At 71.9% G+C, this 57,671-nt stretch carries 39 protein-coding genes (1 of these 39 running past the window's edge); 20 read left to right on the top strand and 19 right to left on the bottom strand.

Annotation, left to right across the window (positions count from 1 at the left end):
- Together ACZ4FH_RS26390 and ACZ4FH_RS26385 are read left to right on the top strand one after the other, a co-directional pair.
- Positions 1-3,341, top strand: the 3' portion of a protein-coding gene (locus tag ACZ4FH_RS26390) for a pPIWI_RE_Z domain-containing protein (protein WP_467307872.1). It extends 169 nt beyond the left edge of the window; the window shows 3,341 of its 3,510 coding nt (coding positions 170-3,510); its start codon lies off the left edge, out of view; its stop codon occupies positions 3,339-3,341.
- A 31-nt stretch (positions 3,342-3,372) separates the two neighbouring features.
- On the top strand, positions 3,373-6,147 hold the full coding sequence (locus ACZ4FH_RS26385; protein WP_467307870.1) for a pPIWI_RE module domain-containing protein: 2,775 nt from the start codon (positions 3,373-3,375) through the stop codon (positions 6,145-6,147).
- A gap of 639 nt (positions 6,148-6,786) precedes the next feature.
- On the opposite strand, the gene ACZ4FH_RS26380 is transcribed toward ACZ4FH_RS26385, so the two are convergent.
- From ACZ4FH_RS26380 to ACZ4FH_RS26360, 5 genes are all read right to left on the bottom strand, one after another.
- Positions 6,787-7,347: a hypothetical protein gene (locus tag ACZ4FH_RS26380; RefSeq protein ID WP_467307869.1), complete on the bottom strand. Its 561-nt coding sequence runs from the start codon at positions 7,345-7,347 to the stop codon at positions 6,787-6,789.
- Positions 7,348-7,520: 173 nt separating this feature from the next.
- Positions 7,521-8,120 (bottom strand): hypothetical protein, encoded by a 600-nt coding sequence (locus ACZ4FH_RS26375; RefSeq protein ID WP_467307868.1) that lies wholly within the window; start codon positions 8,118-8,120, stop codon positions 7,521-7,523.
- A 131-nt stretch (positions 8,121-8,251) separates the two neighbouring features.
- Positions 8,252-11,953 carry a S8 family serine peptidase gene (locus tag ACZ4FH_RS26370; RefSeq protein WP_467307866.1) on the bottom strand — a complete coding sequence of 1,234 codons (3,702 nt, stop codon included), beginning with the start codon at positions 11,951-11,953 and terminating at the stop codon, positions 8,252-8,254.
- Positions 11,954-12,074: 121 nt separating this feature from the next.
- Complete coding sequence (locus tag ACZ4FH_RS26365; RefSeq protein WP_467307865.1) at positions 12,075-12,308, bottom strand: hypothetical protein; 234 nt, start codon at positions 12,306-12,308, stop codon at positions 12,075-12,077.
- 171 nt (positions 12,309-12,479) lie between these two features.
- Entirely contained in the window at positions 12,480-15,398 is a 2,919-nt protein-coding gene (locus ACZ4FH_RS26360) for an ATP-binding protein (RefSeq protein ID WP_467307863.1), read from the bottom strand.
- 658 nt (positions 15,399-16,056) lie between these two features.
- On the opposite strand from ACZ4FH_RS26360, the gene ACZ4FH_RS26355 reads away from it, so the two are divergent.
- Both ACZ4FH_RS26355 and ACZ4FH_RS26350 read left to right on the top strand, forming a co-directional pair.
- The gene (locus ACZ4FH_RS26355) at positions 16,057-17,529 is read left to right on the top strand and encodes a class I SAM-dependent methyltransferase (protein WP_467307862.1); all 1,473 of its coding nucleotides are present in this window, start codon (positions 16,057-16,059) and stop codon (positions 17,527-17,529) included.
- Entirely contained in the window at positions 17,526-19,025 is a 1,500-nt protein-coding gene (locus tag ACZ4FH_RS26350) for a peptide ligase PGM1-related protein (RefSeq protein ID WP_467307861.1), read from the top strand. The genes ACZ4FH_RS26355 and ACZ4FH_RS26350 overlap by 4 nt, the downstream gene beginning before the upstream one ends.
- 71 nt (positions 19,026-19,096) lie before the next feature.
- On the opposite strand, the gene ACZ4FH_RS26345 is transcribed toward ACZ4FH_RS26350, so the two are convergent.
- On the bottom strand, positions 19,097-22,294 hold the full coding sequence (locus ACZ4FH_RS26345) for a M20/M25/M40 family metallo-hydrolase (protein ID WP_467307859.1): 3,198 nt from the start codon (positions 22,292-22,294) through the stop codon (positions 19,097-19,099).
- A 390-nt stretch (positions 22,295-22,684) separates the two neighbouring features.
- Here ACZ4FH_RS26345 and ACZ4FH_RS26340 point away from each other — a divergent pair, with 390 nt between their 5' ends.
- Positions 22,685-24,328, top strand: a complete 1,644-nt coding sequence (locus ACZ4FH_RS26340; RefSeq protein ID WP_467307857.1) for a carbohydrate binding domain-containing protein — start codon at positions 22,685-22,687, stop codon at positions 24,326-24,328.
- Between the two features lie 406 nt (positions 24,329-24,734).
- The gene (locus ACZ4FH_RS26335) at positions 24,735-25,145 is read left to right on the top strand and encodes a DUF6355 family natural product biosynthesis protein (RefSeq protein WP_467308039.1); all 411 of its coding nucleotides are present in this window, start codon (positions 24,735-24,737) and stop codon (positions 25,143-25,145) included.
- A gap of 17 nt (positions 25,146-25,162) precedes the next feature.
- On the opposite strand, the gene ACZ4FH_RS26330 is transcribed toward ACZ4FH_RS26335, so the two are convergent.
- Positions 25,163-26,209 (bottom strand): hypothetical protein, encoded by a 1,047-nt coding sequence (locus ACZ4FH_RS26330; RefSeq protein WP_467307856.1) that lies wholly within the window; start codon positions 26,207-26,209, stop codon positions 25,163-25,165.
- Between the two features lie 206 nt (positions 26,210-26,415).
- On the opposite strand from ACZ4FH_RS26330, the gene ACZ4FH_RS26325 reads away from it, so the two are divergent.
- Entirely contained in the window at positions 26,416-27,135 is a 720-nt protein-coding gene (locus ACZ4FH_RS26325; RefSeq protein ID WP_467307854.1) for a TetR/AcrR family transcriptional regulator, read from the top strand.
- 292 nt (positions 27,136-27,427) lie between these two features.
- On the opposite strand, the gene ACZ4FH_RS26320 is transcribed toward ACZ4FH_RS26325, so the two are convergent.
- Positions 27,428-27,976 (bottom strand): GNAT family N-acetyltransferase, encoded by a 549-nt coding sequence (locus ACZ4FH_RS26320; RefSeq protein WP_467307852.1) that lies wholly within the window; start codon positions 27,974-27,976, stop codon positions 27,428-27,430.
- Between the two features lie 68 nt (positions 27,977-28,044).
- The gene (locus ACZ4FH_RS26315; RefSeq protein WP_467307851.1) at positions 28,045-28,488 is read right to left on the bottom strand and encodes a nuclear transport factor 2 family protein; all 444 of its coding nucleotides are present in this window, start codon (positions 28,486-28,488) and stop codon (positions 28,045-28,047) included.
- Between the two features lie 201 nt (positions 28,489-28,689).
- On the opposite strand from ACZ4FH_RS26315, the gene ACZ4FH_RS26310 reads away from it, so the two are divergent.
- Genes ACZ4FH_RS26310 through ACZ4FH_RS26300 form a run of 3 tightly spaced genes read left to right on the top strand, consistent with a single transcriptional unit; the run spans position 28,690 to position 31,849 of the window.
- A complete protein-coding gene (locus ACZ4FH_RS26310; RefSeq protein ID WP_467307850.1) occupies positions 28,690-29,427 on the top strand; it encodes an FHA domain-containing protein in 738 nt (245 codons plus the stop codon).
- Complete coding sequence (locus tag ACZ4FH_RS26305; protein WP_467307849.1) at positions 29,424-30,929, top strand: protein kinase domain-containing protein; 1,506 nt, start codon at positions 29,424-29,426, stop codon at positions 30,927-30,929. Before ACZ4FH_RS26310 ends, ACZ4FH_RS26305 begins: the two co-directional genes overlap by 4 nt.
- A gap of 47 nt (positions 30,930-30,976) precedes the next feature.
- Positions 30,977-31,849 carry a helix-turn-helix transcriptional regulator gene (locus tag ACZ4FH_RS26300; RefSeq protein ID WP_467307847.1) on the top strand — a complete coding sequence of 291 codons (873 nt, stop codon included), beginning with the start codon at positions 30,977-30,979 and terminating at the stop codon, positions 31,847-31,849.
- Positions 31,850-31,858: 9 nt separating this feature from the next.
- Here ACZ4FH_RS26300 and ACZ4FH_RS26295 read toward each other — a convergent pair whose 3' ends face one another.
- Complete coding sequence (locus ACZ4FH_RS26295; RefSeq protein WP_467307845.1) at positions 31,859-32,473, bottom strand: hypothetical protein; 615 nt, start codon at positions 32,471-32,473, stop codon at positions 31,859-31,861.
- Positions 32,474-32,720: 247 nt separating this feature from the next.
- Here ACZ4FH_RS26295 and ACZ4FH_RS26290 point away from each other — a divergent pair, with 247 nt between their 5' ends.
- Positions 32,721-34,109 carry an MBL fold metallo-hydrolase gene (locus ACZ4FH_RS26290; protein ID WP_467307844.1) on the top strand — a complete coding sequence of 463 codons (1,389 nt, stop codon included), beginning with the start codon at positions 32,721-32,723 and terminating at the stop codon, positions 34,107-34,109.
- Positions 34,110-34,171: 62 nt separating this feature from the next.
- On the opposite strand, the gene ACZ4FH_RS26285 is transcribed toward ACZ4FH_RS26290, so the two are convergent.
- The gene (locus ACZ4FH_RS26285; protein ID WP_385112222.1) at positions 34,172-34,570 is read right to left on the bottom strand and encodes a DUF302 domain-containing protein; all 399 of its coding nucleotides are present in this window, start codon (positions 34,568-34,570) and stop codon (positions 34,172-34,174) included.
- A 198-nt stretch (positions 34,571-34,768) separates the two neighbouring features.
- On the opposite strand from ACZ4FH_RS26285, the gene ACZ4FH_RS26280 reads away from it, so the two are divergent.
- From ACZ4FH_RS26280 to ACZ4FH_RS26270, 3 genes are all read left to right on the top strand, one after another.
- On the top strand, positions 34,769-36,127 hold the full coding sequence (locus ACZ4FH_RS26280) for an MBL fold metallo-hydrolase (RefSeq protein ID WP_467307843.1): 1,359 nt from the start codon (positions 34,769-34,771) through the stop codon (positions 36,125-36,127).
- Between the two features lie 80 nt (positions 36,128-36,207).
- Complete coding sequence (locus ACZ4FH_RS26275; RefSeq protein ID WP_467307842.1) at positions 36,208-36,573, top strand: rhodanese-like domain-containing protein; 366 nt, start codon at positions 36,208-36,210, stop codon at positions 36,571-36,573.
- Complete coding sequence (locus ACZ4FH_RS26270) at positions 36,570-37,310, top strand: sulfite exporter TauE/SafE family protein (RefSeq protein ID WP_467307841.1); 741 nt, start codon at positions 36,570-36,572, stop codon at positions 37,308-37,310. Before ACZ4FH_RS26275 ends, ACZ4FH_RS26270 begins: the two co-directional genes overlap by 4 nt.
- 10 nt (positions 37,311-37,320) lie before the next feature.
- On the opposite strand, the gene ACZ4FH_RS26265 is transcribed toward ACZ4FH_RS26270, so the two are convergent.
- Entirely contained in the window at positions 37,321-37,608 is a 288-nt protein-coding gene (locus ACZ4FH_RS26265; protein ID WP_383646202.1) for a metal-sensitive transcriptional regulator, read from the bottom strand.
- 111 nt (positions 37,609-37,719) lie between these two features.
- Here ACZ4FH_RS26265 and ACZ4FH_RS26260 point away from each other — a divergent pair, with 111 nt between their 5' ends.
- Complete coding sequence (locus tag ACZ4FH_RS26260) at positions 37,720-38,295, top strand: rhodanese-like domain-containing protein (RefSeq protein ID WP_467307840.1); 576 nt, start codon at positions 37,720-37,722, stop codon at positions 38,293-38,295.
- Positions 38,296-38,359: 64 nt separating this feature from the next.
- Here the strand turns inward: ACZ4FH_RS26260 and ACZ4FH_RS26255 are convergent, their stop codons facing one another.
- Positions 38,360-38,890 (bottom strand): carboxymuconolactone decarboxylase family protein, encoded by a 531-nt coding sequence (locus tag ACZ4FH_RS26255; RefSeq protein WP_467307839.1) that lies wholly within the window; start codon positions 38,888-38,890, stop codon positions 38,360-38,362.
- 263 nt (positions 38,891-39,153) lie between these two features.
- Here ACZ4FH_RS26255 and sigJ point away from each other — a divergent pair, with 263 nt between their 5' ends.
- Positions 39,154-40,146: an RNA polymerase sigma factor SigJ gene (gene sigJ / locus ACZ4FH_RS26250; RefSeq protein ID WP_467307838.1), complete on the top strand. Its 993-nt coding sequence runs from the start codon at positions 39,154-39,156 to the stop codon at positions 40,144-40,146.
- A gap of 34 nt (positions 40,147-40,180) precedes the next feature.
- Here the strand turns inward: sigJ and ACZ4FH_RS26245 are convergent, their stop codons facing one another.
- The 4 genes from ACZ4FH_RS26245 to ACZ4FH_RS26230 all read right to left on the bottom strand — a co-directional run bounded on the left by ACZ4FH_RS26245 (position 40,181) and on the right by ACZ4FH_RS26230 (position 44,982).
- Complete coding sequence (locus ACZ4FH_RS26245) at positions 40,181-41,479, bottom strand: BNR-4 repeat-containing protein (RefSeq protein ID WP_467307836.1); 1,299 nt, start codon at positions 41,477-41,479, stop codon at positions 40,181-40,183.
- A 245-nt stretch (positions 41,480-41,724) separates the two neighbouring features.
- Positions 41,725-43,032 carry an extracellular solute-binding protein gene (locus ACZ4FH_RS26240; protein WP_383646188.1) on the bottom strand — a complete coding sequence of 436 codons (1,308 nt, stop codon included), beginning with the start codon at positions 43,030-43,032 and terminating at the stop codon, positions 41,725-41,727.
- A gap of 106 nt (positions 43,033-43,138) precedes the next feature.
- Entirely contained in the window at positions 43,139-44,056 is a 918-nt protein-coding gene (locus ACZ4FH_RS26235; protein ID WP_383646185.1) for a carbohydrate ABC transporter permease, read from the bottom strand.
- The gene (locus ACZ4FH_RS26230; protein WP_383646182.1) at positions 44,056-44,982 is read right to left on the bottom strand and encodes a carbohydrate ABC transporter permease; all 927 of its coding nucleotides are present in this window, start codon (positions 44,980-44,982) and stop codon (positions 44,056-44,058) included. Before ACZ4FH_RS26230 ends, ACZ4FH_RS26235 begins: the two co-directional genes overlap by 1 nt.
- A gap of 375 nt (positions 44,983-45,357) precedes the next feature.
- Here ACZ4FH_RS26230 and ACZ4FH_RS26225 point away from each other — a divergent pair, with 375 nt between their 5' ends.
- Entirely contained in the window at positions 45,358-47,652 is a 2,295-nt protein-coding gene (locus ACZ4FH_RS26225) for an FAD-dependent oxidoreductase (RefSeq protein WP_467307833.1), read from the top strand.
- A 96-nt stretch (positions 47,653-47,748) separates the two neighbouring features.
- Here ACZ4FH_RS26225 and ACZ4FH_RS26220 read toward each other — a convergent pair whose 3' ends face one another.
- On the bottom strand, positions 47,749-48,531 hold the full coding sequence (locus ACZ4FH_RS26220) for an IclR family transcriptional regulator (protein ID WP_467307832.1): 783 nt from the start codon (positions 48,529-48,531) through the stop codon (positions 47,749-47,751).
- 379 nt (positions 48,532-48,910) lie between these two features.
- On the opposite strand from ACZ4FH_RS26220, the gene ACZ4FH_RS26215 reads away from it, so the two are divergent.
- Entirely contained in the window at positions 48,911-52,921 is a 4,011-nt protein-coding gene (locus ACZ4FH_RS26215; RefSeq protein WP_467308037.1) for a molybdopterin-dependent oxidoreductase, read from the top strand.
- A gap of 7 nt (positions 52,922-52,928) precedes the next feature.
- Here ACZ4FH_RS26215 and ACZ4FH_RS26210 read toward each other — a convergent pair whose 3' ends face one another.
- On the bottom strand, positions 52,929-54,458 hold the full coding sequence (locus tag ACZ4FH_RS26210; RefSeq protein ID WP_467307831.1) for a glycoside hydrolase family 43 protein: 1,530 nt from the start codon (positions 54,456-54,458) through the stop codon (positions 52,929-52,931).
- A 251-nt stretch (positions 54,459-54,709) separates the two neighbouring features.
- Here ACZ4FH_RS26210 and ACZ4FH_RS26205 point away from each other — a divergent pair, with 251 nt between their 5' ends.
- Positions 54,710-56,116 carry a lipase family protein gene (locus tag ACZ4FH_RS26205; RefSeq protein ID WP_467307829.1) on the top strand — a complete coding sequence of 469 codons (1,407 nt, stop codon included), beginning with the start codon at positions 54,710-54,712 and terminating at the stop codon, positions 56,114-56,116.
- Between the two features lie 261 nt (positions 56,117-56,377).
- Positions 56,378-57,571 (top strand): macrolide family glycosyltransferase, encoded by a 1,194-nt coding sequence (locus ACZ4FH_RS26200; protein ID WP_467307828.1) that lies wholly within the window; start codon positions 56,378-56,380, stop codon positions 57,569-57,571.
- The last annotated feature ends 100 nt before the right edge of the window (positions 57,572-57,671 follow it).

The raw sequence follows: 57,671 nt of genomic DNA, 5'->3' as shown, positions 1-57,671 counted from the left end.
TCAGCGGGTACGGGTTCGCCGAGGCGCACCGGGCAGCGTTGCCATCCGATGCGGCAAAGACCTTGCGTATCGCCAGGTACTCGCTGTGGACGCTGCGCCGGAGCCGTGCCTGGCTGGAGGCGCTGGACACCTACCAGAGGTTCGACCCCAGGGTGCGCGCCTACGACGTACCGGACGACGAGACACCCGCTGTCCGCCGCGACCTCTCCGTCGCCGGTGACCGCTTCTCCGCCTACGAACAACTGTTGCGTGCCGCACCACCGCTGGCGGGCAGGCGCCTGCAGGCCGCGGGTCAGGGCCCGCACGCCTTCCCCGTCAGTCGCACCATGGCCGTCGTCGACCTGCCGCCGGTCCCCCACATCCCCCTCGTCGCTCACGACATGGACCTGGAACCGGCCGGCGGCGGCGAGCCCCTGATCTTCACCAGGGAGAACCTGGAGCGCACGGCGGCGGAGATGGACGCCCAGCACGCTCGCTCCGGCAAGGGCCGGGCACCACGGTGGCTGGAGCGGCTACGGTCGTTCGACCTGTCCACCAACGAGAACGGAACCTTCCACAAGGCGAGGAAGGACGAGGACTTCGCCTTCACGGTCGACGGCATCCAGCATCTGCTCGGCATCGTCGGCGCCGGCAAGAGCACACTGCGCGACATCATCGCCGTACATCTCGCCAAGCTGGGCAAGCGCACCACCATCGTCGTCACCGATGTCGCGGAGGTGCTGAAGCTCGTCCGGCTCTACGACCTCTACACCGACGGCGCCGCCGCACCCGTGCTCGGCTCCTCGGGCCGTGAGCGGCACGCCCAGCGATTGCACCGTCGGCTGGCGGGCCGGGGCGAGCACCGACTGCTCGCCCACGACGACCCCGCCTTCGCCTACCTCGGCACATCCTGCCTGCTCAATGTCATACGGCAGGGCGCCACGTCGACGACCGAACCGCTCGCCTACGGCGAGGCACCCTGCTCACGGCTCCGGCCCCCTTCGGCCCTGCGGCGTGACCCGAGCGACGGACGGCACTCCGAGTGGCAGAAGAGGGTGACGAGCTGCCCGTACTGGTCCGCCTGTCCCCGCCATCACGGAGCTCGTACCCTGGTCGGCGCCCTGATCTGGGTGGCCACGCCGGCCGGGCTGATCGACGCCTCGCCGCCCCGCCCTCAGAACGGTGAGCGCATCCGCTTTCTCGAACTCGCCTGCCGCCGTAGTGACCTCGTGATCATCGACGAGGCCGACCGTGTCCAGATGCAGCTCGACCGGACTTTCGCACCCGCCGTGGTCCTCGCCAGCGACGAGGACAAGGGCCTCATCGACCAGCTGAGTCGGCACAAGATCCGGGAACTTGCGGCCGGTGGACGCACCCAGCTCTCCGAAAGGGACGTCGAGACCTTCGCCGCCGCGCTCAACACCGCAGGCGCGGCCACCGACCGGCTGTACGCGATGCTCGTCGCCGGGTACGAGCTGCGCAAGTGGGTGCGGACGGGCTACTTCAGCGCCTGGACGCTCCAGCTGGGGCTCCTCGACGAACGCTACGAACTCCCCGACGACAGCGGTCGGGACCACCCTCATCACGCCCCTCGCGAGGCCCTCGGGAAACTGCTCGACGCGTTCCGGGACAACCCCTTCGGCGACCGTCACCGCAGGACGCAGGAGGACTTCGGCCGGCTGACCACCCTCCTCAACGAACTGCTCCACACCGGCAACCCGGAGAACACCCGGCGCCGCCTCACCGAGGTCATGGACGAGGTCTTCGCCATCGACCCGAAGTACATGGCTGCCCGGCAGCGGAAGTACCAGGAGGCGTACGACAAGTGGCGGCGCGAGGAGGAGGAACAGGAGAAGAAGCGCGGACGCCGCAGGAAGGCCAAGCCTCCGCCCCAGACTCCCGCGGAATGGCGGAAACAACTTGCGGAGCGCTTCGAGTTCACACTGCTGCTCAGCGCCCTGGAACCACGGCTCGCCATGATCAACGCCATGTGGCCCCGCGTCGAGGCCGCCCTCAGCCTGGGCTTCAACACGATGTACCGCCGGCCGCTCGACTACGGCCCGATGGTGCCCGAGGCACCGATGGGCAATGTGCTCGGCTTCCAGTTCCGGGTCCCGGGTGAGGACACGGGCGGAGTCCGCAGTGGCGAACTGACCTTTTTCCGGTGCAGCGGCGTCGGACGTGAGCTGCTGCGCGCCATCCCCGATCTCACCTCCGTCGACGGCAGGCCCGGTGCCCACCTGCTGCTCATGTCGGGCAGCAGCTGGGCGGGCGCGTCCAGCCGCTACCACGTCTGTGTCCCGGTCGGTGTGGTCATCGAACCGCCGGCCGAAGTGACCGAACGCATCGCCAACGAGAGCTCCATGCGCTTCGAGTTCATCGACGACGGCGACGAGAAGCTGCGCATGTCGGGAACCCATCCGGACGACCGCCCGGAGAAGTTGCGTCGCATCGCGTGCCATCTGGGCGAGGGCGGAGACGAGTACGAGGTCACTGAAGGTGGCCCGCTCCAGCAAGAGTTGCTCTCTCTTCCTCCGGGGCGCGACCAGATCCTCCTGCTGGTCGGCAGCTATGCCGAGGCACGTGTGGTGGCCGACACACTGCACAACCTCAACGTCCGCTGGCACAACAAGGTGCTGTGCCTGGTGTCGGACGACGAGGAGATCACCGCGGAGGACGAGGCGCCGTCCGCGTACCACGCCCGATCACTGCGCCGGGGTGACGTCGAGCACCTGAAGGACCTCGAAGCGGACATCCTGGTGGCGCCCCTCCTCGCGCTGGAACGCGGCCACAACATTCTCAACGAGGACGACGAGGCGGCCATTGGAACGGTCTACTTCCTGGCACGGCCGCATCCGCACCCGGAGGACCTTCACCTGGCCGTCAACGCCGTCAACGACTGGGTCGTCCGCGCCGTCACCGGCGGTGACTTCGCCACCCTGGTACAGGGACAACCCACCGTCGAGCAAGGAGCGGAGGAGTTCCGCCGCCTCGCCCGTTCGTACTGGTACCAGGTACTCGCCCGTTCCATGGCGTGGAGCTGTCTCGACGACGATGTACGGGAACAGGTCACCTGGGACATGCTGGTCCTGTTGTGGCAGGTGATCGGGCGACTGGTACGCGGTGGCGTACCGGCCCGGGTGGTCTTCGTCGATGCAGCCTTCGCCCCTAACCGCAGCGCCGTGCCGGCGCGGCCCGACACCTCCGAATCCAGCCTGCTGCACAGCGTCCTTGCCGTCCTGGACCCGTATTTCGACGGCGGCACGACGATCGCGGAGAAGCAGTTCATCGTCCGTGCCCTGTACGCGCCACTGCGCAGCATGCTCACCCGCCTGCTCGCCGACGTACCCGCACACCCGTAAGCGCCGAACCCCTGCCCCAGGAGGTAATTCCGTGTACCACCACATTCGCGTCGCGGCCTACGAACCCGATCCGCTCCACGGATTCTGGCGGGAGGAGATGAAAGTGCTGCGGCTCGGTGAGGACCTGCACGCCGAGCTCTCCAGGATGCATGCCGAGACGGACAAGAACCCCGTCCACTTCCGTCGGCTCCCCGTGCGCAGGCTCAACTCCCTGCTCCAGGCGTTGGCGCCGGGAGTCATCGCGACCGGCCGCAACGCCGGGACGGATGGCCGTCTGCCGTGGCTCTACGCGCGGGACGCCGTCCCGCTGGACGTGCTGGCCCCGGTGGTAGGAGCCTGGGCGGCGGGCATGCACCGGGAGGACGACGACTCGGAGGGCGCCGATTTCGAGGAGAGGCTCCGCTCCGGCGACCAGGCCGGGACGGTATGTCTGCCCCACTGGGAGACGGAATGGGTCGACCTCACCGAGAGTGTGCTCTCGGCGGGCGGAACCGCCGAACCCGCCGCGCGACTCTACAGCCTGCTGCCCGAGTGGATCGCCTCCCGGCTGGCCGCCCGGAGCTTCCGTACGGGCGGCAGCACACTCCACTTCCGTGTCGAGAGCTCGAGTGACGGCGCGCGACTCGTCTCTTGGCCGCCTCAGCGCTACGAGCGCCGCGGGCAGACCTGGTACTACTCGGCCTGCCTTACCATCACCGTCCACACCGTGCCGTTCGCCCCGCGTTTCCGCGTCCATGTGTCCACGCAGGTACGCCGGTGGGCCACCCAACTGAACGTACGCCCCCACCAACTCGGCGGTACGACCGTCCTGCTCGACGCTCCACTGCCGTGGCCGGAAGGGCCGGACCGGGGCCACCGGCTTATGGTGAACACGCTGGGCTATGACCGGCGGTCGAAGCAGCTGGCCTGGCGTCGGCACAGCCCCGCACCACTTGTGCCCGAGTTGGACATCGTGCGCAACTACCCCCGGCCCGAAGTGCTCTTCTCCGACCCCGAACGCTGGATCAACGGTTCCGGGGACGTGGCCGCCGGCATCGTTTACCACCCGTCGATCGGCCCGCACGAGGTCGGGCCCGGGCTGATGCCACGGGAGCGGGCGGATCTGGACGCCTGGGTCGAGGAAGGGCTGCGCCCCCTGCTGACCCGGGTCCCCGACCTCACGCGCGTCACCCGGAGCAACACACCCTCCCTGCTGCCCCGTTCCGGCGCCGAACGCGGGCCGGGTGTCCGCGACGCCCAGTTGGCTCTGCAACGGCGGGCGGCGCTGACACGCGCACTGAACGGCCGCCCCCTGGAGATCGACGTTTTTTGGCAGTGCCCGGAAACCCGTGCGACGCTGCTCGCCGAGCTGCCCAAGCTCATTGGACTACCCGCCGGGCAGCAAGTGCCGTCGGCCGACGGGGAGACCTGGCAGTGGCAGTGCGAGGGGGTCGACATCCGCGTCCGGGCCCGGCCCGCGGGGTCCTTGGCCGAAGCCCTGCCGACCACCCGAGCCCGCGGGCGCCTCAAGGCCGTCCGGCTGGCCGAGGCCATCGAAGGGCGCTGCGGGCTCGTGGCGGACCGGGCGAACCCGCTCCTCGGCGGGGCCGGAGTCGTGATCACGGAGATTGCCGGCAAGGAGCGCTTCGCCGCCGTCCCGGACTCCGACCCCAAGCACGCGCTGCGCATCGCCTGGGCACGGCAGGGACGGCTGACCCAGTTCGTGAACTCTCCCGATGACACCGACAGCTCTCTGGAACACCGGGCCAAGTGGACCTGGCTGGACGCCTTCCGGCAGCTGGGCGCCATCAGCCCGCCCGCCCACCGGGTGGGAGCCGGGGTTCCGGGCGACCTTCAGTACGCGGCGCTCTGGCTCGTACGCCACACCAGGAAGGGGCCCACACGATGCCCCGTCCACCGGCTGGTGGCGGTGCGGGTGCGCCCCGGCGACGGAACGGGCGTCATCGAGGGGTGGGACGCAGAGCGAGCCGAATGGGTGCCGTATCCGAAGCTGTTGCTGCTGCTCTCCCAAGCACGGGAACCGGCGGCGAGCGGCGGGAAGGAGACCGGCACGGGGAAGCGCGTCGATGCTTCGGCAGCCCGCGGAGGATCCCGGCCCGCTGCCCGCTCAGGCGTGGAGCAGGACCGGCAGCGGGAGACCGAGCAGCAGATCCGGGCACTGCTCTTCCAGCTCCGAGACCGCCCGACGCTGCTGCTGGCGGACGCCGGCAATCTGCGCCAGAGCTGGCCTGGCCTGCGCAACGGTGCACTGGACCGTGACATGCTCAGCTTCGGGGCCGAGCCCGCCCAGCGGCACACGCTCTACGGCCACGATCTGCGGGTGCTGCTCGTCCGGGACGCCAACGCCCGGGGTGAAGTGCCGGAGTGGTACGCCCACGACACCGATGACGGGGTCGGCTTCGCCGAGGGTGTGTGGGGGACGGCGGACACGGAGGGCCGTGTCTTCGCAAGTACGGCCTCGAAGCCGCACACGGTGGCGAAACTGCCGAAGGGGCTCATGAAGCTGGTGCCCACGACACAGGGCCGGACCGCGCCCGGGAAGACCGCGTGGAACCCTGGGCAACTGGAGATCACCGTGCTCGGCTGTCTGTCGGAGAAGGCGTTGACGGACTCGGGGCGTGCGAGTGCGGGTGACCTGCCCGACCGGCCGGCGGAGTGGGCGACGCTCACGCACCAGCTGCGCTACCACGACGACTATCCGCCGCTCGCTCGGCCTCTCCCGCTGCACTGGGCGCGTCTCGCCGGTGAGTACGTGCTTCCGGTGGCGGGAACGAAGTCAGAGGGGAGTACGTCATCTGCTTCCTGAGCGATGTGCCACCTGGATGGGGCGTCCCGAACGATCGATGCTGACAAGGATCAATGTTTCCCTTGTGTGGGCACCGAAGCCTGAACATGACCACGGGGACGGGTTCTGGTGCACTCCTTGTTAGGATCATTGGGCGTCTTCCGTGACGCTCATTTGGTGCCTGTGCTGATGGGTTATCAGGGGAATCGCTGTCCTTCCTGCTAGATGCATGATTGCGGGACGTAAATGGCCCGGTCTTGGGATTCGGGGCTATGCGTGAATGGGTCCAGGCTGACATGGGTGAATCAGTGAAATGCGCCTTTCGGGACTGTGCGTTGCGCGGTCAGGGCGGTGTCTTGATTTGTCCTGGATTGCCGGTAAGTTGGGCTCAATTTTCCATGTCGTCTGTGTCAGCAATGGCCTGCTGATCTAGGCGGGGAACCTCCGGTGGCAACCTGCAGACCAGTTGGGCGCTGGTGCCGCTGATGCGTGGCATTCCGCCGAACCGCTCCCGGTCTACGGGCCGGGGCGATGCCGATCGGCCAGGCGGCGTGCGGACAGGGCCACGACCTTGACCGCCTACGAGATCGGCTCCGCCGTCGGCGGAGCCGGCCTCGCATCGCCCGCCTGGCATAGGGCCCTGCAGACGGGAGGGGCGGCCTATGAGTGGTGCCAGACCTCACCCGGAGCAATGTCCCAGGAAGTGCCGGCGATCCCTCCGGTGTGGAAGAAGAGAGCCCAGCTCACGACCACGTCACCTGCACGCTGCGCACCCCGCTCAAAGTCGAAGCCGGGCCAGCACAGGTCGCCCGTCAGGCTGAACCGAATTCCCACGTCTCGCTCCAGCGCATGGTCCTCCATCTCGGTGGACAACTCCGAGGGCACACGGCCGATCAGCCGGATTCCCTCACAGATGACCTGAGGACCACGCAACCCATCGACGAGCACGCAGGTCAGCCCCACTCCTTCGACGAAGTAGCAATTCACGGCCGGCTGCTGGTCGTCCGAAGCGGACCGGTGAAAGTCGACCCGCCACTGGGCGCGCGACGAGTTCCAGGGCTCCATTTCTCTCTCCGAGGAGATGAAACGGTGCCCTGCCATAGCGGTGACGGTGCTGTGCCGATCCATCCCGAAGGCCAGCGGTCCGACGGACTCGGCGTGCGCGTACCTCCACTGCTCGCGCTCGGAGTCCGCGAGCACTGTCCAGTAGTCCGTGTTCATCGCTCGATGATCATCCACCTGGCTCCGCCGGCGCAATCGGCCCGGCAGTTCCGTTGTTCCGCAGGTGCGGGCCTCGGCCGGGTGTGTGCGGGCGCATGTGCGGTTCGGCTTGGGAACACGCGCAGCCGAGGCAGGGACCACGCCCCCACCCCGGCCGCACGCATCCTTCCCCCTCAGCGCAGGCGGTACGCCGTCGGGAGGGTCTGTCGGACGGTGTCTCCCTTCGTGTCCGAGGCATGGATCCGTAGTCCGACGCCCTGGGGGGCGTGCGCGGTGGTCGGGTTGTTGATGTGTGCGGTGAAGGTGTTGGGGCCCGCGGTCCGGGTGGATACCTTCTTCCAGGTCTTGCCGCCGTCGTAGGTGGCTTCGGCGGTGAGGTCGTTGACCTTCGGCGGGGTGCTCAGGCGGTCCTGGTAGTAGGCGGTGATCGTGATGCGGTGGGTGCGGCCCGCCCGGGCGGTGTTGTCCAGGGCCAGGCCGAGGTCGTACCGGAGGAAGATCAGGGGCTCGGGGCGGCAGGGGCCCGTGCTGTCGCCGGTGAGGTCGCCCATGCAGGGGTTCTGGTCGGGGGCGTCGTCCTTGGAGGGCCTTGCGGAGACGTACTCCCACTGGGTCGTGGCGCCGTTCGTCCGGGCCTCGAACGTGTAGCGGGCCGAGCCGGCCGGGAGGTCGTAGGCGGTGAGGTCACCGGTGCCGTTGCAGGCGGAGAGGAGGAGTGCCGCTCCGGCGGTCATCGCCGCGAGGACGCCCTTGCCCGGCCGGGTTCGCCGCACTCTCCCGGGCGTCGCGTGACGGGTTTGCCGCAGTCTCCCAGGCATCGCGTGCCGGGTCCGCCGCAGTCTTCCGCGCATCGTGTCGGATCCTTTCGTGCGCACGGTGGTGGTTGCCGCTGGTCTGCTCGTCGTCATCCGAGCTCCCCGGCTTCCGTGGCGTACACCTCGTGGGTGCGGCGCTCGATCTCGTGTCCGGACTTGTCCTTGAGGGTGAAGTCGCAGAGCGCGTCCTCCGTGGGGCGCAGTTCCGGGGCGGTGGGGCCGCAGGCGCTCGTGCCGAAGGCGTACTCCGTCAGCGACCGGTTGTTCAGGACGCCGGTCATGGCCTGGCGTCCGCCCGCGCTGCTCGTCACGTAGAACGTGGGGTAGAAGGTGTCGCCCTGGCGGCAGGCCGAGCACGGTCCGGAGGCCACGGTGTAGCCCGAAGGGGTGCGGATCTGCTGAGCGGCTCCCGGCACGGACGGTCCTTCGTTCCAGTGCAGTTCGTTCTGCCGGGTGAGGACCACCTCCTGGGTCTCGCTGCGGGCGCCGGTCAGTGTGGAGTGGTCGGTGTTGTCACCCCAGGCGGCGGTGAACCGGTCGACCGCGTCGTCCTGCGGCTGGAGGTACACCGTGAGCGTGGACCGGGTGGGTACGAGCGGCAGGCCGAGCGTCGGCAGCAGGGGAGTGGACCCCGACATCCGCAGCCAGGACAGCCGGTGGACCGTGCCGGGCCGGTCGGCATGGAAGTGCTGGACGACCGGCCGCATCTTCGCGGTGTCCAACCGGTACTGGAGGTGGGACGGGACGGCGCCCTCGGCGACGAACGAGGCGGCGTAGACCTTCGGCGCGGCGCTGCCGCCGAGTTCGATCCGGACCGTGCCCGGGTGGGCCTTCAGCCGCTGGGCGAGCCGGGCGGCCTGTCCCTCGTCCACGCTCACGACGGGCAGCGCGGCGTACGGTTCGAGTGCGGGGCAGGTCTCGGGGCCGCCGGGGCACAGCAGTTGGCTGTACGCGCCGCCCAGCGAGGTGAGACCCGGAGCCGCGACCAGGACGCCCTTGGCGCCCTCGGCGGCGGCGGCCTTCACCCGGGTGTCCCGCAGCTCGGCGAAGTCGCACGTGGTGCCGCACAGGTCGGTCGGCGTCATCAGGACGAGCTTGCCGTCCACACCGGCCGCGGCCAGTTCGGCGGGGGTCCCGCTGCCCGCGTCGACCACCGGCACGCGCCCCCCGGTGGCGAGCCGCGGGATCGCGGCGACGGCCTCCTGCCCGGCCAGCAGACCGTTGGGCAGCTGTCGTCCCTCGACGGTCACCAGGGCCGTGTCCGGGGTCTGGTAGCGGGCGGCCAGATCGAGGGGCGTCCCGCCGCCGACGGCCTTCATGGTGACGACCGGGGTCGTCCGGACGCTGTACGTGTTCTGGGTCAGCGTGCCCGTACGCACCTTCTTGGTCGGCAGCGCCCACCAGTGCGAGGTCTCCCGGGCCTGGTAGCCGGACCGGAGCGCGGTCGCCATCGTCCACGCCCCCGTCGCCGAGATCCGGGCGGTGGACGTGACCGCGGAGTAGGTCTCGGTGGCCGCCGAGGTCCGCACGCTCACGGGAACCAGTTTGCGCAGGTCCAGCGTGACCGTGGCCGCCCCCGTGATCTTCACCTCGGGCGCCAGCGGGACCGCGCGCTGCTCCTCGCCCGAGCCGTCCTGCCAGGTCACCGGGATGGTGGCGGCGTAGGTGCTGCCCTTGTACAGCTGGGCGGTGGTCGACTCGGCACCGGGTTCGGCGACCAGGCCGTCGTACAGGGGGTCCTTGTCGTCGACCGGCAGGAAGACCGCGTCGCCGTAGGTGACGGAGGTGGCGCCCTCGGGCGGTACGACATTCAGGGTCAGCGGTGCACGTTCGGCCTCCAGTACGGCCTGGACGCGCGTCGCCGTACGGACCGTCCCGGACGTGTCGCGGGCGGTCAGCCGGCCGTCCCAGCGGCCGTAGGACCCATGGGCGCCGAGCGCGGCGCCGTCGAGCGTCACCTCGACGTCGGCGGATCCACCGGCGGGGAGCGTCAGTCTGTTCCGGTCGAGCCGGATCAGACCCGCCGGGGCAGAGGCGCCACCGCTCGTCGCCGAGGCCGTGAGGTCCAGCGTCGTCGCGGTGCCGGTCAGGTTGGAGTAGGTGACCGTCCTGGTCACGGGCGCGCTGCCGTGGGGGCGGCGGCCGAAGCTCAGGTTCCCCGCCGCGACGATCCGCGGACCGGTGGCCCCGGCGAGGTCCACCCGGCCGGTGCCCTGCGCCTTCTCGTCGTACCCCAGGTCCTTGGCGGTGCTCATCAGGAGCGCCTTGATCTGGTCGCCCCTCAGCTCCGGATGCTGCTGGGCGACGAGGGCGGCGGCCCCCGCCACGTGCGGGGTGGCCATCGAAGTGCCGCTGGCGCTCGTGTAGTTGTCGTCCACCGGGGTGCCGAGGGCGGTGCCGGCGGCCCGTGCCGCCACGATGGCGACGCCGGGGGCGGCGATGTCCGGCTTGGCGGCGTAGTCCCCGGGGCGCGGGCCGCGCGAGGAGAAGGGCGCCATCTTGTCGCTCTTGTCGACCGCGGCCACGGTCAGCGCCTCGTCGGCGACGCCGGGAGTCCCGATCGACGAGGTGCCCGGACCGGCGTTGCCCGCCGCGACCACGAAGAGGGTGCCGGTCTCCCGGCTGAGCCGGTTGAGCGCCATGCTCTGCGGGTCGGTGCCGTCGGTGACCTCACCGCCGATGCTCATGTTGACGACCTTGGCACCGGAGTGGGCGGCCCACTCCATGCCCGCGATCATGTCGGCTTCCTCGCACGCGCCGGCGTCGTCGCAGACCTTGCCGACCAGCAGCCGGGCGCCGGGGGCCACGCCCTGGTACTTCCCCCCGGACGCGGCGCCGTCGCCCAGGATGGTGGACGCCACGTGGGTGCCGTGGCCGTGGCCGTCCTTCGCGTCGGGAGCCTTGCCGGTGAAGTCGGTCTTCTCCTCGATCCGGCCGGCCACGTCCGGGTGGCCGGCGTCGATGCCGGTGTCGAGCACCGCCACGCGGACGCCCTTGCCGTCGAGGCCGCGGCTGCGGGCGACGCCGGTGCCTATCTGCGGTACGGAGACGTCGAGGCTGACCTCGGACACCCCGTTGAGCCACACCTTCTCGACCCCGGCGAGGGAGCCCGCCGAGCGGGCGAGGGAGGCCGGTCCGGTCTTGCCCCGTACCCCCTTCCACCACGTCCCGTTCCCCGCGATGCCGAACGAGCGGCCGCCGACGCTCCGCAGCGCTCGGCCCGTCCTCGCCCCGGCGAACTTCGGGGCCCTGGCGACGTCGTGCTCGTCCTTGTACGTGACGATCACCGGGACCTCGGTGCCCGCGCCGCCGCGGACGCCGCCGCCCGCAGCGACGGACTTCGACAGCGCGGTGAGGTCGAAGAGCGACCAGTCCAGGACTCCGTCGCTCAGCAGGTGCATGGCGTCGTTCGGTACGACGTGGACCTGCCCCCTGCGGGTGATGGTGTGGAAGACGGTGGCGGGTCCGCCGGTGCGCGGGGCGGCCTCGGTGTCGCGCACGACGGGCTTGCCGTCGTCGTTCAGACCGAGGGACACCGTGTCACCGGTGATCAGCGTGACGTCGATGCCGCCTCCGGACGAGGCGACGACGTCGGCCAGTTCGGCATTGGAGAGGGGGGAACCCGGGGTGGTCGCGCGGTCGGTCGTGCCCGCGGCCCCGGAGGCCGGAACCTGCTCGACCGGCCGGGCCGCCTGGGCCGGGACGGCGGGTACGGCCAATCCGAGGATGACCACACCGGCGGTCAGCGCGCCCAGACGGCGTCCGTGACGCCTTGCTTTTCTTCGCCTCATCTATCGCTCCCTGTGGGACGTTCGAACGGGGGTATGGGGACAGGGGTCTTCCGACGTACGGGTGCGGGCAAGGGGTGCGGGTACGCGTGCGGGAGATGCGAAGCACCGGCCGGGATCCTCGTCAGAGGGGGCCGTACTCCTCGTCGAGCGGGTCCCCGCCGTGCGGGCCCCGGCGGGTGCCCGGAGCGTGCGCGCTGCGAAGCGCCGAGGTGTCCGTCGTGTCCGTCGTGTCCGTCGGCGGTTCGCCGGACGGCTTGCGGGACGGTTCGCTCGGTACGGGGAGATCCGGGCCGGGGCGCGCGGGCGCGCACGGGCCCTTCGCCGGTTCGTGCGCCGGCTGGTTCGCGGGTGACATGACAAACAAGTGTGGCCACGTTCGCGGCCCTGTTCGATCACTCACATGAGGTAATCAATCGTCCGGCTCCCCGGGCGCGGGTTTTTTCGCACCGGGTCGGGGTCGGGCGAAGCGCGGACCATTTACTCGTCGCTCCACTCGTCCTTCTCGCCGTTTCTCGTCGTTCTCGTCCTACTCGTCTCCCGGCGGCCGGTCGGCGACCACCAGGCCCGATTCCAGGAGCCTGGTCGCGAGCGCCGTCCGCGAGGCCACCCGGAGCTTGCGCATCGCCGACCTCACCTGGGTGCCCACGGTCTGGGCGGACACCACGAGTTCGTCGGCGATCTGCCGGTTCGTCCGGCCTTCGACCAGCAGCCGGGCGACCTCCAGTTCGCGCGGCGAGAGCCGGTCGCCGTAACCGGGCCTGCCGGGGGGCCTGCGGGTGCCCCGCCGCCCGCCCAGTGCCCGCGTCACCCGGCCCGCGTCGCCCTGCGCGCCGAGCCGCGACAGTTCCTTCGCGACGTCGGTGAGCAGGCGTACGCCGGCGCCGTCCTGGCCGGCGGCGAGCAGGCAGTGCCCCCGACGCTCCCTGGCGAGCAGGGCGTCGTACGGGCGTGGCAGCGCGTCCCACGCCTCGGCCGCCCGCGCGAACAGCTCCGCGGCATCCGCGAACCGGCCGCCGTCCTCCGCGAGGAGCGCCCGGCAGGTCATGAGAGCGGTGCGGGGCGCGGGCGCGTTCTTGCCGTCCAGGCTGCGTTCGAGCGCCGTGACCAGCTCGGCGGCCTCCGTGGGCCGGCCCACGGCCAGCAGCGCCTCGACCCGTACGAGAGCGACCTCGGTGACTCCGGGCCACAGCCCCCGGACCACGGTGATCTCGGCCGGTTCCTCGGTGAGGCGCAGCGCCTGGGCCGGATCCCCGTCGCGCAGGCGCAGCCTCGCCAGGGCGGTCGCGGCCTCGACCCGCTGCTGATCGTCGCGTCCGGCGAAGCGCAGCCGCTCCTCGGCGCCCTTCCGGTCGCCGGCCGCGGCCTTGAGCAGACCCGCGACGAGGGCCGCCGCGGCCCTGTCCCGCAGCCGCATCCCGAGATCGTCGTCACTCAGCCGTGCCGCCCGCTCGGCGAGTCCCGCCCAGGCGCCCGTCGCCCAGTCGAGGCGGGTGCGCACGGCGGCGATGGTGCCCAGGTAGTCGAGGAGTTCGAAGCGTTCGCTGAGGGCGAGGGAGCGGTCGAGGCGTGCCGCGGCCTCGGCGTAACGGCCCCACCGTATGGCCTCCTCACCGACGTTCGCATGGCCGATCGCGGAGATCTCCGCCTCCCGCGTGCCCGCCACCTCGTCGGGGATCTCCCCGGCCACGTCCCAGCCGGTCTCCTCCCCGAGCGTCAGCAGCGCGTAGGAACGTTCCACCAGCTGCCGCAGGCGGTCGTACGGTGTGAGCGAGGGGACCTCCGGCAGCCCGTTCAGCCATTCCAGGTGCTCCGAGGCCGGCCGTGCCTGCCCGAACGGCAGGGCCAGCAGAAGGTGCGCCCGCGCCGCCTCCGGCGAACGGGCCGGGAGGTGGGCGACCGCCTCCCGTATCTCCAGCCAGCCCGCCTGCATCTCTCCCGCCGCCATGAGCACCCGACCGGTCTGGAAGCGGACGAGCGCCTCCTGCTGGGGCGGCAGCGTCCGGTCGCGCAGGGCGGCCCGCAGGGACCGCACGATGCCCGAATAGGGGTCGGCTCCGTGCAGGGCCTGGAACTGGATGTTCGCCACCAGCCTGGCCACCGCCTCGGCGGGCAGGGGGACGGTGGTGACCAGACTGTGCAGCAGCAGCGCGGAGGTCGCCACGTCACCGGACTGCGCGCACAGACCGGCCGCCTCCTCCGTGTAGGTGCGCGCCGCCTCCGCCTCACCGGCCAGCCGGAAGTGCCGGGCCAGTTCCGCGGCGGGCGGCGCCCCCCGGTCCTCCAGCGCGTGGGCGGCCCGCAGATGCATGCCACGCCGCTCGCGGACCGGGACGACCGCGTACAGGGCCTGGCCGGTGAGCGAGTGCCTGAACAACCACTGACCGGCCCTGTTCTCGCGGATCAGACCGCTGTCCAGCGCCTCGGCCACCGCGGGGGAGAACCGCTCGTCGGGCAGTCCCGCCACCGCCGGCAGGGTGCCGTGATCGGCCGGGCCGGAAAGCACCGACAGCGCGTACAGGACCGTACGGGTGTCGGGGCGAAGCCGACCGACGCGTTCCAGGACGCCGTCGCGGATCGTGGGCGGCACATCGATGCGGTCGAGGCGGCGGCGCGCCCATCCGCCGGGCCGGCGGACCAGGTCGGCCCGGTCGTGCATCAGCCGCACCGTCTCCTCGACGGCCAGCGGCACGCCTTCCGTTCCCGCGTGGAGGAAGGCCGCGAACTCGGTGGAGATGTGCTCGTCCGCCAGCATCGAGGAGACGAACTCGGCGGTCTCACCGACGTCCAGCGCCTTGGGGGCCAGCCGGACGAGGTGGGCCTCGGCGGGCAGCCGGGAGGACAGCCGCAGCAGCAGGGAGTCGGCCGGCACCTCCTCGCCCCGGTAGGTGAGCACCAGGCTCACCGGCTGGGGCCGCCGCGAGACCAGGAACAGCAGGAACTCCAGGGTCGCCTCGTCGGCCCAGTGCACGTCCTCCAGGACCAGCAGCGCCACGTCGAGGCGGTCGAGCACCTCGACGAAGGCGCGGAACAGCCGGTGCCGGGCGGTCGTCGCGTCGTCCAACGGCTCGGGCGCCGGGGGGAGTCCGGCCGCCCATTCGGGGAACAGCGGGCGCAGCGCACCGGCCAGACCACTGAGCCCGAGCCCGGCGACGCCCTCCGCACCGCCGACTCCGTCGCGCACGGCGTCGACGACCGCGCCGAGCGTGTACGGCACGCGCAGATCGGGGCAGGCGCCGGTCAGGGTGCGGGACACCCGTCCGGCGTGCGACGCGGCGAACTCCCGCAGCAGACGGGTCTTGCCGATGCCGGCCTCGCCGTCGATCAGGACCACGCTCGGCCGGTGCAGGGCCGCGTCGAGCGCGGCGACCTCACTGTCCCGGCCCACGAACCGCGGCGCCGAGAGCTCCGGCAACGGGCCGCCACCGGTGTCGTTCCGCTCCGCCACGCCCACCCCTCATCCGTCCCCGACCCAAACGATCAACGCCGGTGCGGTGCCGACCCTATCCATGACCCATGCATCCTTCCCCCGCGGAGTACGCACAGGAACGTCATATGCCGCTCCGGGGGTGCGGGCCGTGCGCCCGCTCCCTCGGCGGTCCGAGGGCGCGTGGGGTGGGCAGCGCGTACGGACCCGCGTGGAACACGTTCGTCCGCGTGCGGCACGGCACCGCGGGATTCCGCGGCCCGGCAAAGCGAAGATCGAATCGGCGTGGTGAATCCCGGCAGGCCCGCAAGGCGCCCGTGGGTAAATCGATCTCGCCATCCCTGGCAACATCCGGCCATTCTCGGAAACGGCGCCGCTCGACATGCGGTTGTCCCGGGGAAGCGCTCCCCGGGACGACCGGCAAGGCCGGCGCCCGTCCGCGGTCCCGTTTTCGCACGTCGGGTCGGCGCACCGCGCGGCATCCCGGAAAGAAAACCCGCGCGCCGTCCGCCGCCCGGGGCGCGCAGCCGGAAAACGCGGTCTTGCTCCGACCGGGCGATTCGCCCAGGCTGGAGCGTCGCGTTTCCGGACGGAACACGGCGATGGCCGGATATTCCGATCTCGCTTCCCCGGTACGAGCCGCTGCGGCTCCGAGTCGGGCCACCCTGGAAGGGCAGTTGTGGAATCCTCACACCCCGCATGGATCATCGATTCACCAGCACGCCTCGTCTCCGTCGTGGCAAAAACGGTGCAGGAATGCCAGAACGGCTTGCCCGAAAGGGAAATACATCTGACGAGCGGCCTCACATGGCCTGTTCTCCGGGACTGTCTGCACGCGTACGCCACGCTGACCGACGCCGCCGTGGACACCTGGCACGACGGGCTGGAGCTGCGGGTGCCCCGCGCCTGCCTGCGGGTCCAGCAGCGGGAGTCGGCCCTCACGGTCAGCGGCCGTCGGGCCGGGTGGCTGCCGCCCACGCCCGGGGTCCCGCTGCCGGTGCCGGAGAAGGCCGAAGAGGTCTGGCGGACCGCGGCGGCCCTGACCGGTCTGATGGAGGCCGGCCTGCCCCTCCCGGGGCCCGCCCTGGAGACCCTTCTGGAGGCCCTGGAGCACGAGAGCTGGCTGATCGCGACCCTCGCCTGCGACCTGCTGAATCGCGCCGGGGTGCCCGGGGTGCCGGAGTTCGTGCGCGCGCACGGTCTGCGTCCCGCGGTCCCGGGCAGCGGGAGCACCGGCGGCAACGGGACGTTCACCGAGGTGTGGGAGGCGCGCATCAGCGTCGACGAGTACGCGCTCTTCGAAGCCACCCACCCCGGGTATGCGGTCCAGATGGTGGAGTTGGGGCATATGATCCTCGCTCATGCCCCATTCCTGCCGACAGCGGTGCTGGATGTGGGCAGCGGTCCGGGACTCCCGACGGTGATGCTCGCCGAAATGTTTCCGGACGCGCACATCGATGCCGTGGAACCGAGTCCGGCCGCCTTTCCCCATCTGCTGAGAAATACATCCGGCCATTCGGTCACCGCTCACCGGACGGGAATTACCGACTTCAGCGGCCGACGCGACTATCCGGTGACCGTTTCCGTGGGTGCTTCTCACCATATGGACACACGGATGTTCCTGCGTGGCCTGAAAGAGCACACCGCGCCCGGGGGCCTCATCATCGTGGCGGACGAGATGATCGCCCCCTTCTCCTCCGACGCCGACCGGGCGCAGGCGGTGATCGGCCATCATTTCGCGTACATCGACGAAGCGCTCGCGCATGTGCCGGTGACGGAGCTGCCCCCGGCGGAGCAGCGCCGGATCCTGGCCCTGCTCGACGAGGACCGCCGGACGCCCGAGCTCCTTCCCGCCCTGCTCGAAGAGACCCGCCGGGACCGGGAGTTCCCCACCACGGCGAGCGGCAGCCCCTGGCAGCGGGTGCGCTTCTGCGTCCTGGAACTGGAGGCGCTCGTGGCGGGGGTGGACTACGACGTCGAGCGCAAGACCTGGGTGGAGAACTTCCTGACGCTGGCGCGCGACGAGGGGCTGGAGCCCCTCGCGCACCGCCGTGTCCACGCCACCGTGGGCGGCCGTGACCTCGACGCCGGTACCCATGTTGTTGCCTTACGTAATCCCACCCCGGCACCCGAGACTTCGAGGACGCTGTGACCGAACCACGCCGCCGCCCCCTGGCCCGTATCCACATCGAGAGCCGGGAATGCTCCCCCGAACTGCTGGAGCGGCTCACCGGTGCCACGTACTTCCCCGAGCGGCTGCTGGGCCCCGCCCTCGTCGGCACGGTCGGCCGGGCGGGAGGACATCTGCTGTACGTGACGGCCCCGGGCATGATCGACGTGACGGAACAGGTGGACTACTACCTCGGACTCCTGGGCGGCGGAGTGCGGGCGACCGGTGCGGAGCGCATGCGGCGGATGCGCGGGCTCGTCACCATCACCCCCATCGACGACGACTCCACCCGGTGGCTCAGCACGAAGGTCCTCGACCCCGTGAACCCCCAGGCCGCCGAAGTGCGGAGCCGGCTGCGGGACTTCACCGCGCTGCACCGGGAGGCCGGCGCCGATGTGCGGCTCAGCTACTTCGAACCGTCCGAGCCGCTGGAGAACCTGGCACGCGATCTGGGGATCCCCGGCAACCAGTCCTCGGCCGCCCACATCCCCCTGGGCACCAAGCACTCCAGCCGGGAGATCTTCGCCGCCGCGGGCGTCCCGGTGCCCCGGGGCACCGGCGTCTGCTACGACCTCCACACGCTCGCCGAGGCGATCGCCCGGCTCGCCGCGGACGGGGTGCGGGAACTGGTCGTCAAGCTCGACTCCTCGGCGTTCGGCGGCGGGCTCGGCAACGCCCGGCTCACCCTGGATCCGCACATCGCCGCACCGGACGGCGAGGGCGTCGCGGAGCGCGTCGTGCGGGCGTTGCCGGGGGCGGCGCTCATGGACCCCAAGCTCAGCTGGCACGAGTACGTGACCCTGATGAAGGAGACCGGGGTGATCGCGGAGGAGATGATCGCCGGGGAGCCCCTGCTCAGCCCGAGTTTCCAGGGACGCCTCACCGAACACGGCACGGTCCGGGCGGTCTCCACGCACGACCAGGTACTCGCCGGGAACGCCCAGAGCTACCAGGGGTGCGCCTTCCCCGCCGACGCCGCGTACCGCGGCCAACTCGTGGCCCACGGGCTGCGCGTGGGCGAGGTGCTGCGCGAACGCGGGCTGGGCGCGGGCGGCTTCGGAGTCGACTTCCTGGCCACCCGGGCCGGGTCCGGCTGGCGCCTGCTGGGGTGCGAGATCAACCTCCGGGAGACCGCCACCAAGCACCCCTTCACCATGGCGACGGGCCTCCTCGGCACCGGTCCGACGGAGGACGGACGCTTCGTGGTGGACGGTACGGAGTACGTCTACGAGGCGTCGGACGTGCTCATGGACCACCGCTACAAGGGGCTGCGGCCGTCCCAGCTCATCGCGGCGGTGACCGGTTCGCCGATCGGCTACGACCCCGTCCGGAGGACCGGGGTGGTGCTGCACATGATGAGCGCGGTCACCGAGTACGGGAAGTTCGGCGCCCTGTGCATCGCCCGCGACCGCGCGGAGGCGACGTCCCTGATGAGCGAAGTGCGCGAGCTCGTCGCCGGGTTGGAGCCGCTGGACTGAGCCCGGCCGGCAGGCCTGAGCCCGGCCGCCCCCACGAGGGGGCCGGCCGGGCTCAGGGTCGTATCAGGGGATCAGAGGCGCTGCCACAGGGCCGGGACGTTCGGGGGGTCCCAGCCGGGGTAGGCCGTGTGCCCCTGGAGGCAGCGGTAGCGGACGCCGTCGTAGGTGACGACGTCGCCCGCGGCGTAGGTCGCGCCGAGCTGCCAGGTGGTGTCGCCCGTGCCGCCGCCGGACACCGTGAGGGTGTAGGTGGTGGTGTGCGTGGCCTCACCCGAGCCGGTCAGGGTCAGGGTGTAGGTGCCGCCGGGGGTGCCGTCCGCCACCCGTACCGTCGCCGTGGACGTCTGTCCCGAGGTGACCGAGGACGGGCTGAAGCCGACGGTCACACCGGTGGGCAGGCCCGAGGCGGAGAGGTTCACGGTCTGGGCGGAACCGCTGGTGGTGGCCGTGGAGACGGAGACCGTGGCCGAGGAGCCGGGGCCGACCGTGCCGGCCGACGGGTTGGCGCTGATCGAGAAGTCGTTCGCCGGGGTGGTCTGCTCCCCGACGGCGGTCTTCCAGATCGTGTAGGCGATGCCGTCCGCGCTGCGGTTCAGCGCGGTGGCGTCGATGTTGCCGGTGGTGTCGCACGAGGAGTGGTAGCAGGGGTCGTACGAACGGCCCGCCGTGCCGCCCCACTTGGCGGCCTCCGCCGACGACTTCGTCGCCGAGGCGCCGGTGGCGTAACCGGAGGTGGGGATGCCGACCAGCTGGAACGAGTAGTCGTCCGAGCGGCCCTGGCCCTCGACGTTCTCCTGCGGGGCGAGGCCCAGGGAGTCCCAGTACGCCTTCATCGGCGCCGCGGCGGCCGAGTTCAGGTTGTTGACGAAGTAGCCGGCGTTGGTCGACGCGATCATGTCGAAGTTGTAGTACGCCTTGACCTTGGCGCGCTCCGTACCGGACAGCGTCCTGGCGTAGAAGTCGGAGCCGTTCATACCCTGCTCCTCGTCCGTCCACCAGGCGAAGCGGACCCGGTTCTTCATGGACGGGTTGTTCTGCGCCAGGCTGAGGGCGGTCTCGAGGAGGGCGGCGGAGCCGGAGCCGTTGTCGTTGATGCCGGGGCCCGCGGACACGCCGTCGAGGTGGGCACCGAACATGTAGACGCTGTTCGCGTCACCCTTCGGCCACTCCGCGATCAGGTTGTTGCCCGCTCCGGCCGAGCAGCCGGAGGTGCAGGTCTGCTCGGTGACCGTGTAACCGGCCGCCTGGAGCTTGCCCTTGACGTAGGCCAGCGAGGCCTGGTAGCCGCTGCCGGTGGACCGGCGGTTGCCGCCGTTGGACTGGGCGATGGAGTACAACTGGGAGAGGTGGGTCTGCACCTTCGTCACGTCGATGTCCGGCGGGGTGGACGGGGTGCCGCCGCCGCCGACCCGCAGGGTGTACTGCGCGGTGTGCGTCTTGTCCCCGCTGCGGCCCGTGACGGTGAGCGTGTACGAGCCGGCGGCCGTGCCGGACGCGGTGGTGACGGTCATGGTGGAGCTGCTGCCCGAGGTGACCGTCGACGGGCTGAAGGAGACGCTCACCCCGGACGGCGCGCCGGAGGCGGTCAGCGCGATCTGCTGGGCGCCGCCGGACACGGTGCTGGTGGTCACCGTGGTCCGGGCCGCGGCACCGGGCTGCACGTCACCCGAGGCGGGGCTCAGCGCCAGGGAGAAGTCGGTCTGGACCCCGGTACAGGTCGGGTCGCCGGCCTGGGCGGGCACGCTGATCGCGGTCCAGGCGGCCTTGGTCCGGTCGAACAGGGCGCAGCTCGCGTCCAGGTTCTTCGCCGCGGTCAGGGTGGCCGTCCGGTAGCGCTTGTACGTCATGCCGCTGGTCTTCAGCAGCATGCCGCCGTAGAAGATCCGGCCGGCGTCCTTGATGCCGACGCCCGTGACGGAGGAGCCGTCGCAGGTGGAGCTGGAGGGCTTGCCGCCGCCCGGGTTGGAGCCCTCGGCCAGCAGGTAGAACCAGTGGTTGAGCGGGCCCGCCGCCGCGTGCTCCTCCGTGTTGGGGATGGAGGCGGAGTAGCAGGCGGGGTCGCCGAGCGCGCCCGGGTTGTACATGTTGCGGATGGGTCCGCGGCCCTGGAGGTTGATCATCTCGCCGACGGTGTAGTCGGGGGTGTCGTAGCCGGCGGGCTGGTTGGCGTACGCCTCGGTGAGGGCGCCCATGATGTCGCCGGTGCCCTCGCCCAGACCGCTCTCGTGGTTGGCGCCGCCGGGCGTGTTCGAGTCGATCCCGTGGCCGTACTCGTGGGCCACGACGTCCATGCCGGCGATCCACTTGCCGGCGCTGTTGTGGCCGATGGTGACTGTGGAGCCGTCCCAGTAGGCGTTCAGCTCGTTGAGGCCCACGCGGGTCGGCCAGCTGCCGCCGTTGCCGTTGTGCCCGTTGCGGCCGAGCCACTCCTTGAGCATGTCCGACTGCTTCTGCGCCGCGTACATGACGTCGACGCAGCCGGTCTCACGGCTCGACGCGTTGCCGGTGCCCCAGTCGTCGGTGGACTTGGTGAACAACCCGCCGCTGTAGTCCGAGCACTGCAGGCCGGGCCGGGTGGTGTCGCGCAGGACGTACTGGGTGCCCGAGCGGGAGGTGTCGATGGTGAGCGGGTTCGGACCGTTCCACTCGCTGTGGCCCGTGCCGGCCCGGACGTCGTCGTACGAGTCGACGAACGCGCCGGTCACCGCGTCGACGAAGACGTGCAGCCTGCTGGGCACGTCCTGCTTCGTCCGGCCCGTCAGCACGGTTTCCCAGGCGAGGACGGGGTGGTCGTTCTCCACCCGGACCACGAGGCGCGGGGCGTCGGCCTTCGTGACCTTCGCCAGCCGGGACCGGCTGGTCGCGGCGGCCTGCTTCGCGGTGATCCCGGCCGTGGTCGGTACGGAGATCCGGGCCGTGGTCGCGGACTGCACCGAGCGCACCGTGCCGTCGCCGTCGGCCAGCACCACGGCGTCCCCGCCCACGACGGGCAAGCCGTTGTAGGTGCGTTCGTAGGCGACCGCGTACAGGTTGTCGGCCCAGGGGATGACCTGGCGCCGGTCGTAGCGCTCGGCCGGTCCCTTGGCCAGCGCGTCCAGGCCGCTGCCCGTGGCGCGGTCCGCGGCGGCCACCGCAGCCGCGACGGGATCGGTTCCGGACGTGTTCGCCGGGGGCGAGGAGGCGGGGGAGGCCGCGGCGAGGGGTATCGGCGACACCACCCCGAGGGTCAGGGCCAGGGATGCTCCGGCCACCGCCAACTTCTTCAACATCAGGGCTCCTTGTGAGAGGTGATGGAAACCATCACAAGATTTGCCATGGTTATGACAAACCCAACGTCCGTATGGGCAGGTGGAGTTGTCGGACCCCCACCCACCCGAACGGCATGCCGTGCTGCCGGACAGGCCGCACCCTCACACCGGACCGGGCTCCCGTTCAAGCGATTCGCCGGGAGATGCCGGGTCTGTCAAGTTCCGGCAAGTGGACTCGTCGGTAGTCGCTCGCCTTTGGTCCAGACCTATTGACGGGCCTGGTCGCCCCTTCTACGATCCGGTCGATCCCCGCACCGCATTTCTCCAGTTCATCCGGGGCCGCGCGTCCATGCCCCACGCCCCCCCCACGCACGCTCACGCCCACGGCACGTGGCGAGAATGGAGCACAGCATGTTCCGTCGGAGAATCCGTACGCTGTCCGAGGCGGACGACGGGCATTCCACCGCCGTCCGGAACCGGCGCGGTTCGACCGCCCTGACCCGCACGATCGCCGGGGTGAGCGCCGCCACCGTCATCGGAGCCTGTGTCACCCTGGTCGGTTCCGGCTCGGCCGGCGCCGCCGACGCCGACAACCTCGTGACCAACTCCGGCTTCGAGAGCGGCCTTTCCGGCTGGACCTGCGCCAACGGTTCGGGCGAGGTCACCAGCAGCCCGGCCCACTCCGGCTCGTCCGCGCTGAAGGCCACCCCGTCCGGCCTGGGCAACGCCCAGTGCAGCCAGACAGTCAGCGTGCAGCCCAACGCCAAGTACACGCTGAGCGCCTTCGTCCAGGGCAGTTACGTCTACCTCGGCGCCACCGGCACCGGGGCCACCAGTGAGCCGCAGACCTGGACGCCCAGCTCCTCGTCGTACAGCCGGCTGAGCGTCGACTTCACCACCGGCGCCAACACCACCTCGATCACGGTCTACCTGCACGGCTGGTACGGGACGCCCGCGTACCTCGCGGACGACATCTCCCTCACCGGCCCCGGCGGCAGCACGCCCCCGCCCACCACTCCGCCCCCCACCGACCCGCCGACCACGCCGCCGCCCACCGACCCGCCCACCACCCCGCCGCCCACCGATCCTCCGGGCGACGCCACCTGTGCCACGAAGCCGAAGCCGGCCGGCAAGGTGCTCCAGGGGTACTGGGAGAACTGGGACGGCGCCTCGAACGGCGTCCACCCCGGCATGGGCTGGGTCCCCATCACCGACAGCCGGATCGCCCAGCACGGCTACAACGTCATCAACGCCGCCTTCCCGGTGATCCTCTCGGACGGAACCGTCCTGTGGGAGGACGGCATGGACGCGGGTGTGAAGGTCTCCACCCCGGCCGAGATGTGTGAGGCCAAGGCGAACGGCGCCACGCTCCTCATGTCCATCGGCGGCGCGGCCGCGGGCATCGACCTCTCGTCGAGCACGGTCGCCGACCGCTTCGTGGACACCGTCGTCCCGATCCTCAAGAAGTACAACTTCGACGGCATCGACATCGACATCGAGACCGGTCTCTCCGGCAGCGGCAACATCAACACGCTCTCCGCCTCCCAGTCCAACCTCATCCGCATCATCGACGGCGTGCTGGCCAAGATGCCCGCGGGCTTCGGCCTGACGATGGCCCCCGAGACCGCGTACGTCACCGGTGGCAGCGTCACCTACGGGTCCATCTGGGGCGCGTACCTGCCCATCATCAAGAAGTACGTCGACAACGGCCGCCTGTGGTGGCTCAACATGCAGTACTACAACGGCAGCATGTACGGCTGCTCCGGCGACTCCTACTCCGCCGGCACCGTCGAGGGCTTCGCCGCCCAGACCACCTGCCTCAACAACGGCCTCACCATCCAGGGCACCACCATCAAGGTCCCCTACGACAAGCAGGTCCCCGGCCTCCCCGCCCAGCCCGGCGCCGGCGGCGGCTACATGGCCCCCAGCCAGGTCAGCCAGGCCTGGAACACCTTCAACGGCTCCCTCAAGGGCCTCATGACGTGGTCCCTCAACTGGGACGGCTCGAAGGGCTGGTCCTTCGGCAACAACGTCAAGTCCCTGCAGAACCGCTAGCCCCGACGCGTTCCCCTGGCACACCCCGTCCGGAGTCGCCCGCCGCCGTGGAGCGGCGGGCGACTCCGGACGCGCGTCGGGGGCCGGGCGCCGCTGCGGACGCACCTGGGTGCGGGGCATCGAGCCGCCTGGCCGAGTCGCCCTCGGGCCGGGCCTGTCCTACGGCCGTGGCACGGACTGGCGTGCCCTCCAGTGACGGTTGCTCCGGGACGCGGAAACGTCGGCGTCGTGAGTTTCGGAGCCCCCCGCGCATCGCGGGCTCGTTCATGCTTCCGCCTCCTTCCTCACCCGATGTGGTGATGCATCGTGACTGAATAGTCACGTAGAGTTACGGTGATGATGTCGGTGCGGCGCTCAAGAGGTGTCGCGGTGTCAGGCAGAGCCGGATATTCGGCCAGCCATCGTCATGACTCACTTCCGAGGAGTGTCCGTGAAGCCCTTCCTTCGCCCGGTTCGGGTCGCCCTGGCGGCGGTGTCCGGTGCCGCGCTGTTCATGATGGTCTTTCCCGGTCCGGCTCATGCCGGGCCCGAGTGGGGGCCGGAGGTGCGGCGGGCGGGGGCGGGTTCCGCTGTTCCGTGCGGCTTCTTTCGGTACAGCGTTCGGGAGTCGCAGTTCGCCGCGTACAACCACTGCGGTACGACGACGGTGCGGCTGCACGTGGATGTTCAGGGGGGTGGGAGCGGGAACGACTACCACCTGTGTGTGAGCCCGGGGCGGACGCAGCTTCCGGGGGCGGGGCCGAACTATCTCAACGCGTACTACATCGGCGGCGCAGGGTGCCGGAGCGGGGAGCGCACCGCGCATACGCCGCACTGAGGGGGGCGGGGCGCGGGTCAGTCCTCGTCGCGGTTCCGGATTCCGGCGTAGCGCTGCGCCACCGCGGTGAAGGCGGCCTTCGGTTCCCAGTCCAGGTCGGGATAGGTGAGGCCTCGGCGGTTCTCCAGGAGTTTGACGATGCCGAGGGAGGCGCGGTCGAGGTCGTCGCGGGGGTCGCCGTCGGGGCGGTGGGGGTAGCCGGGGAGGGCGAAGAGGAAGACGAAGGCGCTGTCGACGCCTTCGGTGTCGAAGACGTCGAGGAGTTCGTCGAGGTAGGCGGCCTGGCCGGGTTCGTCGCGCGGGTGGGGGGCGTCGAGGCGGAGGGGGGCCCTGGTGGCCGGGTCGTGTTCGACTACGTCGAGGACGCGGCCGCCGCGGTCTCCGGCGCCCCGGTAGGCGGCGGTGCCGAAACCGGTGATGGCGAGGGGCTTGGGGTTCTGGGCGAGGGTGCGTACGGCGGTCCGGAAGTGGGGGGCGATCTCGGCGGAGCGGATGAGTTCGTAGGTGACGATGTCGAAGGGGCTCCAGTCGACCTGTTCGAACTGGATGGCGGCGTAGGTGAGCCGGCCGTGGAAGCGCTCGCGGACGGTGGCGGCAGCCTCGCGGAGGAAGGCGTTCATGCGTACGCCCAGGCCGCGGATCGCTTCGGGGCGCCGTTCCGGGGGGTTCATCAGGTGGGCCACGCGCTCCTCGGGGGTGTCTCCGGTGAGGAAGCCGCGATTCATCACGCTCAGCTCCACGCCCGCGACGAAGACCACGGACGCGCCCCGCCGGCGGAGGCGTTCCGCCCGGTGGGCGCAGTCGCGGAACAGGGCGAGGATCTGCCCGGGTTCCAGTTCCAGGGGGTAGGGGGAGAACCAGACCTCCAGGCCCAGATCGGCGGCGGTTTCGGCGGCCGTTTCCAGGCGGGTGGGGTCGCCGCCGATGATCTGGACCGCGTTGCAGTGCAGGTCGTCGCGGATGATGGCCAACTCGCGGCGGACGACAGTGGGGTCGAAGCGGTCGTGGGACGTCCGGCCTTCGACGACGAAGCCGGTGTCGTAGGTCATTCCTCGTGCGCGCATGGTGCCTGCCTTCCTGTCTGGCCTGGCCGCTCTGCCTGGCCAGCCGGGCCGGGCTTGTCTGGCTCGTGTGGCCCGTGTGGCCCTGTGCGGGTGTTGCGGTGGGGTGAGACTCGCAGAGAATATTGCGTACGCGCAAGTTTTCGTGCACGTAGATTTTCGTGTGCGCAACTTTGCGTGCGCGCAGCGGGATGTGGAACGCTGGACCCGTGACGACACCACCGGCGCCGCCCTCGGGGCTGCGGGAGCGGAAGAAGCAGGCCACGCGTCAGGCGCTGCGAGAGGCGGCCCTGCGGTTGGCCGAGGAGCGCGGGCCGGACGGGGTCCGTGTCGAGGACATCGCCGAGGCGGCCGGAGTCTCTCCGCGTACGTACAACAACTACTTCGCCAGCCGCGAACAGGCGATCGTCTCGGCCGTCACCGCAGACCGCGACCTGCGTCTCGCGGCGGCGGTCGCCGCCCGGCCCGCCGGAGCGCGTCTCGCGGATGCCGTCACTCAGGCGGTGATCGAGCAGTACACGACCGCGAGTGAGCGGGAGGCGAAAGCGCTGCTGCTCGTCACCACCCAGTCCGGGCTGCGCGATGCCTTCCTTGCCGCCACCGCGGACATCGAACCGCCCCTGGCCGCCGTCCTCGCCGAGCGTCTCGACCGTCCGGACGACACGTACACGGCCCGGGTCCTCGCCGCCGGTGTCGCCGCCGCCGTACGCATCGCGCTGGACGGTTGGCTCCGGCCGGCCGGGGCCGGAGAAGCGGGAGACGTCGGAGGAGCGGGAGAGGTGGGCGAAGTCGGTGAATCGGGTGCTGCCGCAGCCCTCGTCGCCCAAGGGTTCCTCGTGCCCTCGGGTGGCCTCGCCGACCGGCTCCGAGCGGCGCTGGACCCGCTCGTTCCCGCCTTCGACGCTGCCGAGCAGCGCGCACGCGGCTGAGGTGCCGCAGGATCACAGACCCACCCAGACCCACGGGATCTGCGCAGGACGGCAGGAGCACACGTCCGCGCGGGCCCGCAGAATCACCGGCCCGCGCAAGACCGCGCACCGTGGTGCGCGGTCGGCTGCCTCGTTCATGGCCCCGGGACGCATCGCGCCGACAAGCATGCTGCCCCCCCGGGCATGCCGCCCCACGGCAGGCCGCCCCCCCGCCCCCGGGCATGCCGCCTCCCCCGGGGATGTCGCCCCACGGCATGCCGCCCCCACCGACATGCCTCCCGGGCGCGCCCGGTCATCGCGCCGGTGCCGCGTAGCAGTGGACCGACACCGTCTGGCGTGCGCTCCAGCGCTGTTCGATCGTGGCCATCCGTTCCCAGCCCAGCCGTTCGTACAGGGCTGCCGCCGCGGTGTCGGAGGCGACGACGTCGAGCACCGGATGGAGGCCGTGCCGCCGGGCCTCCTCTGTGGCGCGGTCGATGAGGAGGGCGCCGATCCGGTGTCCTCTGGCCCGGGGGGCGACGAACAGTCTGCTGAGTACGGCGGTCGCCTCCCGCGTCGTGCCGGTGCGCTCGTTCCACAAGGCCGGGGCCAGATCGCCTTCCCCGCCTCGCGAGAGGCTGACGTGCCCGGCGAGGCGGTCGTCGAGTCCGGCCACCCAGGAGCCGAGCAGGGGACCGCAGGACAGCCAATCACCGGGCCGGTCCGGCCAGTTCACCGGATATCCGTCGCGTGTGTGGACCTCCGCGAGGATGCGGACGCACTCCTCGACATCGGCGGCGGTCCGCCGGCGGACCCAGCGGTCCGGCCCTTCATCCCTTGCCCCGGAGTTCTCGGTGTTCACCCGGGCATGGAAGCACGGGCCCGGCGTCACGACCAGCCGCTTTCGGCCCGGGAGTTCGCCGTCCGGGCTCAGGACTCGGTGCACGCCTCCGCGATGGACACGCTGTTCTCGTACAGGTGGAAGCGGGTGATCCGGCCGTCCTCGACGGTGAGGCGGAGGGCGAAGGGGCCCTCGAAGGACTTGCCCGTCGCCCGTACGGTCCCCGCGAGGTGTCCCATCAGGGCGGCGTCGTTGCCGTCGACCAGGAAGGCGTCGACGGAGGCGCGGGCGTCCTCGGGGACCGTGTGGGCGGCCAACTCCTCGAACTGGGCGGCGCATTCGGGGCCGGTGGAGCGCGGCCGGATCCAGGGGACGGCCGGGTTCTCGGCGAGCAGCCAGTCGACCTCGTCGGCGAAGAGGGCGACGAGCCGGGCGGTGTCGGCGGTGGCGCGGGCGGCGAGGAACTCCTCGACGGTGCGGCGCGTGTTCTCGGCGGTGGACGGGGTGCTGAAGGTGGGGGAGTCGGTCGTCATGAGGGCTCCTCGGGGCGGTGGCGGTGTGCTGGACGGGGTGTACGCGCACCACAGTGCCCGCAGTGGGGGGAAGGCGTCGATTACCCGTGGGGTAAGGGGAATCGGGGGAGGCGGCGAGCGGCGACACGCACGGCGGACACGACTGGGAAGCGCCGGGTGTCGGCCCGTACGCTGATTCATCCTGACGGGGGAGGGACCAGCGTGGAATCGATCATCGTCGTGCCGCCCGGGAACGCCGGGCCGCAGGGGCAGCTCAGGATCGCGCCGGGGGAGCGGATCGTCTTCGGCAGGGAGGTGCCGGAGGGCCAACTCGTCCTCGCGCACGAGGGGGTGTCCCGGTCGGCCGGGGAGATCGCCGCCCAGGGCACGTTCTGGACCATCAGCAACCACAGCCCGGAACAGACCTACGTCGTGGAGAACCCGGAGGGGGCGGGCGAGCACGTCAAGATCGCGCCGGGGCGTCTCGACGCGCCCGTTCCCTTCGAGTTCTCGCGGGTCGTGCTGCCGGCCGCGGGCGATCTGCTCAGCTTCGACGTCTGGGCGCCGCGGCACGTCCACGGTGTGCGACGGGGCGCTCCCGGCGCCGCCGTCACCGCACCCGCGTTCAGCCTCGACCGGACGACGCGCTACTTCGCCGTACTGGCGGCCCTGTGCGAACCGCGCCTGCGGTCGGTCCCCCACGCGCCGCTGCCGACGATCGACCGGATGGTGGAGCGGCTCCGGCCGTGCTGGCCCGCGGTCAGCCGGTCCTCCGTGGCGTGGAACATCGACTACCTCGCCGTCAAGCTGGGGATGCGCCGCGAGGCCGACACGGCGGACGAGAAGCAGCGCGCACACGGAAAGAAGGAGTCCCTCGCCTCCCTCGCCCTCCGCTTCGACCTGGTGCGCGAGGACGATCTGCTCGTGCTGGCCCCCGTCGGCAGCCGGGTGGGGCGATGACCGCGGAGACCCAGGTGGTTCCCGTCCCGGCGGGATACCGGGTCGGGGACTGGGACGTACGCGAACCGCTCGGCTCCGGCGCGTTCGCCACGGTCTACGCGGCCCGCAGAAGGCCCGCCCCCGGCTCCCGGACCGGGGCGGGGTCCGACGCGCTTCCCGCCCGTGCCGCGTTGAAGTTCCTGCCCACCGGAACACCCCGCCGGCTGCGCTACCTCCGGGAGCTGGCCGAGCAGGAGATCGCCCTGCTCAGCCGGTTGCGCACGCCCCGGCTGGTGCGGCTGTACGAGGTCCTGACCGTCGACGACCCCGAGCGGCCCGAGCTCGACGGGGTCACGGTGCTGGTCCTGGAGCAGGCGATGTTCTCGCTCGACGATCTGCTGGGCCGCACGCCCGTGCCGCCGTCGGGGCCGGCGATCATGGCGCACGTCTGCGAGGGGCTGCACCAGCTCCACCACGCCGGCTGGGTGCACGGCGATCTGAAGGCCGCCAACATCCTGCTCATGGAGGACGGTTCCGCGCGGCTCGCCGACTTCAACATGGCGGCCGAGATGGAGGGCACCCACGCGTACACGCACGCCTTCTTCACGCCGGACTCCACACCGCCCGAACTGCTCTGGCCGGAGACGCACGAACGGGGTGTCCGCGTCCGGCCCACCACGGACGTGTGGGCGTTCGGCGTCCTCGCGCACCTCGTCCTGACCGGCGTCCACCCCCTGCCCGGCAGCTCACCGGAAGCCCGCTCCGAAGCGGCCGTGCGCTACGCCCGCGGTCACGAGGAACTGCGGCTCTCCCCCGAACTCCCGGACGACTGGCGGGAGATCATCACCGACTGTCTGGGGCGTACGCACAAGGAACGGGCCCGGCACAGCACGGCGTCCCTGCTGCCCCGCGTGGAGCGGGCGGCGGGTGTCACCGCCTCGGACCGGCTGCCGAGGCTGCGCCCCCGGTTCTGGCGCCGCCATCCGGTGCTCGCCTCGGCCGCCGCCCTCGTCCTCGCGACGACCCTGGGGCTGCCGATCGGTGTGCACGTCTACATCAACCAGGACGACGCGGGGGTGCCGGTGTTCAGGGCGCTCGGCCCCGAGGACCCGGTCCCCACCGATGCGACCGGCAAGATCGTCTACGGATACGACCGCTGCCCCACGGACTCCGTCTGCTTCTTCAGCGAGCGGTTCGGACACGGGGAGATGTGCAGCTGGAAGGGGAACGACGGCGACTGGCTGTCGGGCGACGAGACGTGCGCCTGGGCCCTCGACCGCCCCGTCCGCTCCGGCTACAACAATCTCTCCCAGGACCGGAAACTCCGGGACGTGGAATTCTTCCGGGGCAAGGATTTCTCGCCCGCCGGGAAAGACCGGCGTCGCATGGCGCAGCGCACCGGGTGCAATGCCGTGAACAGCATGGCGAATCTCTCCGGAACCTATGCGCCGCGCTCCCACCGGCTGGTCGACAGCTGCTCGTCGAGGTCCGTCGTGTGGACCATTCTGTCCCTTTTCTCCTGACGTTCCCCGGCTCGCACCGCACCCCTTCCGCTGCCCAGACTGGAACCATGAGTCAGGCACCACACCTCAACGAGCTGGGGGAATTCCTCAAGGCGCGCCGGGCCGAGCTGAGCCCGGGGGCGGTGGGGCTGCCCGAGCGTGACGGACCGCGTCGCGCGGGCGGACTGCGACGGAAGGAGGTCGCCCGGCTCGCGGCGATCTCCACCGACTACTACACCCGGATGGAGCAGGGGCGGATACCCGCCTCCGGCCCGGTGCTCGCGGCGGTCGCCGACGTACTGCGGCTGGACGAGGAACAGCGCCGCCATCTCTTCCACCTGGCGGGAAAGGACACCGTCCGGCCGCGCCGCCGGGCCCGGGACACGGTGCGCCCGTCCCTGCGGAGGATGCTTGCCGATTTTCTCTTCACCCCGGCCGTCGTCCTGGGGACGCGTATGGATGTCCTCGCCTGGAACGCGCTGGCCGCGGCACTCGTCACGGATTTCGGGGCCGTTCCGGAAAAGCGGCGCAATTACGTACGCATGCTCTTCACCGATCCCGCCCTGCGCACGCTCCACGCCGACTGGCCGGGGGCGGCCCGTGCCGCCGTCGCGCAGCTGCGGACGGCGGCCGTGACGCATCCTGACGACCGCCGGCTCACTGCCCTCGTCGGTGAACTGTCCGTCCGGGACGCCGACTTCCGGCAGTGGTGGGCCGACCGGCACCTCGTGACACCCGCCGGGGGCGCCATGCTCCTCCGGCATCCGGTGGCGGGCGAACTCGCCCTGGACCAGGAGATCCTCACCGCCGGCGGCGACCCGGGGCAGCGCCTTGTCGTCTGGACCGCCGAGGCCGGTACGCCCGCGTACGACGGGCTGCGCATCCTGGCGTCCTGGACGGCCGACCGGCCGTCCTCGCGCGGCGGCCCCGGGCGGGCGTGAGCCGGGGGCTCACGCCGTGAGCAGCACCTCGCACGAGCAGTGCCGGAACTCCAGGCCGAGTTCGTGGTCCACCGCCGAACTCGACCGCGTCGCCGCGTCGGAGACCTTCTCCCAGGAGCCGTACTTCAGATAGAGCTGGTCGGCCGTCGGGCCGAGCGGGTTGCCGTACTTCTTCTCGTTGCGGGCCTCCAGCTCGGCGACCTGCTCCGGGGTCATGCCCGCGCGGACGATGTCCTTGGCGTCGTTGCGCATCCGGACCAAGGTGCGGGCGATGTCCTCCTCCGGGCGGCCCTCGGCGCGCATCGCGCACTCGGTGCGCTCCATGTCCTCCAGGAGCTGGTGGTAGCGCATCCGCTGTTCGCGGGCGACCTCGCGCTCCTCGGGGGTCTCGCGCCGGATCTGGCACACGACCGGTTCGGGGCTGGTGCACGGGCCGTCGTCCGGCGCGGCCTGGGAGAGCGGGGCGACGACGACCGAGCCGCAGCCGGCGGGCGCGGCGCACACACGGGCCGGATGCCCGGCTGCGGTGGCGGGGGAGATCTGGAGGGGGAGCAGGACGGCTTGGGCGGCCAGCAGCGTGGGAAGGGCGCGGCGGGCCAGCGAGCGCAGGCTGTGGGGTGACATGCGCCTCATCGTTCGGCAGGCCGTCGCGGGGCCGAAGCACGCGAGGCCGACGGAGGCCGCGCAGGGCCCCGACTCCACTCCGCCGAGTGAACGGGAGCGGCGAAGGAGATACCCAGGGGGGTATTTGACCGGCGTCGGCCCGGCTGGTTACGGTGTCGGGGACATACCCCAGTGGGTATATGGCTCGTGGCGGTGCCGATGCCGGCCGCGGGCCGGTGTGCGCCCGTCGGTCGTTTCGGAGGTTTCGGTGTTCTTCGCCCAGTACTACCTGGACTGCCTGTCCCAGGCGTCGTACATGATCGCCGACGAGGTCAGCGGTCAGGCCGTCGTCGTGGACCCCCGGCGTGACGTCAGTGAATACCTGGCGGACGCCGAGGCCCACGGGTTCACCGTCGTCGGCGTGATCAACACGCACTTCCACGCGGACTTCGTCGCCGGGCACCTGGAGATGGCCGCCCGGACCGGCGCCTGGATCGGCTACGGCCGCCGCGCCGAGACCGAGTACCCGGTGCGCCACCTCGCCGACGGCGAGGTGATCCGGCTGGGCGGCGTGACCCTGGAGATCATGGAGACCCCGGGCCACACGCCCGAGTCGGTCAGCGTGCTCGTCCGCCGCGACGCCGGCGACGAGGTCCCGTACGGCGTGCTCACCGGCGACGCGCTCTTCATCGGTGACGTCGGCCGACCGGATCTGCTCGCCTCCTCGGGCGTCACGGCGCAGGAGCTCGGCTCGATGCTGTACGACAGCGTGCAGGGCCGGCTGATGGGCCTCCCCGACGAGGTGCGCGTCTTCCCCGCCCATGGCGCGGGCTCGGCCTGCGGCAAGAACCTCTCGTCCGAGAAGCAGTCGACGATCGGGCAGCAGCGGGCCACCAACTACGCCTGCGCGCCGATGAGCCGCGGGGACTTCGTCGCCCTCGTCACCGCCGGGCAGTCCGCCGCCCCCGGCTACTTTGCCTACGACGCCGACCTCAACCGGCGGGAGCGGCCCCTGCACGACCCGGCGTCCGCGCCGCGCCCCCTCGGGGTCGAGGAGTTCCTGGCCCGCCGGGCCGAGGGCGCCGTCGTCGTGGACGCCCGCGATCCGCAGGAGTTCGGCGCCGGTCATCTGCGCGGCGCGGTCAACGTGCCGGCGGACGGCCGCTTCGCCGAGCAGGCCGGTACGGTGCTCGCCCCGACCGACCGGCTCCTCGTGGTCGCCCCGCAGAACCGCGAGGAGGAGATCGTCACGCGCCTGGCCCGCATCGGCTTCGACCGCGTCGGCGGCTACCTCCGCTCCCCGGACGACGCCCTGGCCGCGGCCGGGGACGAGGTCGCACCCGCGAGCCGGCTCACCGCGGCGCAGCTCCGCGAAGCGCTGGACGGCGAGGCGGCGCCGCTGGTCGTCGACGTGCGCGGCTGCGGCGAGCGCGGCGAGAACGGCACCATCGACGCCGCCCTGCACATCCCGCTCGGGGAGCTTCCCTCCCGGATGGCCGAGATCGACCGGGACCGTCCGGTCGTCGTGCACTGCGCCGGCGGCCACCGCTCCTCCATCGCCGCCAGCCTGCTGCGCCACCACGGCTTCGCGGACGTCTCCGACGTCCTGGGCGGCTACGGCGCCTGGGCCGCTACGGCGGCACCGGCCGCGGCCTGACCGTCCCCCGGCCCCGGCCGCCCCGGCCGGAAGGGGTGCCGTCCGCCGGGGCGGGTGCGTCGTCAGGCGTACGCGTCCCGGAGGGCGGCGAGGGCCGTGTCCAGACGGCGGGTGGCCTCCTCGGCCACGGGGACCATCGCGTCGAGCCCGGTCAGGGTGACCATCGTGCCCGGGTCGACGGCCTGGACGACGACGCGGTCGCCGTCGGCGCGCACCACGACATTGCAGGGGAGCAGCAGCCCGATGGAGCGGTCCGCGTCCAGGGCGCGCTTCGCCAGGGGCGGATTGCAGGCGCCGAGGATCAGATACGGCTCCATGTCGTGGTCGAGCTTGGCCTTCAGCGTGGCCCGGACGTCGATCTCGGTCAGGATCCCGAAGCCCTGATCGGCCAGGGCCCGCCGCACGTCCTGCTCCACCCGCTCGAACGGCGCCGTCAGCGTCACGGTGCGGTCGTATGCCATGTTCTCCCACCTCGTTCTCCCGTACGGCCGGGGATCCGGCCCGTGCTCCCGCGCGGCCGGACGTCCGGTGCGTCCTCGGGCCCGGTCCGGCGGCGGGGGTGCGGCGGTCACCACAGCGCGAAATATACCCCCGGGGGTACGAGTGTTAAGGTGATTGACATACCCCGGGGGGTAATTTTCACGCGAAAGGCAGTATCCGTGTTCTTCGTCGAGACCATCGAGATCCAGGGCCTGGGCAATCGCAGCTACCTCGCCGGCGGGACGTCCACGGCGGTGGCCGTGGACCCGCCCCGGGACATCGACCAGGTGATCGCCGCCGCCGCCCGGCGCGGTGTGCGGATCTCCCATGTGGTGGAGACCCATGTGCACAACGACTACGTGACCGGCGGTCCGGAGCTGGCGCGGATCACCGGGGCCGCCTATCTCGTGCCGGCCGGTGCGCGCGTCCCGTACACCCGGGTCGCCGTCGCCGACGGCGACACCGTCGACATCGACGGCGCGCTGTCCCTGACCGCCGTGGCCACCCCCGGACACACCCCGCACCACACCGCGTACGTGCTCGCCGAGGCCGGCCGGCCGGTCGCCGCGTTCACCGGGGGCTCGCTGCTCATCGGCACGGTCGGCCGCCCCGACCTGGTCGAACCGCGGCTGACCGAGGAACTGGCCCGCGCCCAGCACGCCTCGGCCCACCGGCTCGCCGACGCGCTGCCCGACGACACCTCCGTCCTGCCCACCCACGGCTTCGGGAGCTTCTGCTCCTCCGCGCAGGCCGACGGCGACGCCACGACCATCGGCAGGGAGAAGGCCGCCAACACGGCCCTCACCGCCGACGTCGACACCTTTGTCGCGGATCTGCTCGCGGGTCTGGAGGACGTGCCCGCGTACTACGCGCACATGGCACCGGCCAACGCCGCCGGTCCGGCCCCCGTCGACCTGACCCCGCCCGCCCCGGCCGACCCGGACGGCATAGCCGCCCGGCTCGCGGCGGGGGAGTGGGTGGTGGACCTGCGCCACCGCATCGCCTTCGCGGACGGGCACGTCGCCGGTTCGTTCAACTTCGAGGCGGACGGCAAGCTCGCCACGTACCTGGCCTGGATGATCCCGTGGGGTCGCCCGGTCACCCTGCTCGCCGAGTCGGCGGAGCAGCTGGCCGCCGCCCAGCGGGAGCTGGTCCGGGTCGGCATCGACCGTCCGGCCGCCGCGGCGACCGGCGGCCCGGCCGACTGGCTGCGCGACGGCGAGCGCCCCGCCTCCTTCCCCCGCGCCACCTTCGCCGACCTGGCCGCGCAGGACCGGGACGGCATCGTCGTCCTCGATGTGCGCCGCGACTCCGAGCGTGCCGGGGGCCGGGTGGACGGCTCCGTCCACATCCCCGTCCACGAGGTGCACCGGCGTCTCGCCGAGGTGCCCGCGGGCACGGTCTGGGTGCACTGCGCCGGCGGCATGCGCGCCGCCATCGCCGCCTCCGTGCTCGACGCGGCCGGCCGCGAGGTCGTCGCCGTGGACGACTCCTTCGACGCCGCCGAGGACGCCGGACTGCCGGTCGTCACCGGCTGAACCCGCCGGACCGGCCCCCGCCGTCCGTCCCGCTCCCCCGAGCGACCAGTGAAAACGCACAACGAAAGGTCCCGTCAGCCATGTCCCTCTTCCGTAAGGCCGCACCGCGTCTGCGGGTGGACCAGGCGCGTTCCCGTACCGAGGGCGAGCGGCCCGAGGCCGTTCTGCTGGATGTGCGGGAGAAGCCCGAGTGGACCGCGGGGCACGCCCCCGGCGCCGTGCCCGCCCCGCTGAGCGCACTGGCCGCGGGCGCCGCGCTGCCCGCCGCCGCCCAGGGCCGCCCCCTCGTCGTGATCTGTCGCAGCGGCCGCCGCTCGCAGCGGGCCGCGACGCTCCTCACCGGACGGGGCGCGGACGCGGTGGACGTCAAGGGCGGCATGAACGCGTGGGCCGCCGCCGGGTACCCGGTCGTCGACGGGCGCGGAAACCCTGGCTCGATAGCGTGAGCGTCCTGATCCTCTCCCTGGTCGCCGGCACCGTCATCGGACTGGCCCTCGGTGCGCTCGGCGGCGGAGGCAGCGTCCTCGCGGTCCCCGCGCTGATCTACCTGCTGGGGTTCTCCCCGGCCTCGGCGACCACCGCCAGCCTGATCATCGTCACCGCGACCTCGGCCACCGCCCTCTACGCCCACGCCCGCGACGGCAACGTCGCCTGGCGGACCGGGGCGCTGTTCGCCGCCGCGGGGATCGTCCCCGCGTACCTCGCCGGGGCCGCCGCCGGGCGGATCCCGGCCGCGGTGCTCACCGCCGCGTTCTCGGTCATCGCGGCGCTGGCCGCCCTGCGGATGCTGCGCCCCGCGCGCTCCGCGCCGCCGGAACGGGTCCGTCCGGGAAAGGCGGCGGGAGTCGGCGCGGGACTCGGCGCGGTGACCGGCTTCCTCGGGGTCGGCGGAGGGTTCCTCGCGGTGCCGGCCCTGGTGAGCGTCCTCGGACTGCGGATGCGGCAGGCCGTCGGCACCAGCCTGCTGGTCATCACCGTCAACTCGCTGGCCGCGCTCACCGCACGGACGGGCGGCGGAGACCTGCGCTGGGAGGTGATCGCCCCGTTCACCGGCGCCGCGATCCTCGGCGCCTGGGACGGGAAGCGGCTCGCCGCGAAGCTCGCGGGCGGCACCCTGCAGCGGATCTTCGCCTTCGTCCTGCTGGGCGTGGCGGGATTCATGCTCGTCGACGTGATCGTCTGACGGAGACCGTTCAGGCCAGGGAGAGGAACAGCTTCTCCAGCCTCGCGCGCATCTCGTCCCGCTCCTCCGGGGTGCGGGGTCCGTCCTGCGTACCGGTCAGACAGTGCTGCAGACCGGTGGCGATGATCGCGAAACCGGCCCGGTCCAGGGCGCGGGAGGCGGCCGCCAGCTGGGTGACGACCTCCTCGCAGTCCCGTCCCTCCTCGATCATCCGGATCACCCCGGATATCTGCCCCTGGGCCCGGCGCAGCCGGTTCAGGACCGCCTTCAGTTCCGCCCCCGCCAGTTCGAGATCCATCACGTCGCCCCTCGCCCCTTCAGTTCCACGTCCCACACCTGATGAGATACCCCCAGGGGTAATCTACCCCTCCCCTTCGGGACCCCTCGAAAGAAAAGGATGGCATCTTCCATGACCACGCCCACCGCCCTCGGTACCGGCGAAGCCCACTCCCGGCTGCACGAGTTGACCGTCATCGACGTCCGTACGCCCGGTGAGTACGCGGGCGGGCACCTTCCCGGCGCGCTCAACATCCCGCTCGACCAGGTCCGGCGGGCGCTGCCCGACATCCGTCACGCGGCGGGCCGCGGCGACGTCCTGGTGGTCTGCGCCTCCGGCGCCCGCTCGGAGAACGCCTGCCGGATCCTGGCCGAGAACGGCATAGAGACCGTCACGCTCACCGGCGGCACCGGGGCCTGGGCCGCCGACGGCCACGCGCTGGACCGCCCCCAGGGCGCGCCCCGCGCCGTCTGGGGCATGGAGCGGCAGGTCCGGCTCACGGCCGGGACCGTCGTGCTCCTCGGCCTCCTGCTCGGACTGGTCGTCCACCCCGCCTTCCAGATCCTCTCGGCGGGCATCGCGGCCGGACTGGTCTTCTCGGCCCTCACCAACACCTGCGGCATGGCCGCGATGCTGGCCAAACTGCCGCACAACCGGCCCCGCGCGGCCGATCTCGACCGGACGCTCGCGGAGCTGCGCAGCCGCTGACCCGGGCGGACGGAACGGGAGGGGCCCGGCCGCCGGACCCCTCCCGCGCGCCTCCGCGCCGGTGCTACCTGCTGTAGTTCTTCCCGAGCGGCCGGCCCGGAATGGGCTTGCCGATCAGGGCGACCGGCACGAACAGGCAGAAGTGCCCGATCGCCAGGGTGAGCGTCCAGATCTCCTCGTCGCCGTAGAGCGCGGACACCCGCGCGAAGAGGGCGTCGGTCACCCGCTCCCCGGCCGGGTTCGGGGTGAGGACCGCCTCCACCAGTTCCAGGGCGAGCCGTTCGCCCTCGCTGAAGCAGGGCGCGTCCTGCCAGGTCGCGACGGCCGTGATGCGCAGTTCGCTCTCACCGGACCTGCGCAGGGCCTCCGTCAGCGGCAGCGCGTGATAGGTGCTGCCGACGATCTGCGCCGCGCGCAGCTGCATCAGCGTCAGGGTCGTCTCCGGTACGGGGCCGTCGCGCAGGGCACCGCGCAGCGCACCCGACAGCTTCGCCAGGTCGGGGACGAGACCACGGGGATCGGGCAGCCGCGACCGCACTCCGTCGTCGGAGGCGGTCGTGCTCGTGGCTGCGGTCGTGTTCGTGGACGAGGTCATGGGGTGTTCCCCCTCGGGTCGGGCCGTCCGGGGTCCGGGACGTGCCGGGCGGCTGCGGGACTTTCGTGTCCCTACGACCGCACAGCGCCCCGGAATGTGAGGCCGGGGCCGCGATCGCCGTGCGCCCGGGGCCGGAGCGCCCGTGCCCCCGGCCGGAGGAAGCCCCCCTCCTCAACCGTCCTGCGCCCGGGGGATGTCACATCCGGGACCGCTGTCCGGTCAAAGGGGTGAGGAGACCCGCGACCGAGGGAGCCGAGACCGCCATGACCGACCCGATCGAGCAGAGGGACCGCCCGTCCGGGCCCGGTCCGCTCCCCGTCCCCCCGGCACCGAGCGCGTTCGCGCGCGAACGGCGGCAGCTCGTCAACATCGCCTACCGGCTCCTCGGTTCCCTCTCCGAGGCCGAGGACGCCGTCCAGGAGACGTACGCCCGCTGGTACGCCATGACCCCGCAGCAGCGACGGGCGATCGAACGCCCCGCCGCCTGGCTGACCCGGGTCGTCGGCCGCGTCTGCCTCAACGTGCTGGGCTCGGCCCGCGCGCGGCGCGAGAACTACGTCGGCGCGTGGCTGCCCGAGCCGATTCCGGGCCCCGCGCGGTGGCCCGGCGGTCCGGCCGTGGAGGCCGCCGATCCCGCGGACCGGGTCACCCTCGACGAGACGGTCACCATGGCGTTCCTCGTCGTCCTCGAATCGATGACCCCGGCCGAACGGGTCGTCCTCGTGCTCCACGACGTCTTCCGCTACCCCTTCGCCGAGGTCGCCCGGATCGTCGGCCGCACCCCGGCGGCCTGCCGGCAGCTCGCCGTCTCGGCGCGCGCCCGGGTCCGTTCCGCACCGGTGGCCGGCGGCCGCCCGGAGGCCGGACAGGCCGCCGTCGTCCGGGAGTTCAGGATCGCCTGGGAGGCCAAGGACGTCGGGGCCCTCGTCGGGCTGCTCGACCCGGAGGTCCGGGCGACCGGCGACGGGGGCGGTCTGGCGCCCACCCTGCCCCATCCGGTGACGGGCGCCGGGGACCTGGCGCGCGGGCTCCTGTGGCTGAGGGAGCGTCAGCCGGAGCTGGTGCTGCGGGAACGGGCCGTCAACGGCCGCCCCGGGCTGGTCGCGGAACAGGACGGCACCGTCGTCACCGTGTACGCGTTCGGCTTCGCGGGGGAGCGCATCACCCATCTCTGGGCCGTGCGCAACCCCGAGAAGCTGCGGCCGTGGAGGGCGGCCCCGGCGTCCGGCCGCGACCGCCCTCCCCGTCCGGTGTGAGCCGCCGGCGCGGCCCGTGGGAGGTCCCGGGGTGTCAGCGCAGGCCGTAGTAGAGCGTGGTGTGCGCGGTGTCCGGGAGGTACAGCACGTCCTTGCCGTCCGAGTCCTGACGGACCGCCAGCCGGTCCGCCGTGATGCCCGGCGCGGCGGACTCCGGGGTCCAGGTCGAGGCCGGGCGGGTCGCGGCGAAGACGCGGTCGGTGCCACTGGCGGTCACGTAGTACACCCGGCTGCCGCCGGCCGCCGCGTCCCAGGTGATGCCGATGGCCGCCGTGGTCTGGACGCCGGAGTAGACGCTCTGGCGGATCCAGCTGCCGCCGCTCGGGTAGGCGTAGTACACGCGGAAGTTGCTGTTGCTGTCCGCCGAGCGGTAGCGGTAGGCGATCTTCGGCGCGGAGCCGTCCAGGGCGAGCTTGGCGCTCTGCACCGCCGGGCCCGTGTACGCGTTGTCGATGCTCCACTCCTCGCCCTCGGTGAGGTCCTGGATCACGTCCGAGGTGGCGGGCGTGACCGGCGTGGTGACGGCCGCTCCCGTGCTGTCCGCGAAGGCACCGGTGGCGGGGTCGTACACGAGGTAGGAGAGCTGGTGGCGGAAGCCGGTCGCCGGGGCCTTCGCCCACTCGAACAGCACGTGGACCCGGCCCTGCGCGTCCACGGCCAGGTCGTCGGGGTAGACCGAGCGGTTCAGCGCCCCGGCGAAGGTGGCGACGGTGCTCCAGGTCGACGCCGCGTTGTCCCAGCGGTACAGCCGGCCGGGGCGCTGGTCGGACCCGGCGCCGACGCGGGCGGCCAGATACAGGTCGCCGTTGGGCGCGGTGGTGACGACCGGATAGGTGATGGCGACGCCCTGGTCGGGCATCTCTGCGGCGTGGTCGGTGACGGCGCCGCCGGGGGCGTCGGTGCGGTAGTAGCGCCAGGGGTTGGCGTGCATGGAGGTGAACACATGCAGCCGGCCGCTGCCGTCGCGGGCCACGGACGGCTGGTTGTGGCCGTTGTCGTCCGCGAACTCGGCCTGCTGCCCGTCGGCGTTGAGCAGCGGCAGCCGGCTCCAGACACCGTCCGGGTCGCGCCGCGCGATGGCGGGGCGGTGCGTGGCGGCCGTGGAGCCGGGCTCGTTGAACGCGAAGTACGTGTACTGGCCCCGGCCCTTGTACGTGGCCGCGGGGGACCACCAGGCGGCCTGGTTCGACGTGTCCATCGCGTACGGGACCTTCTCGATCACCGTCGCCGCCGCGGCGGCCGTGCCGTCGGCCTGGGCCGCCGGTGCGGGCACGAGCAGAGCGGCCAGGGCCGCGACCGAGGCGGCGCAGGCGCGGACTGTGGGACGTCGCAAGGTGAGCTCCTTCGCAGGGCGTGAGGGGGAGGCACCACGGGGCCCGGAGCCCGGCAGCGCCTTCACTGCGCCGGAAACCTACAACAGATCCCATATCGCGAACAGAGTTTGCACAATGAGGATTTCACATACGCAAGAGGGGATCTGTGTGCGGGCATGGCGAAGGGCCCGGTGAGGGGGCGAACCCCCACCGGGCCCCGGCCATGGGCCCCTGGCGCGCCCTGCGGCGCGGGATCAGCCGGTGATCAGCGCTTGAGCAGCGACGTGATCTCCTCGTTCGCCTTCTTCATGGCGTCCTTCGGCTTGGACTTGCCGACCAGGACGGCCTGGACCTGCTTGGCCACGGCCTCCTCGATCTGGGCGTTCTGCGCGAACTGCCAGAACGGGCTGCCCGTCGCCGTCGCGGTGATCTTGTCGGTCCACTCCGCGGTGAACGTGTCCTTCGCGACCTCGGGGGCGTCCAGACCGGCCGAGGTGGACGGCGGCAGCGCGCGGGAGGCGAAGTACTCCGTGGTCGTGGCCACGTCCGAGGTGGTGTGCAGCGCGAACTGCGAGGCCGCGTCCTGGCCCTTGCCCTTGACGACGGCGATCACGCCGCCCCAGAGCAGCGCCTGCGGGGTGTCGCCGGCCTTGACCACCGGACGCTTCATCGGCTGCATGGCGTCCGCCAGCGTCTTGTCCTTGGCCTGGGCGGAGGTCACGCCCTTGCCGATGATGGCGTCGTCGTAGAAGGCCGCCTTGCCCTGGCTGAAGAGGGCGCGGGCGTCGAAGCGGTCCACGTCGGAGGCGATGAGCTTCTCGTCGTGCAGCTTCTTGTACCAGGTGACGGCGTCGACGGAGGCGTCGTCGCCGATGGTGACCTTGTCCCCCTCCATGAGGCTGCAGCCGAAGGTCTGCATCCACGGGAAGATGTCCTTCAGCTGCGCGACCTTGGTGGCCGCGGCGTAGGGCACCACGCCGCCGCCGAGCCCCTTGAGCGCCCGCAGCGCCTCCTCGAACTCCTCGATCGTGGTCGGGTGCTTCTTGATGCCCGCCTTGGTCAGGAGCTTGGAGTTGGCTATCACGCCGATGGAGCCGGTGTTCCACGGCAGGCCGTACTGCTTGCCGTCGTACACGCCACTGTTCAGCGCGACCTCCGTGTAGCCGCCCTTCATGGCCACGGATCCCAGGTCGGCGAGCTTGCCCATCTGCGCCACCGCGGCGAGCCACGCGATGTCGAGGTGCACCGCGCCGGTCGTCTCGCCGCCGCCCAGCTTCAGCGTGAGCTGGCTCAGGTACTCGTTGTACGGGTACGAGACGGCGCGGATCTTGGAGCCCTCGGCCTTCTCCCAGGCCGCGATGATCTTCTCGATCGACGGCTTGGCGGCCTCCTCGTTCAGCGACCAGGAGGTGAAGTCGAAGTCCTTCGACTTGGTGTCGCCGCCGTTCGAGCCGGAGCCGGAACCGGCGGGCGACGGGGCGCAGGCGCCGAGGGCGCCGACGCCGGCCACACCGAGGGCGCCGATGCCGAACATGCGCAGGGCGCCGCGGCGGCTGATGCCGGAGGAGGTCATGGTGTCTCCAGAGAGGGTGGGAGAGGGATGGGAGGGTAGGGGAAGAGGGTGCGTACGGGACCCGCCGGCCCGGTGGTGACCGGACCGGCGCGCCCCGCGGGTGCGGCTACTTGACGGATCCGGCGGTCATCCCGCCGACGAGGTAGCGCTGCAGGAACATGAAGGCGACGACGACCGGGATCGACACCACCAGCGAGGCGGCCATCAGCTCCGGCCAGGCGGCCTGGAACTCGCCGATGTAGGTCGAGACGAGGCCGGGCGGCAGGGTCTGCTTCTCCTTGTCGGCCAGCGTCACCGCGAAGATGAAGTCGTTCCAGCCGCGGACGAAGGCGAACAGACCGGCGGCGATCATCCCGGGGGCGGCCAGCGGTGCCACGATCGAGTGCAGGGTCCGCCACCGCGAGGCGCCGTCGATGGAGGCGGCCTCCAGCAGGGCGTCCGGGATGGTGTCGAAGATGCCCTTCAGCATCCACACGCACAGCGGCATCGTGAACGTGGTGAAGGACAGCACCAGCGCGGTGTAGGTGTTCAGCAGGCCGAAGCTGGAGAACACGGCGTACAGCGTCACCAGCAGCAGCGCCTGCGGGAACATCTGCGAGGCCAGGACCATGTGCATCAGCGAGCGCCGGCCGCGGTAGCGGAACTTGGAGAACGAGTAGCCCATGTACGTGGCGACGACGACGCTCAGCACGGCGGTGATGGAGGCCACGATCAGGCTGTTCACCAGGTAGGTGATCAGCTGGTCGTTGTCGGCGAGCGCGGTGAAGTTGTCGAAGGTGATCTCGGTGGGGATCAGCTTCGGCGGGAACTGGAACGCCGCGTCGGGGCTGCTCAGGGCGGTGGCCAGCAGCCAGTAGACCGGCAGCATGCCGAAGGCGCCGATGACCAGGACGGCGGTCCAGGCCGCTATCCGCGAGCGCAGCAGGTCCTTGCGGATCCTGCGCCGCGTGGTGCGTCCGGCGTGCCGGGCCGGTGCGCGGTGCCGGTCGGTGCCGGTCAGCGGGGTGGAGGTCGTGGTGGTCATCAGGCGTCGCTCTTCCGCTCGGTGATCCTGAGGTAAACGACGACCAGGACGAGCAGGAGCAGCATCCACAGGCCGCCCAGTGCCGTCGCCCGGCCGATGTCGAAGCCCTTGAAGGCGGTCTGGTACACGGCGGTCGCGAAGGTCTCGGTGGCGCCGGCCGGGCCGCCGCCGGTGAGCACGTAGATGGTGTCGAAGTGCTGGAAGTTCCAGATGAACTCCAGCAGCAGCACGATGGAGGCCACACCGCGGACCTGGGGCCAGGTGACGGCGAAGAAGCGGCGGATCGCGCCGGCCCCGTCCATCGAGGCCGCCTCGTGCAGTTCCCTGGGCACGGTCTGCAGACCGGCCAGGAGCATCACCATCATCCAGGGGAAGCTCGCCCAGGTCTTGGTGATGATGACGGCGAGCATCGCGGTGCCGGGCTGGCCCAGCCAGGACACCGACTCGTCGATGATCCCGAGGTCCATGAGGATGCCGTTGAGCACGCCGTAGTTCGCGTTGAAGATCCACATCCAGAGGAAGGAGACCACCACGCCCGGGATCACCCACGGGAACAGGAAGAGCCCGCGCAGGAAGCCGCTGCCCTTGAGCCCCGAGTTCAGCGCCAGCGCCAGCGCGAAGCCGATCACGAAGGGCACGACCGTGGCGCCGACGGTGAAGACCAGCGTCTGCTTGAAGATCGTGAGGAAGTCGCCGTCGAGCCAGTAGGTGAAGTTCTCCAGCCCGACGAACTCCCGGCCCGGCAGTCGCAGGTCCTGCTTGAAGAAGCCGGTGATCAGGGCCGACACCAGCGGATAGATGATGATCGTCGCGAACAGGGCGAGCCCCGGTGCGGTGAGCAGCAGTGCGAACGCGCCGTTCGAGAGCCGTCCGCCGTTCCGCTCACGCCGGGGAGCGGCCTTCTGGGGAGGTGCGGCCGTACTCATGGATCTGTCCTCTCGAACGGTGCGGGAGCGGTGATGCAGGGCCTGGTGCGCTGAGCCCGGCGCCGGTGGGTGCCGGCAGGTGCCATGCATGCTCCATGGAACGCAGGTTGCAGCATGCGGGATCGTTCTCCATATCGTGCGAGGCCGTCAACCCTTTTGGTCGGTGAATCACCGGTTCTGTGCGGGACCGTGACGTCGGCGTATGCGTCATGAGCAGTGCTCTCGGCCCACGGCGACGGTGTCATCGGCTGCGCCGGAAACTTACAACAGATCCCACTGGCTGAACAGTGGTTGCACAATATGGATGTGATGTACGTTCGAGGCCGCTCCGCTTCGGCGGAGAGAATCCGTGCTTCACACCAAGGAGGCCGCTCCGTGCGGGAAGAAGAGGTCCATTACGAAATCGCCGTCATCGGCGGGGGCCTGGCGGGGACCTGCGCGGCCATCGCCGCTGCCCGGCTCGGCCGGCGTGTCGCCCTGGTCAACAACCGGCCCGTGCTCGGCGGCAACGCCAGCAGCGAGGTCCGCGTCTGGGTCTGCGGCGCCACCGCCCACGGGGTGCACCGCTGGGCCCGCGAGACCGGCATCATGGGCGAGCTGTACACCGAGAACCAGTTCCGCAACCCCGAGGGCAACCCGTACTACTGGGACCAGGTCGTCCTGGACGCCGTACGGGCCGAGCCCAACATCGACCTCTACCTGAACACCGACGTCCGCGAGGTCGAGGCGAGCGGCCCCGAGGACGCCCGCGAGCTGCACTCCTGCACGGGCTGGACGATGGGCTCGGAGCGCCGCATCACCTTCCGCGCCCAGCAGTTCCTGGACTGCACCGGCGACGGCCTCCTCGGCCACCTCGCGGGCGCCGCCCACCGCATCGGCCGCGAGGCCGTCGGCGAGTACGGCGAGCCCTGGGCGCCCGAGGAGGCCGACGAGGCGCTGCTCGGCTCCACGATCCTGTTCCACACCAAGGACCTCGGCCACCCCGTCAAGTTCGTCCCGCCCGCCTACGCCAAGGACCTCTCCAGCACGCCCATCCTGCGCAACCGCGTCCTGCGCACCGGCGACAACGGCTGCGACTACTGGTGGATCGAGTGGGGCGGCGAGCTGGACACCGTCCACGACAACGAGCGCATCCGCGACGAGCTCCAGGCCGTGATCATGGGCATCTGGGACCACATCAAGAACTCCGGCGAGTTCCCGGACGCCGAGAACCTCACCATGGAGTGGGTCGGCAGCCTCCCCGGCAAGCGCGAGTACCGCCGCTTCCTCGGCGACTACGTCCTCACCCAGCAGGACATCCTGGAGCAGCGCCCGTTCGACGACCGGATCGCCTTCGGCGGCTGGTCCGTCGACCTCCACCCCGTCCAGGGCATGTACGCCGACGAGCCGGGCGCCCGCCAGCGCTACGCCGACGGCATCTTCCACATCCCGCTGCGCTCCCTGTACTCGGCGAACGTCACCAACCTGCTGTTCGCCGGACGCAACATCTCCGCCACCCACATCGCCTTCGGCGCCACCCGGGTCATGGCCACCTGCGCCACCCTCGGGGAGGCCGCGGGCACCGCGGCCGCCCTGTGCGTCGCCGAGGGCGTCCGCCCCCGCGAGCTGGCCGCCAAGCGCCCCGAGCTGGTGCGCCGCGCCCTGCTGCGCCAGGACGCCTCCGTCATCGGGCTGAGCGACGACGACCCCGACAACCTGGCCCGCGCCGCCCGCGTCACCGCCTCCTCCCACCTGGAGCGCCTGGCGGCCGAGCCCTCCGACGCCGCGCCCGGCGAGCCGTACCCGCTCACCCGCGACCTCGGCCTGCTGCTCCCCGTCGACCCGGCGCTCGACACCGTGGACCTCCTCGTCCACGGCGGCGAGGAGCCCGCCGAGCTGACCGTCGAACTGTGGGGCACCGGTCGCCCCGAGAACGCCGTCCCGGCCGACCGGCTGCTCACCACCACGGTCGCCGTCCCGGCCGGCGGACCCCACTGGGTCACCGCCGTCCTCGGCCACCGCCCGGAGACCCCCGGCAACGCCGTCCTGATCGTCCGGGCCTGCCCCGGCACCTCCCTGGTCCTGGTGCCCGAGCGCACCGACGGCGTCCTCGCGCTGCGCAGCCGCGCCGAGGGCGACGCGGCCGTCGACCACGACATCCCGGAAGAGGACGGCCAGCTCGTCCTGGAGTGGCAGGCCCGCGGACTGCGCCGCCGCACCTTCGCCTTCCGGGCCGCGCCGGACACCGCGGCCTTCCTGCCCGAGCGGGCCGTGGGCGGCTGGCAGCGGCCCTACGGGGGCCCGCAGATGTGGTCCTCCGCCCCGCTCGCGGACCCGGACGCGGCCGGGGAGTGGCTGCGCCTGGACTGGGACGAGGAGCGCGAGCTGGGCGAGGCGCGGGTGGTCTTCGACGACGACGTCGACGAGTACCTCAACAACCTGCACCGCCACCGCACCCCGTTCGAGATCATGCCGGAGCTGGTCCGCGACTACCGGATCGAGGCCGCGGAGCCGGACGGCACCTGGCGGACCCTGCACACGGTGACCGGCAACCGCCGCCGCCACCGCGTCCACGCCCTGGCCGGCCCCGACGGCGGCCCCCTGCGCACCACCGCGCTGCGGCTGGTCGTGGAGGCCACCCACGGCGCACCGCACGCCCATGTGAGCGCCTTCAAGGCGTTCGGGGCGTAACCGGACTCCGGCGCCGGTGCGAAGGGGCACCGGCGCCGGGCACGCCGAAAGGCCCGGTACGGGGGAGGGATCCCGTACCGGGCCTTTCGGGCGGACTCAGATGGCTCCGAGCGCCTGGCTGATGGCGTCGGCGGCCTCGATGACGTCGCGGGTCAGGGCGAGCCGCTGGCTCTCGGTGTGGCCGCCGAGCAGCGAGGTGGGGCCCCACAGCGAGATCGCGGCCACCACGTCCCCCGAGGCGTCGCGGACGGGCGCGGCGAGCGAGGCGCGGCCCAGGGCACGCTCCTCGGCCTCGACCGCGTAGCCGGTGCGGCGGACCGTCTCGATCTCCGTGTCCAGGAGGTCGTGGCTGACCGTGGTGAAGTCCGTGTGCGCCGCCAGCGGCTCCGGGAGCAGGGTGCGCCGCTCCTTGGGCGTGAGGCCGGCGAGCAGGCACTTGCCGATGCTCGTGGCGTGCAGCGGGGCGGTGTGCCCGGCCTGGGTGTACGACTTCGGGGTGCGGGTGCCCTCGAAATTGCACAGGAACATCAGCTCGTCGCCCCGCCGGACGGCCACATTGGCCCCGAGGCCGGTGCGGGTGGCGAGGTCCTGGAGGACCATGCGCGCGGCCCGGTGGACCGGGTGGCGGTTGGTGGCGGTGGCCGCGAGGGGCAGGATGCCCAGGCTGAGCCGGTAGAGATTGCTGACCGGGTCGCGCTCCACCATGTCGAGCCGTTCGAGGGTGGAGAGCAGGCGGGACGTGGTGGACGAGCCGAGTCCGGTGATCTCGGCGACATCGGAGACACGCAGCTCGGCGCGGCCCGAGTCCAGTGCGCGCAGCACGGAGACCGCTCGTTCGACGCTCTGGTTCGTCCCGGCATCGGTCGCCCGAGTAACCATGACCCTCCTCGTTCTTTGCAAATCGCTTGCACATTCTGCATCAGCATATCGCGCCGACCCCTGATGTGACCCGGGAAATCTCTGCCTTCCACCGCCGGAAATACAGGGCATTCGCGGTGCTTCAGGGCTTGTTGGCGCCGAACGGGCACCCCCCGCCGCCCTCCCGCGCCCGGCGGCCGATCTCACAGCGCCGCGCCGCCCGGTGTGTGAAGGGCGTTACCGCCCATGATCGGCCGGGGCACATCGGCGTAACGGGCAATTCGTACGGTCGGGGGCACGATCCGATCCAGAGAGAGGGCACCCGGTGTCCACACAGGAGTCCCGGGCGGCGAGCGCCCAGGTGCGGACCGTCTGCTCGTACTGCGGAGTGGGGTGCGGGATGGTCCTCGACCTCGGGGCCGGACCCGACGGCCGCCGTACGGTCCTCAAGGCGTCCGGGGACCGGGCGCACCCCGCCAACGCCGGCCGGCTCTGCACCAAGGGCGCGACCACCGCCGACCTCCTCGCCGCCCCCGGCCGGCTGACCACCGCGCTCCGCCGCCCCGAACGCGGCGCGGAACCGGTACCCGTGGACGTGGACACGGCGATCACCGACACCGCGCGGCGGCTGCGGGCGATCGTCGACGAGCACGGGCCCGACGCCGTCGCCCTCTATGTGTCGGGGCAGATGAGCCTGGAGGCGCAGTACCTGGCCAACAAGCTCACCAAGGGCTTCATCGGCACCAACCGGATCGAGTCCAACTCCCGCCTCTGCATGGCCAGCGCGGGCAGCGGCTACAAGCTCTCGCTCGGCGCCGACGGGCCTCCCGGCTCCTACGACGACCTCGACCGGGCCGATGTCTTCCTCGTCATCGGCTCCAACATGGCCGACTGCCACCCGATCCTCTTCCTGCGCATGATGGAGCGGGTCAAGAGCGGGGCGAAACTGATCGTCGTCGACCCGCGCCGCACCGCCACCGCCGAGAAGGCGGACCTCCACCTCCCGATCCGCCCCGGCACCGACCTCGCCCTCCTCAACGGCCTGCTGCACCTGCTGCACGCCGGCGGACACACGGATCCCGACTTCATCGCCCGGCACACCGAGGGCTGGGAGGCGATGCCGGAGTTCCTCGCCGACTACCCGCCCGGGACCGTCGCCGGGATCACCGGACTGCCCGAGGAGGACATCCGCCGGGCCGCCGGGTGGATCGGCGCGGCGGGGGAGTGGACGAGCTGCTGGACCATGGGGCTCAACCAGTCCACGCACGGCACCTGGAACACCAACGCCCTGATCAACCTCCACCTGGCGACCGGCGCGATATGCCGCCCCGGCAGCGGCCCGTTCTCCCTCACCGGACAGCCCAACGCCATGGGCGGCCGCGAGATGGGATACATGGGACCGGGACTGCCCGGCCAGCGCTCGGTCCTCGTCGACGAGGACCGCGCCTTCACCGAGGAACTGTGGGGGCTGGCCCCCGGCACCCTGCGCGAGGACGGTTCCGGACAGGGGACCGTCGACCTGTTCCGCCGCATGGCCGACGGAGAGATCAGGGCCTGCTGGATCATCTGCACCAACCCGGTCGCCTCCGTCGCCAACCGCCGCACCGTGATCGAGGCCCTGGAGAGGGCCGAACTCGTCGTCACCCAGGACGTCTTCGCCGACACCGAGACCAACGCCTACGCCGATGTGGTGCTCCCCGCCGCCCTGTGGACCGAGACCGAGGGCGTCCTCGTCAACAGCGAACGCTCCCTCACCCTCGCCCGCCCGGCCGTCGAACCCCCCGGCCAGGCCCTCCCCGACTGGCAGCTCATCGTGCGGATCGCCCGCGCGATGGGGTACGAGGACGCCTTCGCGTACGACAGCGCCGAGGAGGTCTTCGAGGAGATCAGGCGCGCCGCCAACCCGAAGACCGGCTACGACCTGCGCGGGGTGACGTACGAACGGCTGCGCACCGCCCCCGTCCAGTGGCCCGCGCCCACCGCCGGCGGACCGGACCGCAACCCGATCCGCTATCTGACCGCCGACGGCACCCCGCTCTTCCCGACGCCGAGCGGCCGGGCCGTCTTCTTCGCCCGCCCGCACATCGACCCCGCCGAGATGCCCGACGACGCCTATCCGTTCGTCCTCAACACCGGGCGGCTCCAGCACCAGTGGCACACCCTCACCAAGACCGGCCGCGTCGCCAAGCTCAACCGGCTCGCCCCGGCCCCCTTCGTCGAGGTGCACCCCGAGGACGCCGCACGGCTCGGCATCGCCGAGGGCGACCCCGTCGAGATCGCCTCCCGGCGCGGCCGGGCCGTCCTGCCGGCCGTGCTGACCGACCGGGTGCGCCCCGGCTGCTGCTTCGCCCCGTTCCACTGGAACGACCTGTTCGGGGAGTACCGCTGCGTCAACGCGGTGACCGACGACGCCGTCGACCCGATCTCCTTCCAGCCCGGATTCAAGGTCTGCGCGGTCACCCTGGCGAAGTCCGCCACCCCGCTCGCCCCGGCCCCCGGACCCGCCGCCGCCCCGGCCGTCCTCCCCGCGACCGTGCCGGCCCCCGCCGTCCCCTCCCCGGCGGCCACCGCGCTCGGCGTGGCCGGCACCCCGCCCCCGGTCCTCGCCGAGCACGAACGGCAGTACCTGGTCGGCTTCCTGGCCGGACTGGAGAGCGGCGCCCCCGGCGTCCCGGTCCTGCCCGCCGGAGCCCCCTTCAGCGAGGAGCACGCCCGCTGGGTCAACGGGGTGCTCGCCGGGATGTACTCGCGCGCCCCGCACGGACCCGAGGCGCCGCCCGCCGCCGATGCCCCCGCCCCCGGCCGCGACGTGCTCGTCCTGTGGGCCTCGCAGACGGGCACCGCCGAGGAGTTCGCGGCGGCCGCCGCCGACCGGCTCACCGCCACCGGACACCGCGCCGCCCTCCTCGGCATGGACGACACCGACCTCCGCTCACTGCCGCCCGGCGCCGACCTGCTGCTGATCACCAGCACCTTCGGCGACGGCGACGCCCCCGACAACGGCGCCGGCTTCTGGTCCGCCCTGACCACCGCCGACACCCCGCGCATGGACGGCCGCCGGTACGCCGTCCTCGCCTTCGGGGACTCCTCGTACGACGACTTCTGCGGCCACGGCCGCCGGCTCGACCAGCGCCTGGACGAGCTGGGCGCCGTCCGCCTCGCCCCGCGCACCGACTGCGAGCCCGACTACGAACCCTCCGCGCAGGCCTGGCTCGACCTGGTCCTCGGCAGCCTCACCGCGCCGTCCGCGCCCGCCGCCCCGCGCCCCGCCCCCGCCCCGCGCACCGGCGGCCGGGCGGCCCCCGCCACCGCCCGGCTCACCGGCAATGTGCTGCTGAGCCGCCCCGGCTCCGGCAAGGAGGTGCGCCGCTTCACCTTCGACACCCGCGACAGCGCCGTGCCGCTCGTCTACGAGGCGGGGGACGCCCTCGGCATCCACCCCGTCAACGACCCGGAGCTCGTGACCGAATGGCTCGCCGTCACCGGGCTCGACCCCGCCGCCCCGGTCGAGGTCACCGGCACCGGGCCGCTTCCGCTGGCCGAGGCCCTGCGCGGGCACCTGGACATCACCCGGCTCACCCCGGCCCTGCTCGGCTTCGTCGCCGAACGCACCGGCGACCGCGAGCTGCGCAAACTGCTGCGCCCCGACAACAAGGGCGAACTCGCCCGCTGGTCCTGGGGCCGGCAGGCCGTCGACGTCCTCACCGAGCACCCCGTACGGGCCACCCCCGAGGAGTGGGCGGGGGTGCTGAAGAAGCTCCAGCCCCGTCTGTACTCCATCGCGTCGAGCCCGCTCACCGACCCCCACGAGGTGGCGCTGACCGTCTCCGTCGTCCGCTACGAGAACCTCAAGGGCCACCCCCGCACGGGCGTCTGCTCGGCCTTCCTCGCGGACGCGGCCGAGGGCACCCCGGTGCCGGTCTTCGTCCAGCGCTCCGCGCACTTCCGGCCCCCGGCCGACCCCGACACCCCCATGATCATGGTCGGGCCGGGCACCGGGGTCGCCCCGTTCGTCGGCTTCCTGGAGGAGCGCCGGGCGCGCGGTCACCGGGCGCCCAACTGGCTCTTCTTCGGCGAACAGCACCGCGCGAGCGACTTCTACTACGAACGGGAACTGCACCGGGCGCTCGACGACGGCAGCCTCGCCCGTCTCGACACCGCCTTCTCCCGCGACCAGCGCGCCAAGGTCTACGTCCAGGACCGGATGCGCGAACGCGGTCCCCAGCTCTGGTCCTGGCTCCGGGACGGCGCCCACTTCTACGTCTGCGGGGACGCCTCCCGGATGGCCAAGGACGTCGACCGGGCGCTGCGCGACATCGCGGTCACGCACGGCGGCCTCGACGAGGACGCGGCCGCCGTCTACGTGAAACAGCTCGCCGCCGACAAGCGGTACGTCAGGGACGTCTACTGATCGCCCGTCAGGCGGACCGCAGCCCGAACCAGTCGAAGGCGGCACTGCCCCGGGTGGCGTACATGCCGAGGACCCGGCCGGTGAAGCCTCCGGTGACCTCGGTGGTGAGGTAGCGGCCGTCGAGCGCGGCCAGGACCTCGAAGGCGCCGTCCTCCGTCTCGTACCCCAGGTGCAGGGTGTCGGGGGCGCCGACGCGCAGTCCAGGCGGGACGGCCGCGTCGGGCGCGGTGACGGAGGGCGGCAGGACGACGGACGAGGTGACGTCGATCCGGAGCGTCAACGGACCGGGCGGGACGGTGCGTTCGGCCACGGTGTGGCCCAGCGGGCCGATCCGGGCGGCGACCCGGACGGTACCGGCGCCGTCCGTCTCCACCCGGTAGTGGTGGGCCTCGTCGATCCGTACGGCGAGTCCGCCCAGCCCTCCCGGGGCGACCTCGACCCGGGTGCGGGCGGAGCAGTCCGGGTCGCGCTGCCTGCGTCCCACGAAGACCGCGCCGGTGGCGTCGAGGGAGTCCGCGCGGGCGTGCAGCACCAGATGCCCCGGCCGCTCGTCCAGCCGGACGGTCTCCGGCCGCCACTGCCGGACCGCGACCCAGCACGGAGCGAGCGCGTCGACGTCGAAGTCGTCGCGTTCCGGCTCGCCGGGCCAGGGGTGCGGTTCCAGCGCCGGTGCCTCGGCGCGCAGTTCGACCGGTCCGGGCAGCGGCCAGCCGTCCTCCCAGCACACCGGCGCGAGGAAGGTCTCCCGGCCGAGGCCGTGGTACTTGGGCGTGTCGCCCCGGGGCCGGGTGCCCAGCAGCACCATCCACCAGCTGTCGTCGTGCGCCTGGACCAGGTCGCCGTGGCCGATGTTCTGCACGGGGTGGCCGGTGCTGCGGTGGGAGAGCACGGGGTTGTCCGGGTGCGGTTCGAAGGGCCCGGTCAGGGTGCGGGCGCGGGCCACCGACATCGCGTGACCGCGTTCGGTGCCGCCCTCCGAGAGCAGCAGGTACCACCACGCGCCGATCCGGTACAGATGCGGCCCCTCGGGGTACTGCAACCCGCTGCCCGACCACAACGACACCGGCTCGCTCAGCAGTTCGCCCGTCCCCGGGTCCAGTTCCACCCCCCGGATCCCGTCGTTCGAGAACACGCACCAGCAGGTGCCGTCCTCGTCCCAGGCCAGGTCCGGATCGATGCCGGGGATGCCCACGGGGACCGGGTCGGACCACGGTCCGGCGGGGTCCTCCGCGGTCACCAGCAGACTGCCGATGCCGTCCACCACGGTGGTGATCATCCAGAACCGGCCGTCGTGGTACCGCAACGTCGGCGCGTACACCCCGCAGGAGGCCGGCACGGTGTCCGCGAGCTCCAACTGCCCCGGGCGGTCCAGCGCGTGCCCGATCAGCCGCCAGTGCACCAGGTCGCGGCTGTGCCAGATCGGCACCCCGGGCACGTACTCGAAGCTGGACGTCGCCACGTAGTAGTCGTCGCCCGCCCGGCAGATGCTCGGGTCCGGACTGAAGCCGGATATCACGGGGTTGTCGAAGAGCGCCATGTCCGTCCCAGGTGGTGCGGGTGGCGGAGCGGAGGGAAGGACGCGCCACCACGATCGTCGAAGCGCTTCGACGCTCGCATGGCGGAACCCCGCTGTCAACGGTCGAAGAGGGTTTCCGCGCCGGGGTGTTCGCGGGCCGGGATGCCGCGCACGGGAGTTACCAGAGCGTAACTTACTCATGGGTTACCTTCGGTAAGCCGCGCTGCTAGCTTGCGCTCACCCGCTATTCGGAGCAGAGCGAGGAGTGAGCTGTGAGCCGCACGAGCACCCGTTCGCTGGTCCCCTTCCCCACGAGGTCCCCCCAGGAGCCCCCCACCCGCCGGACCCGGTCCGGCGGTGTGCGCGCGGTGGCCGTCGCCGTCACCGCGGCGGCCTGTCTGACGGCGTACGCCGTACCGGCGAACGCGGCCGGCGGAACGGAGCCCGTGGTGTCCCGGGGCGTCACCATCCCCGACTTCTACACCCCGCCCGCCGAGCTGCCCGCCGTCAACGGCGAGGTCATCCGGCACGAACCGCTGCCCCTCGGGCTGAGCCTGCCCGGACTGGACGGCCGCCCGATGCCGGGCACCGCGACCCGGCTGATGTACCGCTCCACCGACGCGGCGGGGCAGCCCGTCGCGGTCACCGGCGCCTACATCGAACCCTCCGCCGCGTGGAAGGGCTCCGGCGCGCGCCCGCTCGTGGCGCTCGCCTCCGGAACGGTGGGCCAGGGCGACCAGTGCGCCCCCTCGCTGAGCCTCCAGCACCCGCTGGCCGTGACCCCGGAGACCGTCTCGATCGGCTACGAGACCCTGTCCGTCTACCGGCTGCTCTCCGCCGGTGTCGCCGTGGTGGTCACCGACTACGTCGGCCTGGGCACGACGGACCGGCTGCACACCTACGTCAACCGCGTCGACCAGGGGCACGCGCTGCTGGACGCGGTCCGAGCCGCCCGCCAGGTGCCCGGCGCCTCGGTCACCGCCGCCTCGCGCACCGGTCTGTACGGCTACAGCCAGGGCGGCGGCGCCAGCGCCTCCGCGGCCGAACTCCAGCCGTCCTACGCACCCGAGGTCACGCTCTCCGGCACCTACGTCGGCGCCCCGCCCGCCGATCTGACCGCCGTCATGAAGGGCATCGACGGCAGCGCCCTCGCCGGGGCCCTGGCCTGGGCGATCAACGGATTCGCGCAGTCCGACCCCGATCTGCGGGCCGTCGTCGAGGCCAACGTCAACGCGGCCGGCCGGGCCGCGCTGAACGACGCCTCCACGATGTGCGTCGGCGACGCGATCCTCGGCTACGGCTTCACCAAGAGCACCAAGTGGACCAACAGCGGTGCCTCCCTCGGTGACGTCATAGCCGCCGAACCCCGCGCCAAGGCCGCCCTCGACCGGCAGCGCATCGGCAACCTGAAGCCCTCCGGCCCGGTGCGCCTGGCCACCGGGGTGCAGGACGACATCGTGCCCCACGCCCAGGCGCGCCAACTGGCCGTCGACTGGTGCCGCAAGGGCGCGAACGTCACCTACGACGCGATCATCCTGCCCAACCTCGGCGACAAGCTGCTGACCAACCACATGGTCCCGCTGATCACCGACCAGGGCGACGCCATCTCCTGGCTGACCGACCGGCTGTCCGGCCGCGGCGCCTCGTCCAACTGCTGGACGATGCCGATCCAGCCCTGACCCGCGCCTTTCCCGCGCCGCCGGGCGGACCCCTTCGGGGCCGCCCGGCGGCCGCGTTCCGCCGAAATCCCCGTGCGGCGGCTCCGGACACCCGTTAGGGTGCCCGCCATGAACCTCTTTCAGCTCTACGGCTGACGCGGCTGGGGCAACGCCCCGACCCCGTCCGGCGGAACCGCGCGCGCCCCTGACCCGTGTCCCACGGGCGGCGACGCGCCGCTCCGCCCTTCCCTCCCGCCGTAGACCTGAATCGAGTGATCCTCCATGTCACGACGCCGTGCCCATATCGCCGTGATCGGCATCCCGGCCGTCAGCCACGTCCTGCCCAGCCTCGAAGTCGTCCGTGAACTGGTGGCCCGGGGCCACCGCGTGACCTGCGCCAACGGCCCCGAGGTGGCCGACCGCATCGAGGCCACCGGCGCCGCGCTCGTCCCGTACCGCTCGGTCCTGCCGGTCGCCGACAACAACTGGCCCGACGACCCGATCGCCGCGATGGGCCTCTTCCTCGACGACGCCGTCCAGGCGCTGCCCCAGCTGCGCGCCTTCTACGACGAGGACCCGGCCGACCTCTATCTCTACGACATCGGTGCGTACGCCGGGCGCGCCCTGGCCGAATCGCAGAAGCGCCCCCTGATGCAGCTGTCCCCGACCTTCGTCGCCTGGGAGGGGTACGAGGAACAGGTCGCCGCCCATCTGTGGGCGCTGCCGGGCGCCGACGCCTACCGGGAGCGGTTCACCGGCTGGCTGGCCCGGTGCGGTGCGACGACCACCGTCATGGACGCGTTCTCCGGGCGGCCCGCGGACACCCTGGCGCTGATCCCGCGCGCGATGCAGCCGCACGGGGACGACGTCGACACGGACACGGTGACGTTCGTCGGACCCTGCTTCGGAGGCCGCTCCGAAGGACAGGACTGGACCCGGCCGGCCGGCGCCGAGCGGGTCCTGCTCGTCTCGCTGGGCTCGGCGTACACCGACCGTCCGGAGTTCTACCGCCGGTGCCTGGCCGCGTTCGGCGGGCTGCCGGGCTGGCACGTGGTCCTCCAGGTGGGCCGCCACACCGACCGGACGGCGCTGGGCACGATCCCGGACAACGTCGAAGTCCACTCCTGGGTACCGCAGTTGGCGATCCTGGAACAGGCCGACGCCTTCGTCACGCACGCGGGCATGGGCGGCAGCTCCGAAGGGCTCTTCACCGGCACGCCGATGATCGCCGTCCCGCAGGGCGCCGACCAGTTCATGAACGCCGACCGGCTGGTGGAGCTGGGCGTGGCCCGCCGCATCGACACGGAGGACGCCACGGCCGACGCGCTGCGGACGGCGCTGACCGCGCTCGTGGACGATCCGGAGGTCGCCGCGCGATCGCGGCGCCTGAGCGCCGAGGCCCGTTCCGAGGGCGGAACGCACCGCGCCGCCGACCTGATCGAGCGCATGCTCGGCCGGGGGACCGACGCGAGGTGACACGCGTGCGGGGCCGCGCGGTGGGTGTCACCGTGCGGCCCCGCACCGTCTGCCGGGTGGGGTGTCAGCCCTTGCGGTTGTTGATCTCCTCGGTGAGCTG

The sequence above is a fragment of the Streptomyces sp. NPDC024555 genome, from assembly GCF_055559335.1.
Note: the sequence above shows the minus strand (reverse complement) of the source record. Positions and strands in the feature narration are given on the sequence as shown.

Coding starts and splice junctions, on each gene's coding strand:
- ACZ4FH_RS26330 (WP_467307856.1), bottom strand. CDS start 26,209: ATGCGCGCACGAGGAATGACCTACGACACCGGCTTCGTCGTCGAAGGC.
- ACZ4FH_RS26235 (WP_383646185.1), bottom strand. CDS start 44,056: ATGACCACCACGACCTCCACCCCGCTGACCGGCACCGACCGGCACCGC.
- ACZ4FH_RS26300 (WP_467307847.1), top strand. CDS start 30,977: ATGAGTCAGGCACCACACCTCAACGAGCTGGGGGAATTCCTCAAGGCG.
- ACZ4FH_RS26295 (WP_467307845.1), bottom strand. CDS start 32,473: ATGTCACCCCACAGCCTGCGCTCGCTGGCCCGCCGCGCCCTTCCCACG.
- ACZ4FH_RS26240 (WP_383646188.1), bottom strand. CDS start 43,032: ATGACCTCCTCCGGCATCAGCCGCCGCGGCGCCCTGCGCATGTTCGGC.
- ACZ4FH_RS26230 (WP_383646182.1), bottom strand. CDS start 44,982: ATGAGTACGGCCGCACCTCCCCAGAAGGCCGCTCCCCGGCGTGAGCGG.
- ACZ4FH_RS26260 (WP_467307840.1), top strand. CDS start 37,720: ATGACCACGCCCACCGCCCTCGGTACCGGCGAAGCCCACTCCCGGCTG.
- ACZ4FH_RS26370 (WP_467307866.1), bottom strand. CDS start 11,953: ATGAGGCGAAGAAAAGCAAGGCGTCACGGACGCCGTCTGGGCGCGCTG.
- ACZ4FH_RS26315 (WP_467307851.1), bottom strand. CDS start 28,488: ATGACGACCGACTCCCCCACCTTCAGCACCCCGTCCACCGCCGAGAAC.
- ACZ4FH_RS26335 (WP_467308039.1), top strand. CDS start 24,735: ATGACTCACTTCCGAGGAGTGTCCGTGAAGCCCTTCCTTCGCCCGGTT.
- ACZ4FH_RS26275 (WP_467307842.1), top strand. CDS start 36,208: ATGTCCCTCTTCCGTAAGGCCGCACCGCGTCTGCGGGTGGACCAGGCG.
- ACZ4FH_RS26215 (WP_467308037.1), top strand. CDS start 48,911: ATGGTCCTCGACCTCGGGGCCGGACCCGACGGCCGCCGTACGGTCCTC.
- ACZ4FH_RS26210 (WP_467307831.1), bottom strand. CDS start 54,458: ATGGCGCTCTTCGACAACCCCGTGATATCCGGCTTCAGTCCGGACCCG.
- ACZ4FH_RS26285 (WP_385112222.1), bottom strand. CDS start 34,570: ATGGCATACGACCGCACCGTGACGCTGACGGCGCCGTTCGAGCGGGTG.
- ACZ4FH_RS26345 (WP_467307859.1), bottom strand. CDS start 22,294: ATGTTGAAGAAGTTGGCGGTGGCCGGAGCATCCCTGGCCCTGACCCTC.
- ACZ4FH_RS26265 (WP_383646202.1), bottom strand. CDS start 37,608: ATGGATCTCGAACTGGCGGGGGCGGAACTGAAGGCGGTCCTGAACCGG.
- ACZ4FH_RS26340 (WP_467307857.1), top strand. CDS start 22,685: ATGTTCCGTCGGAGAATCCGTACGCTGTCCGAGGCGGACGACGGGCAT.
- ACZ4FH_RS26255 (WP_467307839.1), bottom strand. CDS start 38,890: ATGACCTCGTCCACGAACACGACCGCAGCCACGAGCACGACCGCCTCC.
- ACZ4FH_RS26380 (WP_467307869.1), bottom strand. CDS start 7,347: ATGAACACGGACTACTGGACAGTGCTCGCGGACTCCGAGCGCGAGCAG.
- ACZ4FH_RS26220 (WP_467307832.1), bottom strand. CDS start 48,531: ATGGTTACTCGGGCGACCGATGCCGGGACGAACCAGAGCGTCGAACGA.
- ACZ4FH_RS26200 (WP_467307828.1), top strand. CDS start 56,378: ATGTCACGACGCCGTGCCCATATCGCCGTGATCGGCATCCCGGCCGTC.
- ACZ4FH_RS26305 (WP_467307849.1), top strand. CDS start 29,424: ATGACCGCGGAGACCCAGGTGGTTCCCGTCCCGGCGGGATACCGGGTC.
- ACZ4FH_RS26365 (WP_467307865.1), bottom strand. CDS start 12,308: ATGTCACCCGCGAACCAGCCGGCGCACGAACCGGCGAAGGGCCCGTGC.
- sigJ (WP_467307838.1), top strand. CDS start 39,154: ATGACCGACCCGATCGAGCAGAGGGACCGCCCGTCCGGGCCCGGTCCG.